52 protein-coding genes (2 of these 52 only partly in view) are annotated in these 57,671 nt (G+C 40.9%); 49 read left to right on the top strand and 3 right to left on the bottom strand.

The features are described 5' to 3' along the window. From D7D53_RS05705 to D7D53_RS05555, 29 genes are all read left to right on the top strand, one after another. Positions 1–963, top strand: partial view of a pilus expression-regulating Snf2 family helicase gene (locus tag D7D53_RS05705; RefSeq protein ID WP_120770399.1) — the 3' end only. 2,136 nt of this gene lie to the left of the window's left edge; only the last 963 of its 3,099 coding nucleotides appear in the window; the start codon falls outside the window, past its left edge; the stop codon is at positions 961–963. Positions 964–1,010: 47 nt separating this feature from the next. Further along, a complete protein-coding gene (locus tag D7D53_RS05700; protein ID WP_120770398.1) occupies positions 1,011–1,628 on the top strand; it encodes a divisome accessory protein ZapJ in 618 nt (205 codons plus the stop codon). Between the two features lie 10 nt (positions 1,629–1,638). Then, the gene (murC, locus tag D7D53_RS05695; protein ID WP_120770397.1) at positions 1,639–2,973 is read left to right on the top strand and encodes a UDP-N-acetylmuramate--L-alanine ligase; all 1,335 of its coding nucleotides are present in this window, start codon (positions 1,639–1,641) and stop codon (positions 2,971–2,973) included. Between the two features lie 9 nt (positions 2,974–2,982). Then, positions 2,983–3,471, top strand: a complete 489-nt coding sequence (locus D7D53_RS05690) for a GNAT family N-acetyltransferase (RefSeq protein WP_120770396.1) — start codon at positions 2,983–2,985, stop codon at positions 3,469–3,471. Then, on the top strand, positions 3,447–3,941 hold the full coding sequence (locus D7D53_RS05685) for a GNAT family N-acetyltransferase (RefSeq protein WP_120770395.1): 495 nt from the start codon (positions 3,447–3,449) through the stop codon (positions 3,939–3,941). Before D7D53_RS05690 ends, D7D53_RS05685 begins: the two co-directional genes overlap by 25 nt. A gap of 79 nt (positions 3,942–4,020) precedes the next feature. Continuing rightward, complete coding sequence (gene mltG / locus D7D53_RS05680) at positions 4,021–5,727, top strand: endolytic transglycosylase MltG (RefSeq protein WP_120770394.1); 1,707 nt, start codon at positions 4,021–4,023, stop codon at positions 5,725–5,727. 60 nt (positions 5,728–5,787) lie between these two features. Further along, positions 5,788–6,270 (top strand): transcription elongation factor GreA, encoded by a 483-nt coding sequence (gene greA, locus D7D53_RS05675; RefSeq protein WP_000818768.1) that lies wholly within the window; start codon positions 5,788–5,790, stop codon positions 6,268–6,270. Positions 6,271–6,343: 73 nt separating this feature from the next. Next, on the top strand, positions 6,344–7,708 hold the full coding sequence (locus D7D53_RS05670; protein WP_049552262.1) for an amino acid permease: 1,365 nt from the start codon (positions 6,344–6,346) through the stop codon (positions 7,706–7,708). Between the two features lie 100 nt (positions 7,709–7,808). After that, entirely contained in the window at positions 7,809–8,219 is a 411-nt protein-coding gene (locus D7D53_RS05665) for a GNAT family N-acetyltransferase (RefSeq protein WP_080975961.1), read from the top strand. 83 nt (positions 8,220–8,302) lie between these two features. Next, positions 8,303–8,446: an HAD family hydrolase gene (locus D7D53_RS05660; RefSeq protein ID WP_020902218.1), complete on the top strand. Its 144-nt coding sequence runs from the start codon at positions 8,303–8,305 to the stop codon at positions 8,444–8,446. Positions 8,447–8,625: 179 nt separating this feature from the next. Then, positions 8,626–9,471, top strand: coding sequence for an ABC transporter ATP-binding protein (locus D7D53_RS05655; protein WP_080978365.1), 846 nt, complete (start codon positions 8,626–8,628; stop codon positions 9,469–9,471). A gap of 15 nt (positions 9,472–9,486) precedes the next feature. Then, positions 9,487–10,215, top strand: a complete 729-nt coding sequence (locus D7D53_RS05650; protein WP_049552261.1) for an ABC transporter permease — start codon at positions 9,487–9,489, stop codon at positions 10,213–10,215. Between the two features lie 377 nt (positions 10,216–10,592). Beyond that, positions 10,593–10,802, top strand: a complete 210-nt coding sequence (locus tag D7D53_RS05645) for a helix-turn-helix transcriptional regulator (RefSeq protein WP_001107500.1) — start codon at positions 10,593–10,595, stop codon at positions 10,800–10,802. Then, positions 10,792–11,280, top strand: coding sequence for a DUF6773 family protein (locus D7D53_RS05640; protein ID WP_033680009.1), 489 nt, complete (start codon positions 10,792–10,794; stop codon positions 11,278–11,280). Before D7D53_RS05645 ends, D7D53_RS05640 begins: the two co-directional genes overlap by 11 nt. 115 nt (positions 11,281–11,395) lie before the next feature. After that, positions 11,396–12,856, top strand: a complete 1,461-nt coding sequence (locus tag D7D53_RS05635; RefSeq protein ID WP_120770393.1) for a nicotinate phosphoribosyltransferase — start codon at positions 11,396–11,398, stop codon at positions 12,854–12,856. Beyond that, positions 12,853–13,677 (top strand): ammonia-dependent NAD(+) synthetase, encoded by an 825-nt coding sequence (gene nadE / locus D7D53_RS05630; RefSeq protein WP_120770392.1) that lies wholly within the window; start codon positions 12,853–12,855, stop codon positions 13,675–13,677. Before D7D53_RS05635 ends, nadE begins: the two co-directional genes overlap by 4 nt. Positions 13,678–14,073: 396 nt before the next feature. Beyond that, positions 14,074–14,625 (top strand): GNAT family N-acetyltransferase, encoded by a 552-nt coding sequence (locus tag D7D53_RS05625; RefSeq protein ID WP_120770391.1) that lies wholly within the window; start codon positions 14,074–14,076, stop codon positions 14,623–14,625. Between the two features lie 161 nt (positions 14,626–14,786). Next, positions 14,787–15,497: a thiol-disulfide oxidoreductase-associated membrane protein CcdA2 gene (gene ccdA2, locus D7D53_RS05620; protein WP_120770390.1), complete on the top strand. Its 711-nt coding sequence runs from the start codon at positions 14,787–14,789 to the stop codon at positions 15,495–15,497. Positions 15,498–15,510: 13 nt separating this feature from the next. Further along, the gene (locus tag D7D53_RS05615; RefSeq protein WP_120770389.1) at positions 15,511–16,074 is read left to right on the top strand and encodes a redoxin family protein; all 564 of its coding nucleotides are present in this window, start codon (positions 15,511–15,513) and stop codon (positions 16,072–16,074) included. Positions 16,075–16,083: 9 nt separating this feature from the next. Next, positions 16,084–17,196, top strand: a complete 1,113-nt coding sequence (gene msrB / locus D7D53_RS05610) for a peptide-methionine (R)-S-oxide reductase MsrB (protein ID WP_120770388.1) — start codon at positions 16,084–16,086, stop codon at positions 17,194–17,196. A gap of 70 nt (positions 17,197–17,266) precedes the next feature. Further along, positions 17,267–18,004: a response regulator transcription factor gene (locus tag D7D53_RS05605; protein ID WP_120770387.1), complete on the top strand. Its 738-nt coding sequence runs from the start codon at positions 17,267–17,269 to the stop codon at positions 18,002–18,004. Continuing rightward, the gene (locus tag D7D53_RS05600) at positions 18,001–19,692 is read left to right on the top strand and encodes a cache domain-containing sensor histidine kinase (RefSeq protein WP_120770386.1); all 1,692 of its coding nucleotides are present in this window, start codon (positions 18,001–18,003) and stop codon (positions 19,690–19,692) included. The genes D7D53_RS05605 and D7D53_RS05600 overlap by 4 nt, the downstream gene beginning before the upstream one ends. 114 nt (positions 19,693–19,806) lie before the next feature. Continuing rightward, positions 19,807–20,370, top strand: a complete 564-nt coding sequence (locus tag D7D53_RS05595) for a TIGR01440 family protein (RefSeq protein ID WP_000659517.1) — start codon at positions 19,807–19,809, stop codon at positions 20,368–20,370. Positions 20,371–20,372: 2 nt separating this feature from the next. Next, complete coding sequence (locus D7D53_RS05590; protein ID WP_120770385.1) at positions 20,373–26,306, top strand: ZmpA/ZmpB/ZmpC family metallo-endopeptidase; 5,934 nt, start codon at positions 20,373–20,375, stop codon at positions 26,304–26,306. Positions 26,307–26,381: 75 nt separating this feature from the next. Next, positions 26,382–28,103, top strand: coding sequence for an aminodeoxychorismate synthase component I (gene pabB / locus D7D53_RS05585; protein ID WP_120770384.1), 1,722 nt, complete (start codon positions 26,382–26,384; stop codon positions 28,101–28,103). A 109-nt stretch (positions 28,104–28,212) separates the two neighbouring features. Then, positions 28,213–30,261 carry an Ltp family lipoprotein gene (locus D7D53_RS10190; RefSeq protein ID WP_245941789.1) on the top strand — a complete coding sequence of 683 codons (2,049 nt, stop codon included), beginning with the start codon at positions 28,213–28,215 and terminating at the stop codon, positions 30,259–30,261. 103 nt (positions 30,262–30,364) lie between these two features. Continuing rightward, positions 30,365–31,324 (top strand): ROK family glucokinase, encoded by a 960-nt coding sequence (locus D7D53_RS05565; RefSeq protein WP_000078562.1) that lies wholly within the window; start codon positions 30,365–30,367, stop codon positions 31,322–31,324. A 99-nt stretch (positions 31,325–31,423) separates the two neighbouring features. Then, positions 31,424–31,858 (top strand): HD domain-containing protein, encoded by a 435-nt coding sequence (locus tag D7D53_RS05560; protein ID WP_120770383.1) that lies wholly within the window; start codon positions 31,424–31,426, stop codon positions 31,856–31,858. A 51-nt stretch (positions 31,859–31,909) separates the two neighbouring features. Beyond that, the gene (locus D7D53_RS05555) at positions 31,910–32,749 is read left to right on the top strand and encodes a thymidylate synthase (protein WP_120770382.1); all 840 of its coding nucleotides are present in this window, start codon (positions 31,910–31,912) and stop codon (positions 32,747–32,749) included. A 50-nt stretch (positions 32,750–32,799) separates the two neighbouring features. Here D7D53_RS05555 and D7D53_RS05550 read toward each other — a convergent pair whose 3' ends face one another. Continuing rightward, on the bottom strand, positions 32,800–32,970 hold the full coding sequence (locus D7D53_RS05550) for a DUF3042 family protein (protein WP_001051780.1): 171 nt from the start codon (positions 32,968–32,970) through the stop codon (positions 32,800–32,802). 120 nt (positions 32,971–33,090) lie between these two features. Here D7D53_RS05550 and miaA point away from each other — a divergent pair, with 120 nt between their 5' ends. From miaA to D7D53_RS05520, 6 genes are all read left to right on the top strand, one after another. Then, entirely contained in the window at positions 33,091–33,975 is an 885-nt protein-coding gene (miaA, locus tag D7D53_RS05545) for a tRNA (adenosine(37)-N6)-dimethylallyltransferase MiaA (RefSeq protein WP_120770381.1), read from the top strand. Next, positions 33,968–35,206 (top strand): GTPase HflX, encoded by a 1,239-nt coding sequence (gene hflX / locus D7D53_RS05540; RefSeq protein WP_120770380.1) that lies wholly within the window; start codon positions 33,968–33,970, stop codon positions 35,204–35,206. The genes miaA and hflX overlap by 8 nt, the downstream gene beginning before the upstream one ends. Next, the gene (locus tag D7D53_RS05535) at positions 35,199–35,822 is read left to right on the top strand and encodes a cystathionine beta-lyase (protein ID WP_120770379.1); all 624 of its coding nucleotides are present in this window, start codon (positions 35,199–35,201) and stop codon (positions 35,820–35,822) included. The genes hflX and D7D53_RS05535 overlap by 8 nt, the downstream gene beginning before the upstream one ends. Positions 35,823–35,836: 14 nt before the next feature. Continuing rightward, the gene (gene rnz / locus D7D53_RS05530) at positions 35,837–36,766 is read left to right on the top strand and encodes a ribonuclease Z (protein WP_084953343.1); all 930 of its coding nucleotides are present in this window, start codon (positions 35,837–35,839) and stop codon (positions 36,764–36,766) included. A 20-nt stretch (positions 36,767–36,786) separates the two neighbouring features. After that, positions 36,787–37,542 (top strand): SDR family NAD(P)-dependent oxidoreductase, encoded by a 756-nt coding sequence (locus tag D7D53_RS05525; protein ID WP_120770378.1) that lies wholly within the window; start codon positions 36,787–36,789, stop codon positions 37,540–37,542. A 243-nt stretch (positions 37,543–37,785) separates the two neighbouring features. After that, complete coding sequence (locus D7D53_RS05520; protein WP_120770377.1) at positions 37,786–45,285, top strand: G5 domain-containing protein; 7,500 nt, start codon at positions 37,786–37,788, stop codon at positions 45,283–45,285. A gap of 179 nt (positions 45,286–45,464) precedes the next feature. Here the strand turns inward: D7D53_RS05520 and D7D53_RS05515 are convergent, their stop codons facing one another. Beyond that, entirely contained in the window at positions 45,465–45,824 is a 360-nt protein-coding gene (locus D7D53_RS05515; protein WP_020902455.1) for a DUF3397 family protein, read from the bottom strand. Positions 45,825–45,915: 91 nt separating this feature from the next. Between D7D53_RS05515 and mnmL the strand changes: the two genes are divergently transcribed. The 5 genes from mnmL to D7D53_RS05490 are packed head-to-tail and all read left to right on the top strand — an operon-like array spanning position 45,916 to position 50,614. Beyond that, positions 45,916–46,872 carry a tRNA modification radical SAM protein MnmL/YtqA gene (gene mnmL, locus D7D53_RS05510; protein ID WP_120770860.1) on the top strand — a complete coding sequence of 319 codons (957 nt, stop codon included), beginning with the start codon at positions 45,916–45,918 and terminating at the stop codon, positions 46,870–46,872. After that, positions 46,856–47,413, top strand: a complete 558-nt coding sequence (gene mnmM, locus D7D53_RS05505; protein ID WP_162927876.1) for a tRNA 5-(aminomethyl)-2-thiouridylate-methyltransferase MnmM — start codon at positions 46,856–46,858, stop codon at positions 47,411–47,413. Before mnmL ends, mnmM begins: the two co-directional genes overlap by 17 nt. Then, entirely contained in the window at positions 47,406–47,660 is a 255-nt protein-coding gene (locus D7D53_RS05500; RefSeq protein WP_000361085.1) for a hypothetical protein, read from the top strand. Before mnmM ends, D7D53_RS05500 begins: the two co-directional genes overlap by 8 nt. An 11-nt stretch (positions 47,661–47,671) precedes the next feature. Then, entirely contained in the window at positions 47,672–49,726 is a 2,055-nt protein-coding gene (locus D7D53_RS05495; RefSeq protein WP_120770375.1) for a cation:proton antiporter, read from the top strand. Between the two features lie 27 nt (positions 49,727–49,753). Further along, complete coding sequence (locus tag D7D53_RS05490) at positions 49,754–50,614, top strand: YihY/virulence factor BrkB family protein (RefSeq protein ID WP_120770374.1); 861 nt, start codon at positions 49,754–49,756, stop codon at positions 50,612–50,614. Positions 50,615–50,695: 81 nt separating this feature from the next. Here D7D53_RS05490 and queA read toward each other — a convergent pair whose 3' ends face one another. Further along, positions 50,696–51,724 (bottom strand): tRNA preQ1(34) S-adenosylmethionine ribosyltransferase-isomerase QueA, encoded by a 1,029-nt coding sequence (queA, locus tag D7D53_RS05485; RefSeq protein ID WP_020901527.1) that lies wholly within the window; start codon positions 51,722–51,724, stop codon positions 50,696–50,698. Positions 51,725–51,874: 150 nt separating this feature from the next. Between queA and D7D53_RS05480 the strand changes: the two genes are divergently transcribed. From D7D53_RS05480 to D7D53_RS05440, 9 genes are all read left to right on the top strand, one after another. Next, positions 51,875–52,582, top strand: coding sequence for a glucosamine-6-phosphate deaminase (locus D7D53_RS05480; protein WP_000864591.1), 708 nt, complete (start codon positions 51,875–51,877; stop codon positions 52,580–52,582). Positions 52,583–52,732: 150 nt separating this feature from the next. After that, the gene (gene rpsU, locus D7D53_RS05475) at positions 52,733–52,909 is read left to right on the top strand and encodes a 30S ribosomal protein S21 (protein WP_000048054.1); all 177 of its coding nucleotides are present in this window, start codon (positions 52,733–52,735) and stop codon (positions 52,907–52,909) included. A gap of 130 nt (positions 52,910–53,039) precedes the next feature. Further along, the gene (hprK, locus tag D7D53_RS05470; protein WP_162927913.1) at positions 53,040–53,978 is read left to right on the top strand and encodes an HPr(Ser) kinase/phosphatase; all 939 of its coding nucleotides are present in this window, start codon (positions 53,040–53,042) and stop codon (positions 53,976–53,978) included. After that, positions 53,971–54,759: a prolipoprotein diacylglyceryl transferase gene (lgt, locus tag D7D53_RS05465; protein WP_120770373.1), complete on the top strand. Its 789-nt coding sequence runs from the start codon at positions 53,971–53,973 to the stop codon at positions 54,757–54,759. The genes hprK and lgt overlap by 8 nt, the downstream gene beginning before the upstream one ends. Next, positions 54,760–55,143, top strand: coding sequence for a DUF948 domain-containing protein (locus tag D7D53_RS05460; protein ID WP_120770372.1), 384 nt, complete (start codon positions 54,760–54,762; stop codon positions 55,141–55,143). A gap of 15 nt (positions 55,144–55,158) precedes the next feature. Continuing rightward, a complete protein-coding gene (locus D7D53_RS05455; protein WP_120770371.1) occupies positions 55,159–55,548 on the top strand; it encodes a YtxH domain-containing protein in 390 nt (129 codons plus the stop codon). Positions 55,549–55,633: 85 nt separating this feature from the next. Next, on the top strand, positions 55,634–56,764 hold the full coding sequence (hemW, locus tag D7D53_RS05450; RefSeq protein ID WP_120770370.1) for a radical SAM family heme chaperone HemW: 1,131 nt from the start codon (positions 55,634–55,636) through the stop codon (positions 56,762–56,764). 4 nt (positions 56,765–56,768) lie between these two features. Beyond that, positions 56,769–57,506, top strand: coding sequence for an acyl-[acyl-carrier-protein] thioesterase (locus D7D53_RS05445; protein WP_120770859.1), 738 nt, complete (start codon positions 56,769–56,771; stop codon positions 57,504–57,506). A gap of 10 nt (positions 57,507–57,516) precedes the next feature. Beyond that, positions 57,517–57,671, top strand: partial view of a TIGR01457 family HAD-type hydrolase gene (locus D7D53_RS05440; RefSeq protein WP_033681602.1) — the start only. It continues 619 nt past the right edge of the window; only the first 155 of its 774 coding nucleotides appear in the window; it begins with the start codon at positions 57,517–57,519; its stop codon lies off the right edge, out of view.

Genomic DNA, 57,671 nt, shown 5'->3' with positions numbered 1-57,671 from the left:
ACCAAGATTGCCCAGACTTTGAGACAATTTGTGGTGCCGTCAGTTTTTGCCTTGTCAGGAACTCCTATTGAAAACCATCTGGGTGAGTTGTGGTCTATTTTCCAAATCGTCATGCCAGGACTTTTGCCAAGCAAGAAAGAATTTATGAAATTACCAGCTGAGCGCGTTGCTCAGTTTATCAAACCTTTCGTGATGCGGCGCAAGAAAGAAGAAGTTCTGACTGAATTGCCAGATTTAATTGAAGTAGTTTATAAAAATGAACTGGAAGACCAGCAAAAGGCTATTTACCTAGCCCAGTTACAACAAATGCGGGACCGTCTGGCTCAAGTGTCAGACCAAGAATTCCAACGAAGTCGAGTGGAAATCTTGTCTGGTTTGATGCGCTTGCGTCAAATCTGTGACACCCCTGCTCTCTTTATGGAAGATTATCAGGGAGCCAGTGGTAAACTGGATAGTCTACGAGACCTGCTGGTACAGGTGGCAGACGGTGGACACCGTGTCTTGATTTTCTCGCAGTTCAAGGGAATGTTGGAAAAAATTGAACAAGAACTGCCAGACTTGGGCTTGACTTCCTTTAAAATTACGGGGTCAACCCCAGCCAAGGAAAGACAAGACATGACCAAGGCTTTTAACCAAGGGGAGAGAGATGCCTTTCTGATTTCCCTTAAGGCTGGTGGTGTTGGTCTGAACCTGACAGGTGCTGATACTGTTATCTTGGTTGACCTTTGGTGGAATCCTGCGGTGGAAGCGCAAGCTATTGGCCGTGCCCATCGGATGGGTCAGGAAGAAACGGTTGAGGTTTATCGCTTAGTGACCAGGGGAACCATTGAAGAAAAAATTCAGGAACTCCAAGAACAAAAGAAACATCTGGTGTCACAAGTATTGGACGGCACAGAGTCACGTGGCAGTCTGACCCTAGCAGAAATTAGAGAAATTTTGGGAATTTCTGAAGCCAGCACTTGAAAAATCAAGACAATACGCTATAATGAAGTGTTGAAAGGAAATAGAAAATGAGAGAAGAACGATTTCCATTGGTCTCAGATGATGAGGTCATGCTGACTGAGATGCCGGTTATGGACCTCTATGATGAATCTGACTTTATCAGTAATATCAAGGGAGAATACCGTGATAGGAATTATCTGGAGTGGGCCCCTATTACTGAAGAAAAACCAGTCAAACCGATTGAAAAGCCAGTAGAGAAACCTAAGAAGGCTGGTTTAGGAGTTAAAAAAGAAGGAAAGAGCTATGCGGAGGTGGCGCGTGAAGAAGCGCGTGCGGATTTGAAAAAGAAACGCTCAGCAAGCTATCTGACTAAGGATATTACTCCTACAAGGCGCCCTTCTCAGCAACGTTTGATTAGACAGGGCAATCAACCGACAGCGCCTTTCCAAAAGGAAAATCCTGGTGAATTTGTCAAATATAGCCAAAAATTGACCCAGTCTCATTACATCTTGGCGGAAGAAGTGAGCAATATTTCGATTCAAGCTGAGCCAAAAGAAACTTCAGGCCCAAAGAAAAACAACTATGATTTTCTGAAGAAGAGCCAAATTTATAATAAAAAGAATAAACAAAAAGAACAAGAACGTCAGGTTGCCCAAGAGTTGAATCTGACTAGAATTACGGAATAGGGGAGAAAACATGTCAAAGACATATCATTTTATCGGAATTAAGGGATCAGGGATGAGTGCCTTGGCCTTGATGTTGCACCAAATGGGGCATAAGGTACAGGGTTCAGATGTTGAAAAGTACTACTTTACTCAACGTGGTCTTGAGCAGGCAGGAATTACCATTCTTCCTTTTGATGAAAAGAATCTAGACGGTGATATGGAAATTATCGCTGGAAATGCCTTTCGTCCAGATAACAACGTCGAAATTGCCTATGCGGACCAAAATGGCATTAGCTACAAACGTTACCATGAGTTCCTAGGTAGCTTTATGCGTGACTTTGTCAGCATGGGAGTAGCTGGAGCGCATGGAAAAACTTCAACGACAGGTATGTTGTCTCATGTCTTGTCTCATATCACAGATACTAGCTTCTTGATTGGAGATGGGACAGGCCGTGGTTCAGCCAATGCCAAATATTTTGTTTTTGAATCTGACGAATATGAGCGTCACTTCATGCCATACCACCCAGAATACTCTATTATTACCAATATTGACTTTGACCATCCAGACTATTTCACAAGTCTAGAGGATGTTTTCAATGCCTTTAACGACTATGCTAAACAAATTACCAAAGGTTTGTTTATCTACGGTGAAGATGCTGAGTTACGCAAAATTACGTCTGATGCACCAATTTATTATTATGGTTTTGAAGCAGACGGTAATGACTTTGTAGCTAGCGATCTCCTTCGTTCAACAACTGGTTCAACCTTCACAGTTCACTTCCGTGGACAAGAGTTGGGTCAATTCCACATTCCAACCTTTGGTCGTCACAATATCATGAATGCGACAGCCGTTATTGGTCTTCTTTACACAGCAGGATTTGATTTGAACTTGGTGCGTGAACACTTGAAAACATTTGCCGGTGTTAAGCGTCGTTTCACTGAGAAAATTGTCAATGATACGGTGATTATCGATGACTTTGCCCACCATCCAACAGAAATTATTGCGACCTTGGATGCGGCTCGTCAGAAATACCCAAGCAAGGAAATAGTAGCAGTCTTCCAACCCCATACTTTTACAAGAACCATTGCCTTGTTGGACGAATTTGCCCATGCTTTGAACCAGGCGGATGCTGTTTACCTAGCGCAAATCTATGGATCAGCTCGTGAAGTGGATCATGGTGATGTTAAGGTAGAAGACCTAGCCAATAAAATCAACAAGAAACACCAAGTTATCACTGTTGAAAATGTTTCTCCACTCCTTGACCATGATAATGCTGTTTATGTCTTTATGGGTGCAGGAGACATCCAAACCTATGAATACTCATTCGAGCGTCTCTTGTCTAATTTGACAAGCAATGTTCAATAGGCTATTCACATGGAAATTCCAATTAAGATCATTCAGGCAAGTGAGTCTGATTTGGCTGAGATAGAGGCTCTTCAGGCCTCGTCTTTTCCAGCTGTCAAGCAGCTGACTTCCCATATTTTAGAAGAAAGTATCCGTAAGTCTGCGGATACCTTTCTTCTAGCTAGGGATGAAAATCAGATTGTGGGCTATGTTCTAGGTGGCCCTCAGTCCCACAATCCGCAATGTCTAGAAGTACATTCTTTAGTCATCGAGGCTGACCATCAGAGACAGGGCTTGGGCACGCTTCTTCTTGCTGCCTTGAAAGAGGTGGCAGTTGAGCTGGATTACAAAGCTATTCGTTTGAAGAGTCCTGATGAGTTGCTATCCTATTTTGAAATGAACGGTTTTATTGATGAAGAAGAAGCAACTTCGCTTTATGCAGCTAATCAAGATTTTAGTATGATTTGGTTTAATCCCTTTTATCTGGAGGCACAATGGAAATTAGGAAAGCAAGATTAGAAGATTTAGATCGTATCGTTGAGATTGAACTAGAAAATTTCTCGATTGAAGAAGCCATTCCTCGCTCGGTTTTTGAAGCTCATTTGCGAGAAATTGAGACCTCTTTTCTGGTTGCAGAAAAAGAAGGCAGAATCATGGGGTATATCGAAGGGCCGGTTGGACCACACCGCCATCTGCAGGATCAGTCTTTTACAGAAGAGATAGAAGATTACAGTCGTGAGTCTGGTGGCTATATCTCTGTGACCTGTCTTTCTATTGCCAAGGAGGCACAGGGCCTTGGACTTGGTCAGAAATTACTAACAGCCTTGAAAGAGTTGGCTCTTGAACACGAAAGAGAAGGTATTAACCTAACCTGTCATAATTATCTCATTGCCTACTACGAAAAGCATGGATTTGTCAATGAAGGCCAGTCTCAGTCAACCTTTGCAGGGGAAACCTGGTATGATATGGTCTGGGAAGCTAAAAAATAAGCTAGAAAAGCATGCTAGGTTGCTTTTCTTTCGTTTTTAAGATATAATATTATGGATTGTCAACAAGGAGGATAAACTTTTGAGTGAAAAAACAAGAGAAGACGAAAAATTAAGCTTTAAAGAGCAAATTTTACGTGATTTAGAGAGAGTAAAAAAACAAGATAGAAGTGAGCAAGAAAATGAGATTACAAGTTTTGAAACTCCTTTATCTCAAGAAGATTCAGTAGTTCCTTCAACTCAGGAACATGAACCTTCAGCAGAAGAGTTGATGGCTAATTCTCTTTCTGTTGTGGATCAAATATTAAAGAATGCTCCTAGTGTTCCATCACGCTCAAATGACATTTCGGATGAAATTGCAGCAAATGAAGAAGCTGCAGAATCTAAAATTGAAACGGTTGTTGAATCTGTAGTTGAACCAGTAGAACCTATTTTCGAGCCAGTTCAACCAAAAGTAGAACCTGTAAAACTTAACGAAGACAAAGAATTTAACGAGATTCCAACAAAGGTTGCGGTGTCGTATAAAACAAGTAGACAACAGGAAGAAGTTAGTACTCCTGCAGTGGATAATGAGTTGTCTGAGTCAGCTGAATCGACAGATAGCCTAGATTCAGTTCCTAGACGTAGTCGTCGCGAAACTGTTAAACCTGTTAAGAAGAAAAAATCACATTTGAAGGCTTTCTTCATTTCACTACTGATTTTCCTTGCTCTGATTTCGGCAGGTGGTTACTTCGGTTATCAGTATGTTCAGTCATCCTTGCTACCTGTTGATGCAAATTCTAAGGAATATGTGACTGTTCAAATTCCGGAAGGATCTAATGTCCAAGAGATTGGATCGACTCTTGAGCATTCTGGTGTGATTAAACACGGTGTGATTTTTGCTTTCTATGCGAAATATAAGAATTATTCAGATCTGAAGGCTGGATATTACAATTTGCAAAAGAGCATGAGTACAGAGGACATCATTAAGGAACTACAAAAAGGTGGTACACCTGAACCTCAGGCTCCATCTCTTGCAAACTTGACAATTCCAGAAGGATATACCATTGATCAAATTGCCCAAGCTGTAGGCCAATTACAAGGTGAATTTAAAGAACCTTTGACAGCGGAAGCTTTCTTGGCTAAAGTGCAAGATGACAACTTTATCAGTCAAGAAGTTGCTAAATATCCAAACCTACTCGAAAGCTTGCCAACGAAAGAAAGTGGAGCTCGTTATCGTTTGGAAGGTTATCTTTTCCCAGCGACCTACTCTATCAAGGAAAGCACAACTATTGAAAGCTTGATTGACGAGATGTTGGCAGCTATGGATAAAACATTGACTCCGCACTACAGTGCAATTAAGTCTAAAAACTTGACTGTCAATGAATTGCTAACAATTGCGTCACTTGTTGAAAAAGAAGGGGCTAAGACTGAAGACCGTAAGTTGATTGCAGGTGTCTTCTACAATCGTTTGAACCTTGGTATGCCACTTCAAAGCAATATTGCAATCTTGTATGCCCAAGGGAAACTTGGTCAAAATATCAGCCTAGCAGATGATGCTGGAATTGATACATCGATTAATTCACCATACAATGTTTATACAAAACCTGGTTTGATGCCTGGCCCAGTAGATAGTCCAAGTCAGGATGCGATTGAAGCAAGCATTAACCAAACAAAGAGTGAGAACCTCTACTTTGTAGCTAATGTTACAGATGGTAAAGTCTATTACGCAGTGACACAGGAAGAACATGACCGTAATGTAGCTGAACACGTCAATAGCAAGCTTACTCAAAATAGTAGTTCAAACTAAGACTACAAACATGAGAATCTCAGATAGAGATTCAATATTATCGAAGGAAAGTTGAGAAAAATGGCAGAAAAAACATATCCTATGACCCTTGAGGAAAAGGAAAAACTTGAAAAAGAATTAGAAGAATTGAAATTGGTCCGCCGTCCAGAAGTGGTAGAACGCATTAAGATTGCCCGTTCATACGGTGACCTTTCTGAAAACAGTGAATACGAAGCAGCTAAGGATGAACAAGCCTTTGTCGAAGGACAAATCTCTAGCTTGGAAACAAAAATCCGTTATGCTGAAATCGTCAATAGTGACTCAGTTGCCCAAGACGAAGTAGCGATTGGTAAAACAGTCACTATCCAAGAAATTGGTGAGGACGAAGAAGAAGTTTATATTATCGTAGGTTCAGCGGGTGCGGATGCCTTTGCAGGTAAAGTTTCAAATGAAAGCCCAATTGGACAAGCCTTGATTGGCAAGAAAACAGGTGATACAGCAACAATTGAAACACCTGTTGGTAGCTATGATGTAAAAATCTTGAAGGTTGAAAAAACAGCCTAATGATTAAAAGGAGTAAAAAGAGGGAAAAATCCTTCTTTGCTCCTTTTTAGGTTTAAAAAGAATTGGAGACTATATGAGTTCAAAGAAGAAAAAAAACAAGATGGAGCGTGGTCTGACTAATCGTCACGTGCAGGTTATGGCCATTGCGGGAACAATCGGAACAGGACTCTTTTTGGGAGCAGGTCGTTCTATTAGCCTTACAGGTCCTTCCATTGTACTGATTTATATGATTACTGGGGCTTTCATGTTCCTTATGATGCGTGCGGTTGGGGAAATGCTCTACCAAGACCCTGAGCAACATACCTTTATCAACTTTATCACGCGCCATTTGGGTAAGGGCTGGGGTTATTTCTCGGTTTGGTCCTACTGGCTATCCGTTGTCTTTATAGGTATGGCGGAAATCACTGCTATCTCTCACTATGTTCAGTTTTGGTTCCCTAGCTGGCCAAGTTGGATGATTGAGATTGGATTTTTGACCATTCTAGCCTTAGTCAATCTGATTGCGGTGAAGCTCTTTGGGGAAGTTGAGTTTTGGTTTGCGATGGTCAAGATTGTGGCTATTTTAGCTATGATTGCCACAGGAGTCTTTATGGTCTTGACAGGCTTTAAGACACCACATGGAGTAGCAAGTTTGGCCAATATCACCGACAATTTCTCCCTCTTCCCTAATGGTGGAGTGAACTTTGTCATGGCCTTTCAGATGGTTTTCTTTGCTTACCTCATGATTGAGTTTATCGGGGTAACAACTTCTGAAACCAAAAATCCACGTCAAGTCTTGCCAAAAGCCGTTAAGGAAATTCCTTTGCGTATCGCCTTTTTCTACGGTGGTGCCCTCTTAGCCATCATGGCTATCATTCCATGGCGTGAGCTTGCTTCTGCTGATTCTCCTTTTGTTACAGTATTTGAATTGGCAGGTATCAAGTGGGCAGCAGCCTTGATTAACTTCGTCGTTTTGACATCAGCAGCATCTGCTCTTAACTCAACCCTTTATTCAACAGGACGTCATTTGTACCAGATTGCTCATGATTCGCCAAATTCATTCTTAAAGGCTATTAAGGCAGATACTCTTTCTCGCCACAATGTGCCACAAAATGCCATCATCGCTTCAGCAATCTTGATTGCCCTAGCAGCCTTTATTAATGTCTTGCCAGGTGTTTCAGATGCCTTTGCCTTGATTACGGCATCATCATCAGGTGTTTATATTGCCATTTATATCTTGATTATGGTGGCTCACCTTAAATACCGCAAGTCACCAGACTTTATGGCGGATGGCTATCTCATGCCCCATTATCGTTTCCTAAATCCTTTAACCATGCTCTTCTTTGCCTTTGTCTTCGTAACCCTCTTTTTACAAGAGTCTACATTTGTAGGAGCAATCGGATCAGCTATCTGGATTATCGGTTTCGGGATTTATAGCCAGTGGAAATTTAGAAAATAGATTTGAAACTCATCAACTCAGGTTGGTGAGTTTTTGCTAGTTTGACAGTCTATTGAAATAAGACTATAATCAAGCTGTAACAGTATTTGAGGAGGTTTAGATGTACTTTAGATTGGAAAATAAGGAATCCCATAAATCACAAGAAATAGGGAATCTGATTCGTGTTTATAACCGTTCAAAACGAGAAGAAGCTGAAAGTGAGCCACTTAATCTTTATGTCGAAGATGAAGAGGGCAATCTTCTGGCAGGTTTGATAGCAGAGACTTTTGGAAATTGGCTAGAAATCGAGTATTTATTTGTAAAAGAGGAACTCAGAGGGCAAGGAATCGGTTCAAAACTATTGCAGCAAGCAGAAACTGAAGCTAAGAATCGAAACTGTCGTTTTGCTTTTGTCAATACTTACCAGTTTCAAGCTCCTGATTTTTATAAAAGGCATGGCTACAAGAAAATTTTTACATTACAAGACTATCCCTACATTGGGCAAAGGTATTATTACCAAAAGAATCTGTAAGGTGAGTATGAAGGTATGGTACAAAGAGAGACTCACACATAAGTATGGAGGCGGACTGATGGATATAATACTGGATATGGGCAATGTTTAAGGAGATTCTCGATAAATACCAGTTAAATCCTATAAATTGTGTCATTCTAGACGATATGGAGGACAATACAATCGCAGCTGAGACATTAGATGTGAAATCCTACGATGCTGTAGATGTTTTGAAAAAAATTGAATAGGCAGAAACTCTCTATCATTTAGGTGGTAGAGGTTTTTTGTTAATAAAAATTTACAAAATGACATTTATATATTGCATTAAGTTAGATATATGATATAATGTTGTTAAAAAGAGGCGCAACTTTTTAAAATTAATGATGATCAAAGAGAAAACCAAGAATATTAATGGAGGAATTAAAAAATGGAAGTTATAAATGTAAGTAAAAATTATGGTCATTCAACCATTCTCAAAGATATAAATTTCGCACTTAATAAGGGTGAAATTGTTGGTCTAGTAGGGAGAAACGGAGTTGGCAAGAGTACATTGATGAAAATTCTTGTTCAGAATAATCAACCGAATTTAGGGAATATTATAAGTAGTGATAATGTTGGGTATTTAATCGAAGAACCAAAATTATTTTTATCTAAAACAGGTTTAGAGAATTTAAAATATTTGTCAAATTTATATGGAATTGACTACAATCAAGAAAGATTTGGAAGTTTGATCCAAGAGTTAGATTTGACTCAGTCTATTAATAAAAAAGTAAAGACCTATTCTTTGGGTACAAAACAAAAATTAGCTTTGCTTCTAACTCTCGTTACGGAACCTGATATATTGATTTTAGATGAACCGACTAATGGTTTAGATATTGAATCATCACAAATAGTTTTAGCGGTTCTAAAAAATTTAGCTTTACATGAAAATGTGGGAATTTTAATATCGAGTCATAAATTAGAAGATATTGAAGAAATTTGTGAGAGGGTTCTTTTCTTGGAGAACGGGCTTTTGACATTTCAAAAAGTAGGAAAAGATAGTCATAATTGCTTGTTTGAGATAGCTTTTTCATCAGCTACAGATAAAGACATTTTTATTACCAAACAAGAATTTGGGGATATTGTTCAGGAAGAGGGACTGAGAATTACTATGTCTGGGAATATTCAAAGTAGTGAGCTTTTTAAATTTTTTAACGAAAACTCTATTAAAGTAGTTGATTTTGAAACTAAAAAAGAGACGCTTAAAGATATTTATCTAAATCGTTCAAAATAAAGGAAGGTTATAATCATGAAATTAAATAAATTGAATTTTCTTAAGGAAAATATAAGAGATTTATATTCATCAGGCGTAATATATCTCGGTTTGATTATCTCGTTTATACCGCCGATATTGGTTACATTCTTTATTCTAAAGACTCAAGGGACATCGCTTGGTATTAAGCATATTTCAAACTTTTATGCTATGCTCGGTATGTTAATGGCTATTATACATGCTAATCGAATTATTAGCAGGGATTTTTCCCACAATACGATCAGTTTATTTTATAATCAACAGAAAAATCGGATGATTTACGTCTGGTCTAATTTTCTATATGTCATCTCAGTTTCCATTATTTATTCTTTGAATGGCATTGTGCTACTAGTCATCGTAAGTAAATTGGGTGTTCCAGGTGATTTAGGATTAGATTTTATAGTATCCATTGTAGTCAATACAATTTTGTTAGTCCTATTTTATTTTCTATTATCTTATATTTTCTATTTATACAAATTGAAAAGTGGCTTGGTATTTGGTATTTTAGTAGCTTTACTACTCTTTATCCCTAATATATTAAATACGATTATGATGAATACTAGTAATGATTTGTTTATCAAAGCAATTGAACTTCTTCCTTTTTATTCTTTACCTGTATTTGTAGCTTCAAATACGATGTCTATTAGTCAGTATCTTGTGGTAATCACTACAATCATTTTACTGTACTTGTTCACTCTCAAGAAAAGCAAGGAGTATTCATTTTAGTTTCATTTAGTATTATTTTGCAGACTTAAAATCCAGCAAAAATCAGTCATCTTGCTATGCTCCTGCTCTTGTTGTGTACACGTTTTTGTCTTATGCTAGACTCATTTCCAAAAGCATTATATAATAGTGATATGAAAGCAACTAAATAAGAATACAAGCAATCAAAACTCGTTTAAAAGACCCTACTAAAGCTAATACTAAACAAAAAATCAAATAGCAAACTAGGAAGTTTATTTCAAACAATCCAACATACTGATTTTAGTCTGAAGATAATATTGGAGTGCTAATTAATGAGGTTATAATAAATAGCTGACAGCTTGTGTTGATTTTGGATTTTTTAAGAGTAGATGAGTATTAAAACTATAAGGAGGACGCAGGTGGCTAAAAATTTAAAATTAAAATTAGCTCGGGTAGAGCTTGATTTAACTCAAGGTCAATTGGCAGAGGCTGTGGGGGTGACGCGCCAGACTATTGGTTTGATAGAGGCAGGGAAATACAATCCCAGTCTCTCGCTTTGCCAGTCTATTTGCAGATGTTTAGGAAAAACCCTAGACCAACTATTTTGGGAGGAAGAAGATGGTAAATAAATTCATTCATTATCAATTACTTGACGAAAGAGAAGAACAACTAATCAATAAAGCTGGGGCAGAGTCTTTTTCACTCTTTATTGGGCTTGTACTTCTAAGCTATTTGGTGGCAGTGTTGGCTCCATCTCTTTTTAATCCGAATTTTCTAGTCTATACTCTGATAGTAGGAATTTTCTTCTTTTTCAATCGTGCCCGTTATCTGGGAGTGACCTACTATAGTCGTTTTCATTTTACGATTTTGGGTTGTTTTTTCCTAACCTTGGCTATTACGGCTCTTTTGATGTTACAGAATTATCAATTCAACATAGAAGTTTATCAGCACAATCCTTTGAACGTTAAATACCTATCTGCTTGGGCAATTACTTATGTTATTTACCTTCCCTGGGTCTTTATTGGCAATCTTGGTCTTAAGAGCTATGGCGAATGGGCTCAGAAAAAGTTTGAACAAGACATGGATGAACTGGAGAGTGGAGAATAGCTTGTTACTCTTTTCTCAATCCAGCCAAAATGTGTTATAATAGTACTAATTTATTGGAATACATGAAAGTTCTTAAAAATTTTCATGTGTTTCTAGCTAAGGAAGTAGGAAAAGTATGTATCCAGATGATAGTTTGACATTGCACACGGACTTGTACCAGATCAACATGATGCAGGTTTACTTTGACCAAGGAATTCACAATAAAAAGGCGGTCTTTGAGGTTTATTTCCGCCAACAGCCTTTTAAGAATGGCTATGCGGTTTTTGCAGGTCTAGAAAGAATTGTGAATTATCTGGAAGACCTGCGTTTTTCAGATAGTGATATTGCCTATTTGGAGTCGCTAGGCTATCATGGGGCATTCTTGGACTATCTCCGCAATTTCAAGTTGGAGTTGACTGTTCGTTCTGCCCAAGAAGGGGACTTGGTTTTTGCTAATGAACCGATTGTGCAGGTGGAAGGCCCTCTAGCTCAATGTCAGTTGGTCGAAACGGCTCTTTTGAACATCGTCAACTACCAGACCTTAGTGGCGACTAAGGCAGCTCGTATTCGCTCGGTTATAGAAGATGAGCCCTTGATGGAGTTTGGAACACGTCGGGCGCAAGAAATGGATGCGGCTATCTGGGGAACACGCGCAGCGGTGATTGGTGGCGCCAATGGGACCAGCAATGTGCGTGCTGGTAAACTCTTTGACATTCCTGTCTTGGGGACCCATGCCCATGCCTTGGTGCAGGTTTATGGCAATGACTATGAGGCTTTCAAGGCTTACGCTGCGACCCACAAAAATTGCGTCTTTCTTGTGGATACCTATGACACCCTTCGTATCGGTGTGCCAGCTGCCATTCAGGTGGCGCGTGAGCTGGGTGATCAGATTAACTTTATGGGTGTGCGGATTGACTCTGGGGATATTGCCTACATTTCTAAGAAAGTCCGTCAGCAACTGGACGAGGCTGGATTTACAGAGGCTAAGATTTATGCTTCTAATGATCTAGATGAAAATACCATCCTCAACCTCAAGATGCAAAAGGCCAAGATTGATGTCTGGGGTGTGGGAACCAAGCTGATTACAGCCTATGACCAGCCAGCTCTTGGGGCAGTTTATAAGATTGTTGCAATCGAAGATGAAAATGGGAACATGCGCAATACCATTAAGCTGTCAAATAATGCCGAAAAAGTGTCTACGCCAGGTAAGAAGCAGGTGTGGCGGATTACCAGTCGTGAAAAAGGCAAGTCAGAAGGCGACTACATAACCTATGATGGTGTTGATGTTTCCAGCATGACAGAAATCAAGATGTTCCATCCTACTTATACCTACATCAAGAAGACGGTTCGTAATTTTGACACTGTTCCTCTCTTGGTGGATATCTTTAAAAACGGGGAATTGATTTACAATCTGCCTAGCTTGACTGAGATTCAGGATTATGCTCGTAAGGAATTTGACAAGCTTTGGGATGAATACAAGCGTGTGCTCAATCCGCAGCATTATCCAGTGGATTTGGCGCGTGATGTATGGCAAGATAAGATGGACTTGATTGATAAGATGCGCAAGGAAGCCCTTGGTGAAGGAGAAGAAGAATGAGTTTGCAAGAGACTATTATTCAGCAACTGGGTGTCAAACCAGTGATTGATGCCCAGGAAGAAATTCGTCGTTCTATTGATTTCTTAAAAAGATACCTGAAAAAACATCCCTTCCTAAAAACCTTTGTACTAGGGATTTCTGGAGGACAAGATTCAACCTTAGCAGGACGATTGGCTCAACTGGCCATGGAAGAGCTGCGATCAGAAACGGGAGACGATAGCTACAAATTTATCGCTGTTCGCCTGCCATATGGAGTGCAAGCTGATGAAGCAGATGCTCAAAAAGCCCTAGCCTTCATTCAGCCAGATATCAGTTTAGTGGTGAATATCAAGGAATCAGCTGACGCCATGACGGCAGCAGTTGAAGCGACAGGAAGCCCTGTTTCAGACTTCAACAAGGGCAATATCAAGGCTCGTTGCCGTATGATTGCTCAGTATGCCCTTGCTGGTTCCCATAGCGGAGCGGTCATTGGAACAGACCATGCTGCGGAAAATATCACAGGCTTTTTTACCAAGTTTGGTGACGGTGGTGCGGATATTCTCCCTCTTTACCGCCTCAATAAGCGTCAAGGAAAACAACTCTTGAAGGAACTTGGTGCAAATCCAGCCCTTTATGAAAAAATCCCAACGGCAGACCTAGAAGAAGACAAACCAGGCCTAGCTGACGAAGTAGCCCTCGGAGTCACTTATGAAGAGATTGACGACTACCTAGAAGGCAAAATAATCAGCTCAGAAGCCCAAGCGACCATTGAAAACTGGTGGCACAAAGGCCAACACAAACGCCACCTACCAATCACCGTATTTGATGACTTTTGGGAGTGAAAACCTCCACTGGAGGTTTTCAGCCTCTCACCTTGAAATAAGAAAGTGAGAGAAGGTTCGGTAACTCACCGAGTTCGATTTCGTCATCTCACCCCCGCAACGATGACTAGGTTTGAAAAAGCTTACTAGAGCGCATTTCAAACCAGACAGCGACTGCGTCAAGGAACTAGATTAAAAACTTGTTTTTTAGTTGTTACTGAGTTTAGTCTTTTTACCCCGAGTTTAGAAATAGGAAAATGAGGAACCTCTAGTGGAGGTTTTCAGCCTCTCAACTTGAAATAAGAAAAGGTCCGGGGGACCTTTTTAGCTTATTACCTTGAAATTCAAAAGCAAAGTAAATTTAAATTGAAGTTGAAGTTGGGCAGAGAATCATCTATCAGAAAGCGAGGTAGCGTCATGAAAGCAATCGGTACGCAAATATTACAGACAGATCGTTTAATCTTGCGAAAATTTTTGGAAAGTGATGCAGAAGCCATGTTTCAGAATTGGGCTTCGTCTGCTGAGAATCTGACCTATGTCACTTGGGATCCTCATCCTGATGTCGATGTGACTCGAAATTCCATTCGTAATTGGGTTGCTTCCTATGCTAATCCCAACTATTACAAATGGGCTATTTGTCTCAAAGAAAACCCGGAGCAGGTGATAGGAGATATCAGCATCGTTGCAGTAGATGAGAACGATTCTTCTTGTGAAATCGGTTATGTCTTAGGCAAAGCCTACTGGGGTCGTGGCATTATGACGGAGGCTCTAATAGCTGTTCTAGAATTCTGTTTCACTCAGCTCGACTTACAAGGCGTGAAAGCTCGCTATGCTAGCCTCAATCCAGCTTCAGGTCGTGTCATGGAGAAGGCAGGGATGTCCTATTTGAAAACCGTTATCAATGGTGTTGAGCAGAAAGGTTATCTTGCGGACCTTATTTATTATCAGATAAGTAGGGAGGACAGGTGATTTCTTTTCTGTTTCTATCAAAGTCAGACCTTGTCTGGCTTTTTTTGCACCTTTTTTTAAATAATCTGATTAAATTCCTATTTTTCCCTATCATTGTCCCTATTTTTTCTTGATTTTTGGAGCTATAATAGTCCTATCAAATCAAAGAATGGAGGAAGGCAATGGATAATATAATCTTTTTTATCAGTGTTTTTCTTGCTGGAATTCTTTCCTTCTTTTCTCCTTGTATCTTACCTTTGTTACCGGTCTATGCAGGGGTCTTGTTGGATGATAAAGATGGTTCTCAGGCTTCTAGTGGAAAATATTCAATCTCACTTGTTAGTCTATTGAGAACTTTGGCCTTTATAGCAGGGATATCCTTTGTTTTTATCTTACTAGGCTATGGAGCTGGCTTTTTAGGAGACCTTTTGTATGCCTCTTGGTTTCAGTATGTGACGGGTGCGGTTATCATTCTCTTAGGCTTGCACCAGATGGAGGTCTTACATTTTCAGGGACTTTACAAGGAAAGAAGGCTGCAACTAAAGAGACAGGAGCAAAAGGGTAAGGGCTATAGTCAGGCATTTTTACTGGGGTTGACTTTTAGTTTTGCTTGGACGCCTTGTGTGGGACCGGTTCTGGGCTCTGTTTTAGCCTTGGCGGCTTCAGGTGGCTCAGGTGCTTGGCAGGGAGCTGGTCTCATGTTAATCTATACGCTAGGTCTAGCACTACCATTTTTGGTTCTAGCTCTAGCCTCCAGCTATGTTTTGAAACATTTCCGAAAACTCCATCCTTATCTCGGAACTCTCAAAAAAGTGGGTGGTTTCCTCATAATCGTAATGGGAATTTTGGTGCTTTTGGGAAATGCTTCTATTTTGACAAGATTATTTGAATAGAGAGGAAGAAGAAATGAAAAAATGGCAAACATGTCTCCTTGGAGTAGGCTCAATCTGTTGTTTAGCAGCCTGTTCGACTAAAAATATGTCAGACGAATCTACTATGAAGGAGCAAACAAAAACAGAACAAGTCAGTTCGCAAACTGCCACCAAGGGTCAGGCGGTTGCTGATTTTGAACTGATGGGAGTAGATGGCAAGACCTACCGCTTGTCTGATTACAAGGGCAAGAAAGTCTATCTCAAATTCTGGGCTTCTTGGTGTTCCATCTGTCTAGCCAGTCTACCAGATACAGATGAAATTGCTAAGGATGCTGGTGATGATTATGTGGTCTTGACAGTGGTGTCTCCTGGACACAAGGGGGAACAAGCTGAATCAGAATTTAAGAATTGGTACAAGGGTTTGGATTATAAAAATTTCCCAGTTCTAATTGACACATCAGGCAAACTCTTGGAAAGTTATGGTGTCCGTTCTTACCCAACTCAAGCCTTTATAGACAAGGAAGGAAAGCTGGTCAAAACGCAACCTGGTTTTATGGATAAGGATATGATTTTAAAGACATTGAAAGAAATGGGGTAGAGAAAGGTCATGAATGATAAAGTAAAATTGTTTGTTTTGGCAGGGATCTTTTTCCTAGCCATAAGCGGTTTCTATTTTCTATTGATGCGAAATGCAGGGCAGACAGATAGCTCGCAAATTGAGAAAGCGGCAGTTAGCCAAGGAGGAAAAACAGTGAAAAAAACAGAAGTGAGTAAAGATGCAGACTTGCACGAAATTTATCTGGCTGGGGGATGTTTCTGGGGAGTTGAGGAATATTTCTCACGCGTTCCCGGTGTGACAGATGCTGTATCAGGCTATGCAAATGGTAGAGGGGAGACAACCAAGTACGAATTGATTAACCAAACAGGTCATGCGGAGACTGTCCATGTCACTTATGATGCCAAGCAAATTTCTCTCAAGGAAATCCTGCTTCATTACTTCCGCATTATCAATCCAACTAGCAAAAATAAACAAGGAAATGATGTGGGAACCCAGTACCGTACTGGTATTTATTACACAGATGACAAGGATTTAGAGGTGATTAACCAAGTCTTTGATGAGGTGGCTAAGAAATACGACCAACCTCTGGCAGTTGAAAAGGAGGCATTGAAGAATTTTGTAGTGGCTGAGGATTACCACCAAGACTACCTCAAGAAAAATCCAAATGGCTACTGTCATATCAATGTCAATCAGGCAGCCTACCCCGTCATTGATGCCAGCAAATATCCTAAACCAAGTGATGAAGAATTGAAAAAGACCTTGTCACCTGAAGAGTATGCAGTTACCCAGAAAAATCAAACAGAACGAGCTTTTTCCAACCGCTACTGGGATAAATTTGAATCCGGTATCTATGTGGATGTAGCAACTGGCGAACCCCTCTTTTCATCAAAGGACAAGTTTGAGTCTGGTTGTGGTTGGCCTAGTTTCACCCAACCAATCAGTCCAGATGTCGCCACCTATAAGGAAGATAAGTCTTACAATATGACACGCATGGAAGTGCGGAGCCGAGTTGGAGATTCTCACCTTGGCCATGTCTTTACGGATGGACCACAGGACAAGGGTGGCTTGCGCTACTGTATTAATAGTCTCTCTATCCGCTTTATTCCCAAAGATCAAATGGAAGAAAAAGGCTACGCTTATTTACTAGATTATGTTGATTAAGAGGGCTTTCCTAAGCAGTTAGAGGAGAATTTTGCTATACTGATACTAGTAAGTGACAAAGGAGTAGAGCATGACCTATACAATCTTAATTGTAGAAGATGAATATCTGGTAAGACAAGGTTTGACCAAGCTGGTCAATGTAGCAGCCTACGATATGGAAATCATCGGTCAGGCTGAAAATGGAAGGCAGGCTTGGAAATTGATACAAAAGCAGGTGCCAGATATCATTCTAACCGATATCAACATGCCTCAGCTAAATGGCATCCAGTTGGCCAGTCTGGTTCGAGAAACCTATCCACAGGTTCATCTAGTTTTTTTAACAGGCTACGATGATTTTGATTATGCCTTGTCTGCTGTCAAACTAGGTGTGGATGACTACCTGCTTAAACCCTTTTCTCGTCAGGATATTGAGGAAATGTTGGGGAAAATCAAGCAAAAGTTGGATAAGGAAGAAAAGGAAGAGCAGTTACAAGATCTATTGACTGATAAGTTTGAAGGAAACTTGGCCCAGAAAATCCATTCTCATCTAGATGATAGCCAATTTAGTTTAAAGTCTTTAGCCAGTGACTTGGGATTTAGCCCGACTTATCTGAGTTCTTTGATTAAGAAAGAGTTGGGCCTGCCTTTTCAGGATTATCTGGTGAGAGAACGTGTCAAACAAGCCAAGCTTTTGCTTTTGACTACAGATCTGAAGATTTACGAGATTGCAGAGAAGGTTGGCTTTGAAGATATGAATTACTTTACCCAACGCTTTAAACAGATTGCGGGTGTGACGCCTCGTCAGTTTAAGAAGGGGGAAGGTCGATGAAACGTTCGTCTCTTCTAGTTAGAATGGTTATTTCTATCTTTTTGGTCTTTCTCATTCTCCTAGCTGTGGTTGGGACTTTCTACTATCGATCTAGTTCTTCAGCCATTGAGGCTACCATTGAAGGCGATAGCCAAACGACTATCAGTCAGACTAGCCACTTTATCCAGTCTTATATCAAAAAATTAGAAACCACCTCGACCAGTTTGACCCAGCAGACGGATGTCCTAGCCTATGCTGAGAATCCCAGTCAAGACAAGGTAAAGGGAATTCGAGATCTATTTTTGACCATCTTGAAGGCAGATCAGGACTTGAAAGCTGTTGTGCTGGTAACCAAGTCTGGTCAGCTCATTTCTACAGATGACACTGTGCAGATGAAAACATCTTCAGATATGATGACTGAGGATTGGTACCAAAAGGCCATTCATCAGGGTGCTAAGCCAGTTTTGACCCCAGCTCATAAATCAGATAGTCAATGGGTTATTTCTGTCACTCAGGAACTTCTTGATGCAAAGGGAGCCGATTTGGGCGTTCTTCGTTTAGATATTTCCTATGAAACTCTGGAAGCCTATCTCAATCAACTCCAGTTGGGTCAGCAGGGCTTTGCCTTTATCATCAATGAAAACCATGAATTTGTTTACCATCCTCAACACACAGTCTATAGCTCAGCTAGCGAGATGGAAGCCATGAAACCCTATATTGAGACAGGGCAGGGCTATACTCCAGATCACAAATCCTACGTCAGTCAAGAAAAGATTGCAGGAACTGATTGGACGGTGCTTGGCGTGTCCTCACTGGAAAAGTTAGACAAGGTTCGGAGTCAACTCTTGTGGACCTTGCTAGGGGCTAGTGTCACATCACTTCTTGCCTGTCTCTGTTTGGTGTGGCTTACTCTTAAACGCTGGATTGCCCCTTTGAAGGATTTGAGAGAAACCATGCTGGAGATTGCTTCTGGTTCTCAAAATCTTCGTGCCAAGGAAACTGGTGCCTATGAACTGAGAGAGGTGACTCGCCAGTTCAATGCCATGTTGGATCAGATTGATCAGTTGATGATGGATATTCGTAGCCAGGAGGAAACGACCCGTCAGTACCAACTTCAAGCCCTATCAAGCCAGATTAATCCGCATTTCCTCTATAATACCTTAGACACTATCATCTGGATGGCTGAATTTCAGGACAGTCAGCGAGTGGTTCAGGTGACCAAGTCTTTGGCAACCTATTTCCGCTTGGCGCTCAATCAGGGTAAAGATTTGATTTGCCTGTCTGACGAAATCAATCATGTCCGCCAGTATCTCTTTATTCAGAAACAACGTTATGGCGATAAGCTGGAGTATGAAATTAATGAAAATCCTGCCTTTGATAAGCTAGTCTTGCCTAAGTTAGTGCTACAACCCCTTGTAGAAAATGCTCTTTACCATGGCATTAAAGAAAAAGAAGGTCAGGGACATATTAAACTTTCTGTCCAGAAACAGGATTCAGGATTGGTCATTCGTATTGAGGATGATGGAGTTGGCTTCCAAGATACGGGCGATAGTAGTCAAAGTCAACTCAAACGTGGAGGAGTTGGTCTTCAAAATGTTGACCAGCGGCTTAAACTTCATTTTGGAGAAGATTACCAGATGAAGATCGTTTCTGCCCCTTTAAAAGGAACGAAGGTTGAAATATACATAAATAGAATAGAAACTAGTTAACTCCCGGTTCATTCTGGGAGTTTTATGCGTAATTGAGTAAGCTTTCTAGGTTGTCTATCTTGCTAAAAAGTGGAAAAAACGATATGATAGATAATGACAAAAGAGGTATCAAGTATGAAGGAAAAAGACATTCAAAGAGAAACAAGCCAAATTGTAAAAGATGTATTAGAAAAGGCCAATTTGAAGCAAGGATCCATCTTTGTTTTGGGCCTTTCTTCTAGTGAAGTGATAGGTGGTCAGATTGGCAAGGAATCAAGCCAAGAAATTGGGGAAATCATTGTGAAGACCATCCTAGATATCCTAGAGGAAAAAGGAATTCATCTAGCTGTTCAAGGTTGTGAACATGTCAATCGGGCCCTCGTTGTTGAACGTCAGGTGGCAGAGCAGTTTGGCCTGGAAATCGTCAGTGTCCTTCCTACCCTTCATGCAGGAGGTTCAGGTCAGTTGGCAGCCTTCAAGTTTATGCAAGATCCAGTTGAGGTTGAATTTATCAAGGCTCATGCTGGATTGGATATCGGAGACACTGCAATTGGTATGCATGTCAAGCATGTTCAGGTTCCGATTCGCCCTCTTTTGAGAGAAATTGGGCATGCCCATGTAACGGCCCTTGCTAGCCGTCCAAAATTAATTGGAGGTGCGCGTGCGCATTATCCACAAGATTCTATCAGAAAGTCGTGAGAATGAAAAAAACAAAACAACAACTAGAAAAAATTACCAAATATTCCATTCGTAAGCTAACTGTTGGGGTAGGTCCTGTAGCCATTGGGGCCTTCCTTTTTGGTGCTAGTACCCTTTCAGTAGATAAGGTTCAAGCCAATGAAGTTGGCGGTGTTCATAGTGTTCATTACCGTTATTTGGCGGAGCAGGAATTGACCGAGTCTGAAAAAGCTCTGATTCATCATGAGGTTCCAACAGAATTTCAAGATGAAGATATTATTTATGTAGTTTATCGCAAGAAGGCGACTACTAGTCAACAACTTCCTTACACAGGAAGTAAGGAAGTCGCTCTAGCGGGTCTTGGCTTGGCAACAGCCTCGCTAGCGGTTCTATTAGTTTCAAAGAAACACCGCAGTAAAGTACTAGGGGTTCTGTTAATCAGCTCTATTGGAGTCAGCAATTTTGTACCTTTTACTGCCTTTGCATTTGAAAATAAAGAGTTACTTTCTTATAACCAAACTATTTCAGCCTCTACACATGAAGGCTTGGCTAAAGGAGTTATTCATATTGAAGGATATGAGTATGTTGGTTACTTTAAAGAATCAAAATCGACTATCAACACAAGTAGTAAAAAAGGCGAATCTTTAGTTCAAGAACCGCAAGCAGCATATACTGGAAAGGTTGAGGCTAAAGGTACTCAAGAACTAGGTAAAGAGGGCGAATCCTTAGTTCAAGAACCGCAAACAGCATATTTAGGAAAAATTGAGGCTAAAGGCACTCAAGAGACTGGTAAAGAGGGCGAATCTTTAGTTCAAGAACCGCAAGCAGTATATACTGGAAAGGTTGAGGCTAAAGGCACTCAAGAACCAGGTAAAGAGGGCGAATCTTTAGTTCAAGAATCGCAAGCAGCATATACTGGAAAGGTTGAGGCTAAAGGCACTCAAGAACCAGGTAAAGAGGGCGAATCTTTAGTTCAAGAACCACAGGAAGCATATACTGGAAAGGTTGAGGCTAAAGGTACTCAGGAAACTGGTAAAGAGGGCGAATCCTTAGTTCAAGAACCGCAAGCAGCATATACTGGAAAGGTTAAGGCTAAAGGCACTCAAGAACCCGGTAAAGAGGGCGAATCCTTAGTTCAAGAACTGCAAGCAGCATATACTGGAAAGGTTAAGGCTAAAGGCACTCAAGAACCCGGTAAAGAGGGCGAATCCTTAGTCCAAGCACCGCAAACAGCATATTCAGGCAAAATCGAGGCTAAAGGTACTCAGGAACCCGGTAAAGAGGGCGATTCTTTAGTTCAAGAACCACAAACAGAATTTACTGGGAAAGTTGAAGCCAAAGGTACTCAAGAACCCGGTAAAGAAGGCGAATCTTTAGTTCAAGAAAAGTTACCTGAATATAAAGTAACTGAGGGCGCGGTTACGAAAGAAACTACTACTGAGATTGACTATAAGACAGAAATTATCGAGGATCCAACCAAATATACGGATGAAGAAACTGTAGTCCAAGATGGAGAAAAGGGTAGTAAAATTACCAAAACGACTTATAAGACTCTCGAAGGTGTTGAGACTGATCAAGTTTTAAATACAACAACCGATGTCATCAAAGAACCAGTCACTAAAAAAATAAGTCGTGGGACAAAACCAATTGAAGGAACTCTGATAGAAGAAAGTCTTGAAAAGATTCCATTTAAGGAAGTTGTTAAAGAAGATGACCAACTGAAAAAAGGTGAAAGAGTTACTGTCCAAGAAGGAAAAGATGGACAGAAAAAAGTTACCAAGACTTACAAAACTATCAAAGGTTTAAAAACTGAAGAAGCACCTAAAATTGTGGAACAGGTTCTGGAGTTAAATCAAGATCGTATCGTCAAATTAGGAACTAAAAACTTTGAAAAACCAATCTTAAGTTTGTCACTTGTTGATGTTCAAGATTTGAAACGATCATCTCAAATTCGTTATAATTTGGAAAATCCAAGTAAGGCAGCCATTAAATCTATCACCCTAACTCTGAAAAAAGGTGACGAGATTGTGAAGACATTGAATGTTTCACCAGAAGATCTAACAGCTTCTTTGACAGACTTACAGTACTACAAAGATTATAAACTTGAAACGAAGATGGTTTATGACCGTGGTGAGGGTGATGAGGAAGAAGTTCTGAAAGAAGAACCTCTAAGAATTGACCTCAAAAAAGTTGAAATCAAGAACATCAAAGAAACAAGCTTGATGAGTGTTGATGCTGACGGTAACGAAACAGACACTAGTTTGCTGACAGAAAAACCAGCTGATCTTGCTCCACTCTACCTACGAGTTACAACTCACGACAACAAAGTTACAAGACTGGCTGTTGACAAGATTGAAGAAGTAGAAAAAGACGGAAAAACGTTATTTAAAGTTACTGCAACAGCTCCTGATTTAGTTCAACACACAGATGCTTCTAAATTGGCAAACGAGTATGTCCATTACTTTGAAAAACAAAAATTAAAAGAAGGTAATGTTTACTACAACTTCAACGAGCTTGTAAAAGATATGCAAGCTAACCCTACTGGAGAGTTCAAACTTGGTGCAGACCTTAATGCAGCAAACGTAAAACCTAATGGAAAATCTTATGTTACATCAGTATTTAAAGGTAAGTTATCAAGTGTTGATGGTGGGCATTATTCAATCCATAATATAAGTCGTCCATTATTTGGAAATATTCAAGGTGGTCACATCCATGATATTAACTTAGCTAATGTAGATATTAATATGCCAGGGGATAATCAAGTAGCACCAATCGCTAACATTATTAAAGGTGGAACAACTATTGAAAATGTTAAAGTTACTGGTAACGTAGTTGGTCGTGATTGGGTGTCTGGATTTATTGATAAAATTGACAGTGGTGGTAGATTAGTCAATGTTGCATTTATTGGTAATGTTACTTCTGTTGGTACTGGTGGTCAATATTTATCAGGTATTGTTGGTGAAAACTGGAAAGGTTACGTTGAACGTGCTTATGTCAACGCTAATATCACTGGTAAGAGAGCTAAAGCTGCAGGTATTGTTTATTGGTCTCAAAATGGTGGGGATAACAATGCTGTAGGTAGAGAGGGTGCTATTAAGAAATCAGTAGCTAAAGGAACTATTAATGTAGAAGATCCTATTAAAACTGGTGGTTTTATTGGTAGTAATCATATGCTAGGTTCAGTTGAAGATAGCGTATCTATGATGAAAGTTAATAAAGGTAACGGAGAAATCTTCTATGGATCTGAAGATATTGATGATGATGGTGGTTACTGGTCAGGGATGAGACTTAATAGAAACCTTGTTGTTACAGGAGTAAGTGAAGGTAAATCTTCATATAATTTCTCTAAACAACAGCATCGTATTAAATCAGTACCTCAAGAAGAAGCAGATACAAAAATTGCATCATTAGGAATTACTGCTCATGACTATGCAATTAACGAGCCAGTAGTTAATACCCTTAACAACATCAAACCAAAATCTGACACTTACAAGGATACTCAAGATTACGATGTATCTCGTGAGCTTGCTTACCGTAATATTGAAAAGCTTCAACCGTTCTACAACAAAGAATGGATTGTAAATCAAGGTAATAAGATTCCTGCAGATTCTAAATTATTAACTACTGAAGTATTATCTGTTACAGGTATGAAAGATGGACAATTTGTGACCGACTTATCAGATGCTGATCACATTATGATTCATTACGCTGATAAGACGAAAGAAATTAAAGCTATTACACAAAAAGAATCTAAAGTTCAACAAGTTCGTGAATATAGTATTGAAGGATTAGGTGATGTTGTCTATACACCAAATATGGTTGTTAAAGATAGGACACAGTTAATCAGCGATATCAAAGCTAAATTAGCTTCTGTTGAATTATATTCTGATGAAGTTCGTAAGATCCACGGTGATCCGAAAATGCTATACTTAGATGAAAACTTCAAAGAAGTAAAAGATAACCTAGATGCTTTAGTTAAAGCTTTAGTTGAAAATGAAGACCATCAATTAAATACGGACGAAGCAGCTAAACGTGCCTTAGTTAAAAAAGTTGAAGATAACAAAGCTAAAATCATGTTAGCTCTGGCTTATTTAAACCAATACTACGGAATTAAATTTGACGGATTAAATATCAAAAATATGATGACCTTCAAACCTGATTTCTACGGTAAGAACGTTAACGTACTTGATAGATTAATCAGCTTTGCTTCAAATGGTAACAACCTAAAAGGTGATCAATCACACGATGCATTTAACAGAGCTCTTGCAAGTGCTACTGGTAAAGCTAACTTACACGAATTTCTGAAGTACAACATGGAATTATTCACTAGTGAAACAGATATGAATACTTGGTTCAAGAATAACATTGCAGATAACGCTTATGTCGTTGAGAAACAATCATCAAATCCTGATTTTGCGAATAAGAAACATAAATTGTATGAAGTAATTAATAATGGACATCACGGACGTTATATTCTACCACTTCTGAACCTGAAGAAAGCGCATATGATCTTAATTACGACCTATAATACCATTGCGTTTAGTTCATTTGAGAAATACGGTAAGAACACAGCAGAAGAACGTGAAGCGTTCAAGAAGCAAGTTGATTTACGTGCGCAAGAACAAATCAATTATTTAGACTTCTGGTCAAGACTTGCTGCAGATAATGTACGAAATAATCTTCTTAAGAGTGAAAATATGGTACCATCTGCAATTTGGGATAACCATGATGTACCAGGTTTGGGATGGGTTGACCGTATGGGACATACGAAGAAAGGTGATTTTGCTCCAATTCGTGAATTCTATGGTCCGACTGATAAATGGCATGGATACAATGGAATGGGTGCATACGCTTATATCTTCCAAAATCCACAACCACAAGAGGCGGTATATTACATCATCTCTAGCATGATTAGTGATTTTGGTACATCTGCATTCACTCACGAAACAACTCACATCAATGATCGTATGGCCTACTTAGGAACATGGCGTCACCGTGAAGGAACAGACGTTGAAGCCTTTGCTCAGGGTATGCTACAATCACCATCAGTCTCAAATCCAAATGGTGAATATGGTGCCTTAGGATTAAATATGGCATATGAACGTCAAAATGATGGTAACCAATGGTATAACTATAATCCAAATGTGTTAAATAGTCGTGAGAAAATCGATCACTACATGAAGAATTACAATGAATCTATGATGATGCTTGATTATTTAGAAGCTGAATCTGTAATTAAGAAAAATACTGGAACTAACGATAAATGGTTCAAGAAAATGGATCGAGAATGGCGTTCAAATGCTGATCGTAACAGTCTAAAAGGTGAACCACATCAATGGGATAAACTTCGTGATTTAAACGATGAAGAGAAAAACATGAAGTTAACAACGATTGATCAATTGGTAAACAACAACTTTGTTACCAAGCATGGAATGCCTGGTAATGGACGTTACCGTTCGGAAGGTTTCGATTCTGCTTATCAAACCGTTAATATGATGGCAGGCATCTATGGTGGTAATACAAGCAGAAGTGCTGTAGGTTCCATTTCATTTAAACATAATACATTCCGTATGTGGGGTTACTTTGGTTACCTTGATGGTTTCTTAGGATATGCTTCTAATAAATACAAAGATGCTGCTAAGAAAGAAAACAACGGTTATGTTGGAGATGATTTCATCATTAAGAAAGTTTCAAATGGAAGATTCCAAAACTTAGAAGAATGGAAATCTGCTTGGTATCATGAAGTTCATGAGAAAGCTCAAAAAGGCTTTGTTGAAATTGAAATTAATGGTGAGAAAATTTCAACTTATGCAAGACTTCAAGAATTGTTTGATGAAGCAGTTGAAAAAGATCTTAAAGGGAATGGGTTTGGAAATACAGTTAGTCTGAAAGAGAAAGTTTATAAACAACTTCTACAAAAATCTAATGGATTTACTGGAGAGTTGTTTACTAAATAGTAGATAGGACTAATAGAATAATAAAAAGGTAGATCAGTTTTATCTGAATCTGCCTTTTTATGCTATACTTAAGATATGCATAGAAAAACAGTAATTGATTTTAGGGCTTTGGGGGAAAGATACATCTTTACCCAGCCTATCAAAGAGTTAAAAACGAGAGATTTGGCAGAAGTGGCAGACTTGCTGGCACAAGTGGAAAGTTACCAAGAGCAGGGCTACTATGTGGTGGGCTATGTCAGCTACGAGGCTGCACCTGCTTTTGAGGAGAAATTAGCAGTTCATAAAGCGCCTTTACTGGGAGAATACCTGCTATTTTTTACCGTTCATGATAGGGTAGAAACATCCCCTATTCCTCTGACTTATGATGAGGTTGATTTGCCCTCAAATTGGCAGGAAGTAACGCTTGCAGAGGATTATGAAAAGGCGATTGCACAGATACATCATCATTTGCGGCAGGGGGACACCTATCAGGTCAACTACACCGTCCAACTCAAGCAAAAATTAAGTGCCAATCCTTTTGCCATTTACAATCGCATGGTGGTAGAGCAGGAGGCGGGCTACAATGCCTATGTTGAACATGATGAAATGGCAGTGATTTCCATGAGTCCAGAACTCTTTTTTGAGCAAAATGACCGTGAGTTGACAACGCGACCAATGAAGGGAACGACTCAGCGTGGGGTAACTGACCATGAAGACTTAGAGCAGTCTAGTTGGTTGGAGCAGGATCCTAAAAATCGCTCTGAAAATATGATGATTGTGGACCTCTTGCGCAATGATATGAATCGTATTTCTGAAGTGGGCAGTGAGCATGTGGAGCGTCTGTGTCAGGTAGAGCAGTATTCAACTGTTTGGCAGATGACTTCGACCATCAAGAGTCGGTTGCGACCAGATGTGGACTTGGTTACCATTTTTCGCTCTCTCTTTCCTTGTGGATCCATCACAGGAGCTCCTAAGATAGCGACTATGGAAATTATTAAGGAGTTGGAACCACAACCGCGTGGAGTCTACTGTGGAACGATTGGTCTCTTGCTTCCAAATGGACGACGGATTTTTAATGTTGCTATCCGGACTATTCAACTGTATCAAGGGAAAGCCATCTATGGAGTTGGCGGAGGCATTACTTGGGATAGCACTTGGGAGTCTGAATACCGCGAGGTTCATCAAAAGGCAGCTGTTCTCTATCGTAAACAAGCTCGTTTCAAACTGATTACTACAGGGAAAATCAGCCAGAAGAACTTGTTGTTTGAAGAACAACATCTGGAAAGACTGAGAATAGCTAGTCGGTATTTTGCTTTTCCTTTTGACCCAGAAATTTTGAGACAAAAGATTGAAGCAGAGTGTCAGGCTTGTGATGCTAATCAAGATTACCGCTTGCGAATTTCTCTCAACAAGTCTGGAGAGATAGAAGTCGATCGTCAAGTATTGGAACCTCTCAGTCCGACCTTCTGTCAAGCAAAACTTTGCCTTCAGGAAGCAAATTTGCAACAAGCCTTTACCTACTTTAAAACCACTTACCGATCGCATTTGAATTTAGGAAAACACGAGAAGATTTACCATAATACAAGAGGAGAATTACTTGAAACCTCTATTGGAAATTTGGTTCTGAAAATTGCCGGGAAACTTTACACGCCACCTATCCGACTTGGAATCTTGCCAGGAATTTATCGTCAGCATTTGTTAGAAACAGGACAGCTAGAAGAGAAAGTCTTGACCTTTGCAGACATAGACCAAGCTGAAGCTATTTACGGCTGTAATGCAGTGAGAGATTTGTATGAGTTGCAAGTGATAGGATTGTGAGTTTTAGCTATTAATAGCTTTTAGTATATATTAATACATATTTTTGTTATAATGTAATCGTAAACAATAAAAATTTAAAGGAGATTTTTATGAGAAAATCAAAAAAATTTTGGTTACAAGTTTAGCAGCAACTACACTTGCACTTGTTTCTCTTTCAGATACAATGGGGATGTTGCCTTTCTCATCTCAGAAAGTATCTGCTCAAGAAAAAGATGCGTCTAAAAATGGTAAAATTGTAAAAGAGAATACAAAACCCGCACCAAAACCTGCGCTGAAGCCGGCACCAAAACCCGCACCAAAACCCGCGCCGAAGCCCGCACCAAAACCCGCACCAAAACCCGCGCCGAAGCCCGCACCAAAACCCGCACCAAAACCTGCGCCGAAGCCGGCACCAAAACCCACGCCGAAGCCGGCACCAAAACCCACGCCGAAGCCGGCACCAAAACCCACGCCGAAGCCAGCACCAAAACCCACGCTGAAGCCGGCACCAAAACCCGCGCCGAAGCCGGCACCGAAACCCGCGCCGAAGCCAGCACCAAAACCTGCGCCGAAGCCGGCACCAAAACCCACGCCGAAGCCGGCACCAAAACCCACGCCGAAGCCGGCACCAAAACCCACGCCGAAGCCAGCACCAAAACCCACGCTGAAGCCGGCACCAAAACCCGCGCCGAAGCCGGCACCGAAACCAGCGCCGAAGCCAGCACCAAAACCTGCGCCGAAGCCAGCACCAAAACCCGCGCCGAAACCGGCACCAAAACCCGCGCCGAAGCCGGCACCAAAACCCGCGCCGAAACCGGCACCAAAACCCGCGCCGAAGCCGGCACCAAAACCTGCGCTGAAGCCGGCACCGAAACCCGCGCCGAAGCCAGCACCAAAACCCGCACCAAAACCTGCGCCGAAGCCAGCACCAAAACCTGCGTCGAAGTCGGCACCAAAACCCGCGCCGAAGCCAGCACCGAAACCTAAAGAAACAACTCCTAAACAGGATAAATCAAAATCTAAAGTTCAGACTGGCTGGGTAGGAAATTACTACCTCAAATCAGATGGGAAGAGAGCTAAAAATGAATGGGTAGATGGTGGTCGTTATTATGTTGATTCTGATGGAAAAAAGGTTAAAAGTGACTGGATTTATGATAAAAAGCATGGTTCATATTATTATCTAACAGCAGAAGGAAGCTCTGCTCGCAATAAATGGATAGGAAATTCTTATCTCAAATCAGATGGGAAGATGGCCAAGAATGAATGGGTAGATGGCGGTCGTTACTATGTCGATTCTAAAGGTTATATGGTAAGGGATAAATGGGTAGATGGTGGCCGTTACTATGTAGGATACGATGGTGTGCGGCAACCAAAACCAGCAGATGGGAACCAGTACAATGCTGCTTTAGAAAAGGCAAAGAGTTATAATTCGTGGGCAAATATGTCAAAAAAAGCTCTCTATGAGCAATTAACGTGGCATGGTTTTTCAAGTTCAGCAGTGCAGTATGCCATCGATCACTTGAATGCAGATTACAAAGCAAATGCCTTAGCTAAAGCAAGAGAATACCGAAAATATAGTAATATCTCAAAAACTGAAATTTATGACAGGCTAACTTCTTCTTGGTTTGGAAAATTTACAAAAGAAGAAGCAAACTATGCCATTCAAAAACTTAATCTACCATCAGAAGGCAGCCATGTTCGCAATAAATGGGTAGGAGCTTATTATTATAAATCGGATGGAAAGATGGCCAAGAATGAATGGGTAGATGGCGGTCGTTACTATGTCGATTCTAAAGGTTATATGGTGAAGGATAAATGGGTAGATGGTGGCCGTTACTATGTAGGATACGATGGTGTGCGGCAACCAAAACCAGCAGATGGGAACCAGTACAATGCTGCTTTAGAAAAGGCAAAGAGTTATAATTCGTGGGCAAATATGTCAAAAAAAGCTCTCTATGAGCAATTAACGTGGCATGGTTTTTCAAGTTCAGCAGTGCAGTATGCCATCGATCACTTGAATGCAGATTATAAGGCAAATGCCTTAGCTAAAGCAAGAGAATATCGAAAATATAGTAATCTCTCAAAGACAGAAATTTATGAGAGGCTAACTTCTCCTTATTTTAGAAAATTTACCAAAGAAGAAGCCAACTATGCAATTCAAAAACTAGGGGATAAATAGTTATTAATTATTAGATGTAACTTTTTCATGCAAAGCTTTGCACAAATCTAACGATTTTGTTATACTATATCTGTAAGCATTTTCAATTAAAAAGGAGAAGACGATGAGTCAAAAGATTATTGGGATTGACCTTGGTGGAACTTCTATCAAATTTGCAATCTTGACAACAGCAGGAGAAATCCAAGAAAAATGGTCTATCAAGACCAACATTTTGGATGAGGGAAGTCATATCGTAGATGATATGATTGAGTCTATTCAACATCGTTTGGACTTGCTTGGATTGACAGCAGCAGACTTCCAAGGTATTGGAATGGGATCACCTGGTGTGGTTGACCGTGAAAAAGGAACTGTTATTGGTGCCTACAACCTCAACTGGAAAACCCTTCAACCAATCAAAGAAAAGATTGAAAAAGCCTTGGGCATTCCTTTCTTCATCGATAATGATGCCAACGTAGCTGCTCTTGGTGAGCGCTGGATGGGTGCTGGAGATAACCAACCAGACGTTGTCTTTATGACACTCGGTACTGGTGTTGGTGGCGGTATCGTTGCAGAAGGCAAATTGCTTCACGGTGTTGCTGGTGCAGCAGGTGAGCTTGGCCACATCACTGTTGACTTTGACCAACCAATCGCATGTACCTGTGGTAAGAAAGGCTGTCTTGAGACAGTCGCTTCTGCAACAGGGATTGTCAACTTGACTCGTCGCTATGCCGATGAATACGAAGGCGATGCAGCCTTGAAACGCTTGATTGATAACGGAGAAGAAGTAACTGCTAAGACTGTCTTTGACCTTGCAAAAGAAGGAGACGACCTTGCTTTGATCGTTTATCGTAACTTCTCACGTTACTTGGGAATCGCTTGTGCCAACATTGGTTCAATCCTAAACCCATCAACAATCGTTATCGGTGGCGGTGTGTCAGCTGCAGGAGAATTCCTTCTACAAGGTGTTCAAAAGGTTTACGACGAAAATACCTTCCCACAAGTACGCACAACAACTAAATTGGCTCTTGCAACTCTAGGAAATGACGCTGGAGTTATTGGAGCAGCATCACTTGTATTGCAATAAAATAAAAATGACAGAGCTTGGTGATTCATCAGGCTCTTTTTCAAGATCATAATTGTAAATATAACTCTTAACTTTTTGATTTTAGAAAGGAGATTTTAAATGAATAAGTCAGAACAATCCATGTTTGAATTGGCTTTGTCCATTGCAAAAAAAGCATATGAGGGACAATATGATAAGGCTGGAGTAGTTTATATCAAACACCCTCTTTTTGTAGCAAGTCTGGTCGATACGCAAGAAGAAAAGGCAGTCGCTCTATTGCACGATGTTCTTGAAGATAGCCCTTATACAGCAGAAGAACTAATATTAGCTGGTTTACCAGAGACTGTTGTTACTGCAGTGCAGGTACTGACCAAGAAAAAGGGACAAGATTACCAACAATATTTGGAACTTGTTAAATCGAATCCTATAGCACGTTGTGTCAAATTAGCAGATTTGAAACATAATTCAGATTTATCTAGACTAGCTACAATTACTGAAAAGGATCTGGAACGATTTGAAAAATACAAGAAAGCTATTGATTATCTGAGCATGTAGAAAAGCTTTTTTTATGCTATACTAGTTAGGAAACAAATGAGGTGAGAGTAAATGACAAAAGCAGATACGATTTTTAAAGAGAATATTGAACGAATCCTCAAAGATGGTGTCTTTTCTGAACAAGCACGCCCCAAGTACAAGGATGGGACAGTTGCCAACTCCAAGTATGTAACGGGTGCATTTGCCGAGTATGACTTGGCAAAGGGGGAATTCCCCATTACAACCTTGCGTCCTATTGCCATCAAATCCGCCATCAAGGAAGTGCTCTGGATTTACCAAGATCAGTCTAATAGCTTAGAAGTGCTGAATAGCAAGTACAATGTTCACTACTGGAATGACTGGGAAGTGGGAGATACGGGAACTATTGGTGAGCGTTACGGGGCAGTCGTTAAGAAACACGATATTATCAATAAGCTTCTCAAGCAGTTGGAAGCTAATCCTTGGAACCGTCGCAACATTATCTCCCTTTGGGATTACCAAGCTTTTGATGAGACGGACGGCCTCCTCCCATGCGCCTTTCAGACCATGTTTGATGTCCGCCGTGTAGATGGAGAAATCTATCTGGATGCGACCTTGACCCAGCGTTCGAATGACATGTTGGTGGCCCACCACATCAATGCTATGCAGTATGTAGCTCTTCAAATGATGATTGCCAAGCATTTTGGCTGGAAGGTTGGGAAGTTCTTCTACTTCATCAACAACCTCCATATCTATGATAATCAATTTGAACAAGCTCAGGAATTGCTCCGTCGTGAGCCATCAAACTGCCAACCACGTTTGGTCTTGAATGTACCAGACAAAACCAACTTCTTTGATATCAAAGCGGAAGATTTTGAGTTGGTGGATTATGACCCTGTCAAGCCACAGTTGAAGTTTGACCTAGCTATTTAAAAGAATAGAAAAAAGAAGTTGAGGCAATGAATCCCAACTTCTTTTGTTTCTTAACGTGATACGCGGCGGCGAGCTGCTTTTTTACGGTTTTCTTCGATGAAAGCAGCTTTTTGCTCTTCTGGTTCGATTACTTTCTTTTTAAATGCGTATACTGCACCTGCGACTGCAGCGACAGTTCCTGCGACACCTGTTACAAGACCTTTAGCGAATCCTTTAGCCATGAGTCTTCCTCCTTTATATTCTCAATCAGTCAGCCCCTTCAAGAGGTCACATTTTTCTGACTGACCTTTTTGTGTTATAATAATAGTAACGAAAAAATGGGAATTTTTCAAGGAAAAAAGATGAAAACAAAAATAATTGTGATTGTTGGACCGACTGCAGTTGGAAAGACGGCTCTAGCCATTGAAGTAGCCAAGCGTTTTAATGGCGAAGTGGTTAGTGGAGATAGCCAGCAAGTCTATCGAGGACTTGATATTGGGACGGCCAAGGCTAGTCCAGAAGAGCAGGCAGCTGTTCCTCATCATTTAATCGATGTTAGAGAGGTAACCGAGTCTTACTCGGCTTTTGATTTTGTTTCAGAAGCTAAGATGGCTATTGAGGATATTCACAGTCGTAGCAAGCTAGCCATTATCGCTGGTGGGACTGGACTGTATATCCAGAGCTTGTTAGAAGGCTACCATTTAGGTGGGGAGACTCCCCATGAGGAAATTTTGGCCTATCGGGCTAGTTTAGAGCCCTATACAGATGAGGAACTAGCCTATCTTGTGGAGCAAGCTGGCCTTGAGATTCCCCAGTTTAATCGTCGTCGTGCTATGCGTGCCTTGGAAATTGCCCATTTTGGTCAGGATTTGGAAAATCAAGAGACCTTGTATGAACCATTGATTATCTGCTTAGATGATGAACGCAGTCAATTATATGAACGAATCAATCATCGAGTGGATTTGATGTTTGAGGCTGGGCTTTTGGATGAGGCCAAGTGGCTTTTTGACCATTACCCTGATGTGCAGGCTGCTAAAGGGATTGGTTACAAGGAACTCTTTCCTTACTTCCGTGGCGAGCAGACCTTGGAAGAAGTTAGTGAGAGTCTCAAACAGGCTACTCGTCGTTTTGCCAAGCGTCAGCTGACCTGGTTCCGTAATCGCATGCAGGTCACTTTTTATCAGATAGGAGAGCCTGGCGTGGAGGACCGCATTTTAAGCCAGATAGAGGAGTTTTTAGATGATTGAAACGGAGAAAAAAGAGGAACGAGTCCTGCTGATTGGAGTTGAACTCCAGGGCATGGATAATTTTGACCTCTCCATGGAAGAATTGGCCAGTCTAGCTAAGACTGCTGGAGCTGTCGTAGTTGATACTTACAGACAAAAACGTGAAAAGTATGATTCTAAGACCTTTGTTGGCTCTGGTAAGTTGGAAGAGATTGCGCTCATGGTAGATGCAGAAGAAATTACTACTGTCATTGTCAACAACCGTCTGACGCCAAGGCAAAATGTCAATTTAGAAGAAGTTCTGGGTGTTAAGGTCATTGACCGTATGCAGTTGATTTTGGATATCTTTGCTATGCGAGCTCGAAGCCATGAAGGAAAACTCCAAGTCCACCTAGCCCAGCTAAAATATCTCTTGCCCCGCTTGGTTGGTCAAGGGATCATGCTCAGCCGTCAGGCAGGGGGAATTGGTTCCCGTGGACCTGGTGAAAGCCAACTGGAGCTGAACCGTCGTAGTGTTCGCAATCAAATCACGGATATCGAGCGCCAACTCAAGGTGGTTGAGAAAAATCGGGCGACAGTCAGAGAAAAACGTCTGGAGTCCAGCACCTTTAAGATTGGTTTGATCGGTTATACAAATGCTGGGAAGTCAACGATCATGAACACTTTGACCAGTAAGACACAGTATGAGGCTGACGAGCTTTTTGCGACTCTAGATGCGACGACTAAGAGTATCCATCTGGGTGGAAATCTCCAAGTAACTTTGACTGATACCGTTGGATTTATCCAAGATTTGCCGACAGAGTTGGTGTCCAGCTTCAAGTCAACCTTGGAAGAAAGCAAGCATGTTGATCTTCTAGTGCATGTTATCGATGCCAGCAACCCTTACCACGAAGAGCATGAAAAAACAGTTCTGTCTATTATGAAAGATTTGGATATGGAGGACATTCCTCGCCTGACCCTTTATAATAAAGCGGATTTGGTAGAGGATTTCACGCCTACCCAAACACCTTATGCTCTGATTTCTGCTAAGTCTGAGGATAGTCGTGAGAACTTGCAGGCACTATTTTTAGAGAAAATCAAGGATATTTTTGAATCTTTTACCTTGCGCGTGCCTTTTTCTAAGTCCTACAAGATTCATGATTTAGAAAGTGTTGCGATTTTGGAAGAACGTGATTATCAGGAGGACGGCGAAGTGATTAGAGGCTACATTTCTGAGAAAAACAAATGGAGGTTAGAAGAATTTTATGACTGATATCAAAACCTTGGCTCTAAAATATGGAGGCTATACAAGTCTGGATAAGGTCTATCTGGACCAACTTCTAGCTGGTAAAACAGAGCAGGAGCAGTTGGCACTTATTACACCTCCGCCCAGCGTTGTCAATGCTTATTTTGCAGAACTCTACCAGAAAAAGAGTCCTCAAGCTGCGACTGATTATTTTGCGGAACTCAGTCAGGAACTGAATCTTTACAATGTTGAACCAAGTTTCACCCTAGAAAATAAGCCTTTTATTCGGCTTAATCTGTCTGGTAAATCCTTTGGTTTTTGTTATGAGAGTGAGGGTCTTGGTCGGATTTTCTCTGAAAATAAAGAGGTAATCTCGGATGACTTACTCTTTGAAATTGCGCAAATTTTCCCTCATCAGCTAGTATTTGAGGAGTCTGGCAAGATTTACATGAAGGCTGTCGGGGACGAGGAAGTTGTTAGTGTGGAAAATCTCACAGCTTTGACTGATTTGGAAAGCTTGGCTGACAGTCGTAAACGTCTCAAAGGTTACAGCCAAGAGGAGTTATTACAAGAAGCCACAGCTTTTTCTGGCAAGCGCTATTTCCGATCGGAAAACCGCACTGCCTTGTTATATATTGATTAATTAGAAAGTATCGAATGGATATTCAATTTTTAGGAACGGGGGCAGGTCAGCCCTCTAAAGCCCGCAACGTTTCCAGTCTCGCCCTGAAACTCTTGGACGAGATTAACGAAGTTTGGCTCTTTGACTGTGGAGAAGGTACGCAAAATCGCATTCTTGAAACCACAATTCGACCACGTAAGGTCAGCAAAATCTTTATCACCCACCTACATGGAGACCACATTTTTGGCCTGCCAGGTTTCCTTTCTAGCCGTGCCTTTCAGGCCAATGAAGAGCAGACAGATTTGGAAATCTATGGACCGCAAGGGATCAAGTCCTTTGTCTTAACCAGCCTTCGTGTGTCAGGTTCGCGTCTGCCTTATCGCATTCATTTTCATGAATTTGACCAAGATTCTTTAGGAAAAATCCTTGAGACCGATAAATTCACTGTCTATGCAGAAGAGCTGGACCACACTATTTTCTGTGTTGGTTACCGTGTCATGCAAAAGGACTTGGAAGGAACGCTGGATGCTGAAAAGCTCAAGGCTGCTGGCGTCCCATTTGGCCCACTTTTTGGGAAAATCAAAAACGGCCAGGATGTTGTTTTGGAAGACGGAACTGAAATCAAGGCAGCAGACTATATCTCAGCGCCACGTCCTGGTAAGATTATTACCATTCTAGGCGATACCAGAAAAACCAATGCCAGTGTGCGTCTGGCTGTCAATGCCGATGTCCTAGTCCATGAATCGACTTATGGCAAGGGTGATGAAAAAATTGCTCGTAACCATGGCCACTCTACTAACATGCAAGCTGCACAAGTAGCAGTAGAAGCAGGTGCCAAACGCCTCCTACTCAACCATATCAGTGCCCGTTTCCTCTCAAAAGATATCAGCAAGCTCAAGAAAGATGCTGCTAGCATTTTTGAAAATGTCCATGTGGTCAAAGACTTGGAAGAAGTGGAAATCTAAAAGCTTGAGAAAGGATAAGTATGCCTACTATTCTTATTACCGGAGCTAGCGGTGGCCTAGCCCAAGAAATGGTCAAACTCTTGCCAAATGACCAACTCATCTTGCTTGGTAGAAATAAGGAAAAATTAGCCCAACTCTACGGAAATCATCCCCATGCAGAATTGATTGAAATCGATATTACCGATGATTCAGCCTTAGAAACTCTGCTAGCAGCCCTCTATCTCCGCTATGGCGAGATTGATGTTTTGATAAACAACGCTGGTTACGGGATCTTTGAGGAATTTGACCAGATTTCCGACCAAGATATTCATCAGATGTTCGAGGTCAATACCTTTGCCCTAATGAATCTGTCTCGTCGCATTGCGGCAAGAATGAAGGAAAGTCGAAAAGGTCATATCATCAATATTGTCAGCATGGCAGGTTTGATCGCTACTGGCAAGTCTAGTCTCTACTCAGCAACTAAGTTTGCGGCTATTGGTTTTTCAAATGCTCTGCGCCTCGAACTCATGCCTTATGGTGTCTATGTGACAACGGTTAATCCAGGACCAATCCGCACAGGATTTTTTGACCAGGCCGATCCAGATGGAACCTATCTCAAGTCGGTTGACCGCTTCCTGCTAGAACCAGATGCAGTGGCTAAAAGGATTGTCAAGATTATAGGAAAAAACAAACGAGAACTCAATCTACCGATGTTGTTGAACCTAGCCCATAAGTTTTATACCCTCTTTCCCAAGCTAGCTGATAAGCTGGCAGGGGAGACTTTTAATTATAAATAGAAGAAGTTCCTTTTAAAGGGACTTTTTTACTTCTTTTAATTTAAAGGTTAATAAGTGTTTTTTCTTTTAAAACTACATTCAGTTTTTTAATTCTTCTACAAATTTTAGAAAAAACTATCAAAAATATTATTTCATATGCTAGAGTATTGAAAATTCCTATATTATTTAATAAAATAAGGGTAAAAGACTATTAAAAGTATGCGCTTACATAAAAATGAAAGCGATTACTAAAAGGAGGGTTTTATGGAAAAAAGCCATTGGAATCGGAAAAGAGTCTATAGCATTCGTAAATTTGCTGTAGGAGCTTGCTCAGTAATGATTGGAACTTGTGCAGTTCTATTCGCTGGAAATATAGCTGGAGAATCTGTAGTTAATGCGGATGAAACACCTATTACTCATACTGCTGAGAAACCTAAAGAGGAAAAACCGATAGTAGAAGAAAAGGTTGATCAAGCTTTGGAAACTAAAAATGTAGTCGAAAGTACAGCACAAAAACAACCTAGTGCCACTGAGTCTATTTCATCTGAGAAGAAAGAAGATGAAGCAGTAACTCCAAAAGAGGAAAAAGCGTCTTCAAAATCTGAAGAAAAAGCTCCAAAGATAGAATCACAAGCTTCAAGTCAAGAAAAACCGCTCAAGGAAGATGTTAAAGCTGTGACAAATGAAGAAGTCAATCAAATGATTGAAGACAGAAAAGTGAATTTTAACCAAAATTGGCACTTTAAACTCAATGCAAATTCTAAGGAAGCCATTAAACCGGATGCAGATGTATCTACGTGGAAAAAATTAGATTTACCGCATGACTGGAGTATCTTTAACGATTTTGATCATGAATCTCCTGCACAAAACGAAGGTGGACAGCTTAACGGTGGGGAAGCTTGGTATCGTAAGACTTTCAAACTAGATGAAAAAGACCTTAAGAAAAATGTGCGCCTTACTTTTGATGGCGTCTACATGGATTCTCAAGTTTATGTCAATGGTCAGTTAGTGGGTCATTACCCAAATGGTTATAACCAATTTTCATATGACATCACTAACTATTTGAACAAAGATGGACGTGAGAATGTAATTGCTGTTCATGCAGTCAACAAGCAGCCAAGCAGCCGTTGGTATTCAGGAAGTGGTATCTACCGTGATGTGACTTTACAAGTGACAGATAAGGTTCATGTTGAGAAAAATGGGACAACTATTTTAACACCAAAACTTGAAGAACAACAACATGGCAAGGTTGAAACTCATGTGACCAGCAAAATTGTCAATACAGACGATAAAGACCATCAACTTGTAGCAGAATATCAAATCGTTGAACGTGGTGGTCAGGCTGTGACAGGTCTAGTACGTACAGAGAGTCGTACCTTGAAAGCACATGAAGTAACTAGTCTTGATGCGATTTTAGAAGTTGAAAGACCAAAACTCTGGACCGTTTTAAATGACAAACCGGCCTTGTATGAATTAGTTACACGTGTTTACCGGGACGGTCAATTAGTTGATGCTAAGAAAGATCTGTTTGGTTACCGATATTATAACTGGACTCCAAATGAGGGCTTCTCTTTGAATGGTGAACGCATTAAATTCCATGGAGTTTCCTTGCACCATGATCATGGAGCGCTAGGAGCAGAAGAAAACTATAAGGCAGAATATCGTCGTCTGAAACAAATGAAGGAAATGGGAGTGAATTCGATTCGTACGACTCACAACCCAGCAAGTCCTCAGACCTTGCAGATTGCAGCTGAACTTGGCTTACTTGTTCAAGAAGAGGCCTTTGATACTTGGTATGGCGGAAAGAAACCTTATGACTATGGACGTTTCTTTGAAAAAGATGCTACCCATCCTGAGGCTAAAAAAGGTGAAAAATGGTCCGACTACGATCTACGTACTATGGTAGAGAGAGACAAAAATAATCCCGCTGTTTTTATGTGGTCAATCGGAAATGAAATCGGTGAAGCAAATGGGGATCCCCATTCTCTAGCGACTGTTAAACGTCTAGTCAAAGTTATCAAGGATGTTGATAAGACTCGTTATGTTACCATGGGAGCAGATAAGTTCCGTTTCGGTAATGGCAGCGGTGGGCATGAAAAAATTGCTGATGAACTCGATGCTGTTGGATTCAACTACTCTGAAGATAATTACAAAGCCCTTAGAGCTAAGCATCCAAAATGGTTGATTTATGGGTCAGAAACATCTTCAGCAACGCGTACAAGAGGAAGTTACTTCCACCCAGAGCGTGAGTGGGTACAAAGTAATCAGTCATGGCGTAACTATGAACAGTCCGATTATGGAAATGACCGTGTTGGTTGGGGTAAAACGGCAACTGCTTCATGGACATTTGACCGTGACAATGCTGGCTATGCTGGTCAATTCATTTGGACAGGTACGGACTATATCGGTGAACCAACTCCATGGCACAACCAAAACAACACGCCGGTTAAAAGCTCTTATTTTGGTATAGTAGATACTGCAGGTATTCCAAAAAACGATTTTTATCTTTACCAAAGTCAATGGGTTTCTGCAAAGAAAAAACCAATGGTTAACCTTCTTCCTCACTGGAACTGGGAAAACAAAGAGTTGATAGATAATGTAGCAGACGCGGAAAATAAAATCCCTGTACGTGCTTATTCTAATGCTGCAAGTGTAGAATTGTTCTTGAATGGAAAATCTCTTGGTCTTAAGACTTTCAACAAAAAACAAACTAGCGATGGACGAACTTACCAAGAAGGTGCTAATGCTAATGAACTTTATCTTGAATGGAAAGTTGCTTATCAACCAGGTACCTTGGAAGCAATTGCTCGTGATGAATCTGGCAAGGAAATTGCTCGAGATAAGATTACGACTGCTGGTAAGCCAGCGGCTGTTCGTCTTATCAAAGAAGATCATGCAATCGCAGCAGATGGAAAAGACTTGACATACATCTACTACGAAATCGTTGATAGTCAAGGGAATGTAGTACCAACTGCCAATAATCTGGTTCGCTTCCAATTACACGGACAAGGTCAACTTGTCGGTGTCGATAACGGAGAACAAGCCAGCCGTGAACGCTATAAGGCGCAAGCAGATGGTTCTTGGATTCGTAAAGCATTTAATGGTAAAGGTGTTGCCATTGTCAAATCAACTGAACAAGCAGGTAAATTCACACTGACAGCCCATTCAGATCTCTTGAAATCTAGTCAAGTAACTGTCTTTACTGGTAAAAAAGAAGGACAAGAGAAGACTGTTTTGGGGACAGAAGTAGCAAGAGTTCGTACATTAATCGGTAAAGAACCCAAAATGCCGAAAACAGTAGGTTTTGTATACAGCGATGGTAGTCGTGAAAAACTTCCAGTAACTTGGTCTCAAGTCGATGTTAGTCAAGCAGGAGTTGTGACTGTTAAAGGTACAGCAAATGGACGTGAGGTAGAGGCTCGTGTCGAGATTCTAGCAATTGCGAAAGAATTACCAACAGTTAAACGTGTTGCTCCAGGAGCAGATTTGAACACTGTAGATAAATATGTGTCAATACTTGTAACCGATGGAAGTGTACAAGAGTACGAAGTAGATAGCTGGGAGATTGCGGAAGCAGATAAAGCCAAACTTTCAGTAGCTGGATCACGTATTCAAATGACTGGTCAGTTAGCTGGAGAAACTATTCATGCAACCCTTGTGGTAGAAGAAGGAAAAGCTGCAGCACCTGTAGTGCCAACTGTTACTGTTGGCGGTGAGGCAGTAACAGGGCTTACTAGCCAACAACCAATGCAATACCGCACTCTTGCTTATGGTGCCCAATTGCCAGAAGTCACAGCAAGTGCTGAAAATGCTGATGTTACAGTTCTTCAAGCAAGCGCAGCAAACGGCATGCGTGCGAGCATCTTTGTTCAGTCTAAAGATGGTGGTCCTCTTCAAACCTATGCAATTCAATTCCTAGAAGAAGCACCAAAAATTGCTCATTTGAGCTTGCAAGTGGAACAAGCTGACGGTCTTAAAGAAGACCAAACAGTGAAATTATCTGTACTCGCTCATTATCAGGACGGAACACAAGCTGTATTACCAGCTGATAAAGTAAGCTTCTCTACAAGTGGTGAAGGGGAAGTCGCAGTTCGTAAAGGAATGCTTGAGTTACATAAACCAGGAGCAATCACTCTGAAAGCTGAATATGAGGGGGCTAAAGGCCAAGTTGAACTCACCATCCAAGCCAATACTGAGACGAAGGTTGCGCAATCCATTCGTCCAGTGAATGTAGTGACAGACTTGCATCAAGAACCTACTCTTCCGTCAACAGTAACGGTTGAGTATGACAAAGGTTTCCCTAAAACTCATAAAGTTACATGGCAAGCTATTCCAAAAGAAAAACTAGACCACTATCAAAGCTTTGAAGTGTTAGGTAAAGTTGAAGGAATTGACCTGGAAGCGCGTGCTAAAGTATCTGTAGAAGGCATCGTTTCAGTTGAAGAAGTCAGTGTGACAACTCCAATCGCAGAAGCACCACAATTACCAGAAAGCGTTCGTACATATGATTCAAATGGTCACGTTTCATCAGCTAAGGTTGCATGGGATGCGATTCGTCCAGAGCAATACGCTAAGGAAGGTGTCTTTACAGTTAATGGTCGCTTAGAAGGTACTCAATTAACAACTAAACTTCATGTTCGCGTATCTGCTCAAACTGAGCAAGGTGCAAACATTTCTGACCAATGGACCGGTTCAGAATTGCCACTTGCCTTTGCTTCAGATTCAAATCCAACCGACCCTGTTTCAAATGTCAACGATAAATTGATTTCCTTTAACGACCGACCAGCCAATCGTTGGACAAACTGGAATCGCAGTAATCCAGAAGCTTCAGTTGGTGTCCTGTTCGGAGATTCAGGTATCTTGAGCAAACGTTCAGTTGATAATCTAAGTGTCGGATTCCACGAAGACCATGGAGTTGGTGCACCGAAGTCTTATGTGATTGAGTATTATGTTGGTAAGACTGTTCCAACAGCTCCTAAAAACCCTAGCTTTGTAGGTAATGAAGAACATGTCTTTAACGATCCTGCAAACTGGAAAGAGGTAAGCAATCTCAAAGCTCCAGCTCAACTCAAGGCTGGAGAAATGAACCACTTTAGCTTTGATAAAGTTGAAACCTATGCTGTCCGTATTCGTATGGTGAGAGCAGACAACAAACTTGGAACGTCTATTACAGAAGTACAAATCTTTGCGAAACAAGTTGCGGCAGCCAAACAAGGACAAACAAGAATCCAAGTTGACGGCAAAGACTTAGCAAACTTCAACCCTGATTTGACAGACTACTACCTTGAGTCTGTAGATGGAAAAGTTCCCGCAGTAACAGCAAGTGTCAGCAACAATGGTCTCGCTACCGTCGTTCCAAGCGTTCGTGAAGGTGAGCCAGTTCGTGTCATCGCGAAAGCTGAAAATGGCGACATCTTAGGAGAATACCGTCTGCACTTCACTAAGAATAAAGACTTACTTTCTCGTAAACCAGTTGCTGCAGTTAAACAAGCTCGCTTGTTGCAACTAGGCCAACCACTTGAATTGCCAACTAAGGTTCCAGTTTACTTCACAGGTAAAGACGGTTACGAAGCAAAAGACATGACAGTTGAATGGGAAGAAGTTCCAGCAGAAAATCTGACAAAAGCAGGTCAATTTACTGTTCGAGGTCGTGTCCTTGGTAGCAATCTTAATGCTGAGTTCACTGTACGAGTGACAGACAAACTTGGTGAGGCTCTTTCAGATAACCCTAACTATGATGAAAACAGTAACCAGGCCTTTGCTTCAGCAACTAATGATATTGACGACAGTTCTCATGACCGTGTAGACTATATCAATGATAGAGATCACTCTGAAAATCGTCGTTGGACAAACTGGTCTAAAACGCCATCTTCTAATCCAGAAGTATCAGCAGGTGTGATCTTCCGTGAAAATGGTAAGATTGTAGAGCGGACTGTTGCGCAAGCCAAACTTCACTTCTTTGCAGATAGTGGTACGGATGCGCCTTCTAAACTTGTTTTAGAGCGCTATGTCGGTCCAGACTTTGAAGTGCCAACCTACTATTCAAACTACCAAGCTTACGAATCAGGACATCCATTCAACAACCCAGAAAATTGGGAAGCTGTTCCTTATCGTGCGGATAAAGACATTGAAGCTGGTGATGAAATAAACGTAACATTTAAAGCTGTCAAAGCCAAAGCCATGAGATGGCGTATGGAGCGTAAAGCAGATAAGAGCGGTGTTGCGATGATTGAGATGACTTTCCTTGCACCAAGCGAATTGCCTCAAGAAAGCACTCAATCAAAGATTCTTGTAGATGGAAAAGAACTTGCTGATTTCGCTGAAAATCGTCAAGACTATCAAATTACCTATAAAGGTCAACGGCCAAAAGTCGCAGTTGAAGAAAACAATCAAGTAGCTTCAACAGTTGTTGATAGTGGAGATGATAGCCTTCCAGTACTTGTTCGCCTCGTTTCAGAAAGTGGAAAACAAGTTAAGGAATACCGTATCCAGTTGATCAAGGAAAAACCAGTTTCTGAGAAAACAGTTGCTGCTGTACAAGAAGAACTTCCAAAACTCGAATTTGTTGAAAAAGATTTGGCCTACAAGACAGTTGAGAAAAAGGATTCAACACTGTTTCTTGGTGAAACTCGTGTAGAACAAGAAGGAAAACTTGGTAAGGAACGTATCTTTACAAGCATTAATCCTGATGGAAGTAAGGAAGAAAAACTCCATGAAGTGGTAGAGGCACCAACAGACCGCATCGTCTTGGTCGGAACCAACCCAGGCACCTCTCTACCAGAAGATGAAGTGAAAAATCTTGTTCTGAATCGCCCAGAGCTTGTAGTCGAAGAAGAAACCATTGACTTCAAGGTTCAGGAGCGTAAGTCTGATAAGTTGTATCTAGGTGAAACCCGTGTCCTCCAAGAAGGAAAACAAGGTGTCCGTGTTCGCTTGATTGAAGTAGAAAATGGAAAACGTCAGCTTAAAGAAACTTACGATAAAGTTGCTGCACAAGATCGTATCGTGGAAGTTGGAACAAAACCAGGCACCTCTCTTCCAGAAGACGAAGTGAAAAATCTTGTGCTCAACAGACCAGAACTTGTAATCGAAGAAGAAACCATTGACTTCAAGGTTCAGGAGCGTAAGTCTGATAAGTTGTATCTAGGTGAAACCCGTGTCCTCCAAGAAGGAAAACAAGGCGTCCGTGTTCACTTGATTGAAGTGGAAAATGGAAAACGCCAACTTAAAGAAACTTACGATAAAGTTGCTGCACAAGATCGTATCGTGGAAGTGGGGACCAACCCAGGCACTTCTCTTCCAGAAGACGAAGTGAAGAATCTTGTGCTTAACAGACCAGAACTTGTAATTGAAGAAGAAACAATCGATTTCAAGGTTCAGGAACAAAAGAATGACAAACTTCCAGTAGGTGAAACCCGTGTCATTCAAGAAGGAAGACAAGGAGTTCGTGTTCACTTGATTGAGGTTGAAAATGGTAAGCGAACTGAAAAGGATAGCTATGATAAAGTTATGGTTCAGGATCGCATCATAGAAGTCGGTACAGCTGGTGAAACAACCAAACCAGTAGCTCAAGAAGCTAAAAAACCACAAGTGTCAGAAAAAGCAGATACAAAACAAATCGCTTCAAGTAAAGCCGGTCAAGCTAATAAAGTGCAGTTACCAAATACAGGAAGTGCGGCAAGCCAAGCAGCAGTAGCAGCAGGCTTAGCTCTTCTCGGTTTGAGTGCAGGATTAGTAGCCACTAAAGGTAAAAAAGAAGATTAGAAATTTTGATACCTTCTTTATCATTAAAGACTAGCGAGAAGCTCTTGTCTTAGATAGAAGATAAATCCCTTGGAATATAAGTTTCTAAGGGATTTTCTTTGTATAAAATTGTATAGTGTTATTGTCTATCCTATTTTGTAGAGAAAGCAAAAATCCCTAGAAAATGTTTAGGGATTCGATTATTTCATTAAGAACAATTCAACAATCATCTCGATATACATGACAAGGGTTAATAAGAATCCTGCACGCCAGAAGAATTTGATGAATTTAGGATAGTAAAAGCTACGTTTTTTCAAAAGAAAGAAAAAAACGAGAATAATGGCTAGGAGTGAGAGGGCTAGGCCCAGTCTAGGGAGGAAATTATGGGTAAAGGTTTTAGCTGTAATAAGGTAATATTCAAATACCAAGACTGGAAAAGCTAAATCCGCAAAGTTTCGTCCTAGTTTTTTTAATCTAAAAAGTTTGGTTATGATAATGCAGACTACTAAAGTCAGTATCAATAATAAAATAGATGCTAATTTCATTAAAATCATACCCATATTGTATCATAAAAAATCGCTAATGGAAACGAGAAACAGAGGAATTTATAGGAAAGTCAGGCTTTTGAGATTGTAGATGTTTTTTGTTATAATGAAAGTTATGAAATCTTATAATACTTTGAATGATTATTATCGAAAACTATTTGGAGAAAAGACCTTTAAAGTCCCTATTGATGCGGGATTTGACTGTCCCAATCGTGATGGAACTGTGGCTCATGGGGGTTGTACTTTTTGTACGGTTTCCGGTTCTGGAGATGCCATTGTGGCACCAGATGCGCCTATTCGTGAGCAATTTTATAAGGAAATTGACTTTATGCACCGCAAGTGGCCAGATGTTCAGAAGTATCTGGTTTATTTTCAGAATTTTACCAATACCCATGAAAAGGTGGAAATCATTCGGGAACGCTATGAGCAGGCCATCAATGAGCCAGGTGTAGTAGGAATCAATATCGGAACACGGCCAGACTGTTTACCAGACGAAACCATCGAATATTTGGCTGAGTTGTCGGAGCGCATGCATGTGACGGTTGAATTGGGCTTGCAGACCACTTATGAAGCAACCTCTGACCTGATTAACCGTGCCCATTCCTATGAATTGTACGTGGAAACGGTCAAGCGTTTGAGGAAATATCCAAAAATTGAGATTGTTTCCCATTTGATCAATGGTTTGCCTGGTGAAACCCATGAGATGATGGTTGAAAATGTCCGTCGCTGTGTCACGGATAACGATATTCAAGGAATTAAACTGCATTTGCTTCACTTGATGACCAATACGCGTATGCAGCGGGATTACCATGAGGGACGCTTACAACTGATGAGCCAGGACGAATATGTAAAGGTCATCTGCGACCAATTGGAAATTATTCCCAAGCATATCGTCATCCACCGAATCACAGGAGATGCACCTAGAGATATGCTGATTGGTCCTATGTGGAGCCTCAATAAATGGGAAGTCCTCAACAGCATTGAGATGGAGATGCGACGTCGTGGAAGCGTTCAAGGATGCAAGGCTGTAAAACAGGAGTTTGAAAATGAAAAGACCACTTGAGATGGCACATGATTTTTTGGCTGAGGTTGTAACTCAGGATGATATCGTAGTGGATGCGACCATGGGAAATGGTCATGACACCCTTTTTCTAGCCAAGCTAGCCAAGAAAGTCTATGCCTTTGATATTCAGGAGCAAGCCTTGGAGAAAACCCAAGAGCGTTTGAACCAAGTTGATCTGACAAATGCCAAGTTAATCTTGCAAGGCCATGAGACACTGGACCAGTTTGTGACAGAAGCCAAGGCAGGGATTTTTAATCTGGGCTATCTGCCGTCTGCTGATAAGTCTGTCATTACCCAACCTCAGACAACGATTGAAGCATTAGAAAAGCTGTGTCATTTGCTTGTCAAAGGGGGACGGATTGCTATCATGATCTACTATGGTCATGAAGGAGGCGACCTCGAGAGGGACGCTGTCTTGGATTTTGTCAGTCAGTTGAAGCAACAAGAGTACACAGCTGCCATTTACCGAACTTTAAACCAAGTCAACAACCCACCGTTTTTAGTGATGATTGAAAAATTAGAGAGATATAAACATGGATAAACAATACCTACGTGAAAAGCTGGATGCCATGCGCCAGAATTTTGTTGAATCAACCCACCACGAACGAGCGGTGGGAGTACTAGACCAAGCGCATATGAGCAAAAAAATGCTTAAAATCAAGAAAAAATTAGTTGCTCTTGAGATGGAACGGTGCCAGAGAAAAATTGAACACAAAGATTGTTCCAAGATTGATCAAAAAATCAAAGAGCAGAAGGAGATTTTTGAATCTTGTTGTAAAAAAGATTAAGGAGGACGTGCGTGGAATTACTGATTTACCTCATCCTATTTTTACTGGTCTTGATTGTCTCAAGTACAACCAATAAGCTCCTGCCCTTTTTGCCTCTTCCTTTGGTGCAAATTCTGTTGGGAATTGTGATTGGTCTCTTTTTACCCAATACCGACTTTCACCTCAATACGGAGTTGTTTTTGGCTCTGGTTATCGGGCCCTTGCTTTTCCGAGAGTCTGAGGAAGCGGATATTACGGCTATTTTAAAACACTGGCGAATCATTGTCTATCTCATATTTCCAGTGATTTTTATCTCTACCTTGAGTTTGGGTGGCTTGGCCCATCTTCTTTGGCTTAGCCTTCCCTTGGCGGCTTGCTTGGCTGTTGGGGCAGCCCTTGGACCTACAGACTTGGTTGCCTTTGCCTCTCTTTCAGAGCGCTTTAGCTTTCCTAAGCGCGTGTCCAATATTCTTAAAGGTGAAGGACTCTTGAATGATGCTTCTGGATTGGTTGCCTTTCAGGTGGCCTTGACAGCTTGGACAACTGGGGCCTTTTCCCTTGGGCAAGCTAGTAGTTCGCTCATCTTTTCAATCCTAGGCGGTTTTTTGATTGGCTTTTTAACAGCCATGACCAACCGTTTCCTTCATAGTTTTTTACTTAGTGTACGAGCAACGGATATTGCCAGCGAACTTTTATTAGAATTGAGTTTGCCCTTGGTAACCTTCTTCCTGGCAGAAGAAGTCCACGTTTCAGGGATTATTGCCGTTGTAGTTGCTGGGATTTTAAAGGCAAGCCGTTTTAAGAAAATTACGCTCCTCGAAGCCCAAGTGGATACGGTGACCGAGACGGTCTGGCACACAGTGAACTTTATGCTGAACGGTTCTGTCTTTGTGGTTTTAGGGATGGAGCTGGAAATGATAGCAGAGCCTATCTTAACCAATCCAATCTACAATCCTCTGCTCTTGCTGGGATCTCTCATAGCCCTGACCTTTATCCTTTTTGCTATTCGTTTTGTCATGATCTATGGATACTATGTCTATAGGACTCGACGCCTCAAAAAAAAGTTAAATAAGTATATGAAGGATATGCTTCTCTTGACCTTCTCAGGTGTCAAGGGAACAGTGTCGATTGCTACGATTCTTCTGATACCAAGTAATCTGGAGCAGGAGTATCCTCTCTTGCTTTTCCTTGTCGCAGGTGTGACGCTTGTAAGCTTTTTAACAGGCCTCGTGGTCTTGCCTCATCTTTCTGATGAACAGGAAGAAAGCAAGGACCATCTCATGCATATCGCTATTTTGAATGAGGTAACGCTAGAGTTGGAAAAAGAGTTGGAAGACACCAGAAATAAACTTCCTCTCTATGCGGCTATTGACAATTATCATGGACGAATTGAAAATCTGATCCTGAGTCAAGAAAATAAGGGGGCTCAAGAAGACTGGGAGGCCTTGAAGCTTCTTATCCTCAGTATTGAAAGTGATGGTTTAGAACAAGCCTACGAAGAAGGAAAGATGAGTGAGCGTGCTTATCGAGTCTATCAACGTTATTTGAAAAGCATGGAACAAGGTATCAATCGCAAGTTTGCTTCACGATTGACCTATTATTTCCTTGTTTCCTTGCGGATTTTACGTTTTCTCCTCCACGAAGTCTTTACTCTTGGCAAGACTTTCCGCAGTTGGAAAAATGAAGAATCACAGAAACTCAGAGCCCTTGACTATGACCAAATAGCAGAGCTCTATCTAGAAAATACAGAGATGATTATCGAAAGTTTGGAGAACCTAAAAGGGGTTTATAAGAGTTCTTTAATCAGTTTCATGCAGGATTCTCGTCTCCGAGAAACAGCTATCATCACCAGTGGTGCCTTTGTCGAACGGGTTATCAATCGCGTCAAGCCCAACAATATCGATGAAATGCTGAGAGGTTATTATCTGGAGCGCAAGCTGATTTTTGAATATGAAGAAAAACGGTTAATTACGACCAAGTATGCCAAGAAGTTACGACAAAATGTGAATAACTTAGAGAACTATTCCTTGAAGGAAGCTGCCAATACCCTGCCTTATGATATGGTGGAATTGGTAAGAAGAAATTAATCAAGATTATAAGTGAAGGAGTGTGACATGAAGAAGTGGTGGAAAGAGCTGATAGATAAGCCTTTATTAAAAGCCTTTTTGCATTATTATCAAGCATCAGATAGTGAGTTGACCAGTGTTGCAGTAGCTTACTATTGGTTGATTTCGATATTTCCCCTGCTTTTGGTGGTGGTCAATATCCTCCCTTATTTTCAGATTCCAGTTTCCAATTTTTTAAACGTGACTAATAGTTTTTTGCCTAATACGGTTTATGATGTTATTGCAAAAATTGTAATGGAAGTTCTGACTCAGCCATCAACAGGTTTACTGAGTTTTGCGGTCTTATCAGCTTTATGGACTTTTTCAAAATCCATGAATTATCTCCAAAAAGCTTTTAATAAGGCCTATGGAGTAGCTAAGAGTAGAGGTTTAATTTACCAGCAATTGATGAGTTTACTAGTCAGTTTTGGCTTGCAAATCCTTTTTGCCTTAGCTCTCTTTCTCAGTGTCTTTGGCCGTATGCTTCTCAACCTTATCAAAAGCTACTGGAAATCGGATAGTCCTATCTTTGATTATCTGCAAGACCTAACAGGTCCCTTGGTTTATGCCCTGATTTTTGCCATCCTGGTCATGCTCTACTATTTCCTACCCAATGTTAAGGTCCGACGGATTCGACATGTTTTGCCGGGTAGTGCCTTTGTCTTGTTGACTCTGTCCTTACTGCTCAATATCTTTTCAGTCTATGTTAACAACTATGTCAATCACCTAGTGGACGTCCGCTTTTTCAGTTCCGTCGTCGTGGTGGTCATGATGTTTTGGTTTATTCTTATTGCTAAGATTTTAATTGTCGGAGCGGTTATCAATGCCAGTGTCCAGAGTTTGAAAGATCCGAGCTTTAGAATAAATTAACTCATTTTTTATCCATTACAAAACGCATATTATCAGGCTTTATAAAACCTTGATAATATGCGCTTTTTTTGATTGTGAAAATTAATAGATAAACATGGCATCGCCAAAACTAAAGAAGCGGTAGTGTTCTTGAATGGCATGGTGGTAGGCATCTAGGACCAATTCGCGACCTGCAAAGGCAGAAACCAACATGACCAGAGTTGATTTTGGCAGGTGGAAGTTGGTTGAGAAGGCATCCACTACCTTCCATTCATAGCCAGGTTTGATAAAGATATTGGTCCAGCCAGAATCTGCTTGGATTTGCCCATCAAACTTGGAACCAATAGTCTCCAAGGTGCGGATAGAAGTGGTTCCGACAGCGATGACACGTCCGCCATTTTCCTTAACAGAGCGAAGGGTGGCAGCTGCTTCTTCAGAAAGTTGGTAGAATTCTGAGTGCATTTCATGTTCGTCCAGATTATCAACAGAAACTGGTCTAAAGGTTCCAAGCCCGACATGAAGAGTCAGATAGACTAGATGAACTCCTTTAGCTTGGATTTCTGCCAGCAGTTCTTTGGTAAAGTGCAGTCCAGCAGTTGGTGCTGCAGCAGAGCCACTTTCCTTGGCGTAAACGGTTTGATAACGTTCACGGTCATCCAGTTTTTCGTGAATATAAGGTGGCAGCGGCATTTCACCCAGACTTTCCAAGACTTCTAGGAAAATTCCTTGGTATTCAAAGCGGACAATGCGGCCCCCGTGGGTCAATTCTTCTGTAACGACAGCGCTGAGGCGACCATCACCAAAGCTGACACGAGTACCAATCTTGAGGCGTTTGGCAGGTTTAGCCAGAACTTCCCACTCATCGCCACTAATGTTTTTGAGTAGGAGCAGTTCCACATGACCTCCGGTTTCTTCCTTTTGACCATAGAGGCGGGCAGGGAGAACACGGGTATCGTTCATAACAAGGGCATCACCAGGTTCCAGCATATCAATAATAGAGTGGAAGTGTTTATCCTGCATTTCTCCTGTCTCACGGTTGACAATGAGGAGTTTAGAGGCGTCCCGTTTTTCAAGAGGCGTTTGGGCAATCAATTCCTCGGGTAAGTGGAAATCAAAATCAGCTGTATTCATATATCTGTTCATTCTTTCTAAGTTCTAATCTTATCCATTATAACATGTTTCAAGTTTGGACGCTCTTTTTTTGAAAATTAAATCGTTTTCACTTGACAAAAATTGGTCTATACCATATAATAAATATAGATTGAAACGGAGGATAAAAAGATGAAAGTTATTAAAGTTGAAAACCAAATCGAAGGTGGAAAAGTTGCTTTCGAGATTTTGAAGGAAAAATTGGCCAATGGAGCTCAAACCCTAGGACTTGCGACAGGAAGTAGCCCACTTGAATTTTACAAGGAAATTGTTGAAAGTGACCTTGATTTTTCAAACCTAACTAGTGTGAACCTTGATGAATATGTAGGCCTTGATGGTGACAACCCACAGTCTTACCGTTATTTCATGCAAGAAAACTTGTTCAACCAAAAACCATTTAAAGAAAGTTTCTTGCCTCGTGGGGTTAAGGACAATGCTGAAGCTGAAGTTGAACGCTACAACCAAATTTTGGCTGACCATCCTGTTGACCTCCAAATCTTGGGAATCGGTCGCAATGGACATATCGGATTTAATGAGCCTGGTACTCCATTTGACAGTCAAACGCATCTAGTAGAACTTGACCAGTCTACTATTGAAGCCAATGCGCGCTTCTTTGACAAGATTGAAGACGTCCCAACTCAAGCCATTTCAATGGGGATTAAAAATATCTTGGATGCCAAGTCAATCCTTCTCTTTGCTTACGGTGAATCAAAAGCAGAAGCAATTGCCGGAACAGTGTCTGGCCCAGTGACTGAGAATCTACCAGCAAGTAGCCTACAAAATCACCCTGATGTGACGATTATTGCAGATGCTGAAGCGCTCAGCTTACTTGAAAAATAAAAAAGCAAAACTTTTCAGTTTTTCTATTGAATGCTTCCAAGACTTGTATAAATGGCAGAAAAAATCAAAATTAAACCGCATTTTTTCTTGACATTTATTCCTTTTACGTGTAAAATAGAGTAGATCTTGAACTTGAAGGGAGTGAAAAAAATGTCTAAAACAGTAGTACGTAAGAATGAATCTCTTGACGACGCACTTCGTCGTTTCAAACGTGCGGTTACTAAAGCTGGTACTCTTCAAGAAACACGCAAACGTGAATTCTATGAAAAACCTTCTGTAAAACGTAAACGTAAATCAGAAGCAGCTCGTAAACGTAAAAAATTCTAATTAGAAATGAAAGGCTAGAGAAATCTAGTCCTTTTTCTTTTAAATAAATACTCCAAAGCCTGCAAAAATCTGAAATATCCTCCTACAATTTGATATAATAGAGAGAAGAACTCATTTGAAGGAGGAAATGATGTCGGTTTTAGTAAAAGAAGTGATTGAAAAGCTTAGACTAGACATTGTCTATGGCGAACCAGAATTACTTGAAAAGGAAATTAATACCGCGGACATTACGCGACCTGGTCTTGAAATGACGGGCTATTTTGACTATTATACGCCTGAGCGGATTCAACTTTTGGGGATGAAGGAGTGGTCTTATCTCGTTTCGATGTCCTCTCACAACCGTTACCAAGTCTTGAAAAAAATGTTTCTACCTGAGACACCTGCGGTCATTGTTGCTCGTGGTTTGGTGGTTCCAGAGGAAATGTTAAAGGCAGCCAGAGAATGTAAGATTGCCATCTTAACTAGTCGTACAGCTACTAGTCGTTTATCTGGAGAGCTATCTAGTTATCTGGATTCTCGTTTAGCAGAACGGACCAGTGTGCACGGTGTCTTGATGGATATCTATGGAATGGGTGTCTTGATTCAAGGCGATAGTGGCATCGGTAAGAGTGAGACAGGTCTTGAACTTGTCAAACGTGGTCACCGCTTGGTAGCTGATGACCGTGTCGATATCTTTGCCAAGGATGAGATTACTCTTTGGGGTGAACCAGCTGAAATCTTGAAGCACTTGATTGAAATTCGTGGGGTTGGGATTATCGATGTTATGAGCCTCTATGGTGCGAGTGCGGTCAAGGATTCTTCACAAGTCCAGCTAGCCGTTTACTTGGAAAATTACGATACGCATAAGACTTTTGATCGTCTTGGAAACAATGCTGAAGAAATAGAAATTTCTGGCGTAGGCATTCCTCGTATCCGTATTCCAGTTAAAACAGGTCGGAATATCTCTGTCGTGATTGAGGCTGCTGCCATGAATTATCGTGCCAAGGAAATGGGCTTTGATGCGACGCGTTTGTTCGAAGAACGTTTGACCAATCTTATTGCTCAAAATGAGGAGGTGCCTCATGCTTGATCCAATTGCTATTCATCTAGGTCCTCTAGCCATTCGTTGGTATGCTTTGTGTATTGTGACAGGTTTGATTCTTGCGGTTTATTTGACCATGAAAGAAGCGCCTAGAAAAAAAATCATACCAGACGATATTTTAGATTTTATCTTAGTAGCCTTTCCTCTGGCTATTTTAGGAGCTCGTCTCTACTATGTTATTTTCCGTTTTGATTACTATAGTCAGAATTTAGGAGAGATTTTTGCCATTTGGAATGGTGGTTTGGCCATTTACGGTGGTTTGATTACTGGGGCTCTTGTACTCTATATCTTTGCTGATCGTAAACTCATCAATACTTGGGATTTTCTAGATATTGCGGCGCCTAGCGTCATGATTGCCCAAAGTCTGGGGCGCTGGGGCAATTTCTTTAACCAAGAAGCTTATGGTGCAGCAGTGGATAATCTGGATTATCTACCTGGCTTTATCCGTGACCAGATGTATATAGAGGGGAGCTACCGTCAACCGACCTTCCTTTATGAGTCTCTATGGAATCTACTTGGATTTGCCTTGATTCTGATATTCAGACGAAAATGGAAGAGTCTCAGAAGAGGTCATATCACTGCTTTCTATTTGATTTGGTATGGTTTCGGTCGTATGGTTATTGAAGGCATGCGAACAGATAGCCTCATGTTCTTTGGTCTTCGAGTGTCTCAATGGCTATCAGTTGTCCTTATCGGACTGGGTATTTTTATCATTCTATATCAAAATCGAAAGAAGGCCCCTTACTATATTTCAGAGGAGGAAAACTAAATGTTAGAAATTGCATATATTCTTGTAGCCCTTGCTTTGATTGTATTTTTAGTGTATTTAATCATTACTGTACAAAAGCTTGGACGTGTGATCGATGAAACAGAGAAGACGATTAAAACCTTAACTTCAGATGTGGATGTGACCTTGCATCATACCAATGAATTGCTGTCTAAGGTCAATGTCTTGGCAGATGATATTAATGTCAAGGTAGCAACGATTGATCCACTCTTTAGTGCTGTTGCAGATTTATCTCTATCTGTTTCCGACCTCAATGACCATGCGCGTGTCTTGAGCAAGAAAGCTTCATCAGCTGGTTCAAAAACCATTAAGACTGGTGCAAGTTTGTCAGCTCTTCGTCTTGCAAGTAAATTTTTCAAAAAATAAAAAAGGAGAATACTTATGGGTAAACTATCCTCAATCCTTTTAGGAACCGTTTCAGGTGCAGCTCTTGCCTTGTTTTTAACAAGCGACAAGGGCAAACAAGTTTGTAGTCAGGCTCAAGATTTTCTAGATGATTTGAGAGAAGATCCTGAGTATGCCAAGGAGCAGGTCTGTGAAAAACTGACAGAAGTCAAGGAGCAGGCTACAGATTTTGTTCTTAAAACCAAAGAACAGGTTGAGGCGGGTGAAATCACTGTGGACAGTGTACTTGCTCAAGCCAAATCATGTGCTCGTCAAGCGACAGAAGCATCAAAAGATCGATTCAATAATCTAAAGGAGCAATGGCAAGAAAAAGCCGAAACTCTTGATGAATCAGAAGAGATTGTTATTGACATAACAGAAGAATAAATCATCACCATCTCTGGACGGACTATGTATCTGGGGATGGTGATTTTTTTCTCCTAGCCTGTCTTTGTGGTATAATAATATTACTATGCAGAAAAAACCAACGTCAGCCTATGTGCACATTCCGTTTTGTACCCAGATTTGTTATTATTGTGACTTTTCAAAGGTCTTTATAAAAAATCAGCCGGTAGATAGTTATTTGGAACATCTGTTAGAAGAGTTTCAATCTTATGATATTCAAAAGTTGCGAACTCTCTATATCGGTGGCGGGACACCAACAGCCCTGTCAGCTTCGCAACTGGAGGTGTTATTGAAGGGCTTGACTAAAAACTTGGACTTGTCAGTCTTGGAAGAGTTGACCATTGAGGCCAATCCAGGCGATTTGGATGCGGATAAGATAGCTGTTTTGAAGAACTCGGCAGTCAATCGTGTTTCGCTAGGTGTACAGACCTTTGATGACAAGATGCTGAAAAAGATTGGGCGCAGTCATTTGGAGAAGGATATTTATGAAAATATCGACCGCCTGAAACTGGCTGGTTTTGATAATATCTCTATCGATTTGATTTATGCGCTGCCTGGTCAGACCATGGAGCAGGTCAAGGAAAATGTGGCTAAGGCCATTGGACTTGATATTCCCCATATGAGTCTGTATAGCTTGATTTTAGAAAATCATACGGTCTTTATGAACCGTATGCGACGAGGGAAATTGCCTCTGCCTAAGGAGGAGCTGGAAGCTGAGATGTTTGAGTATATTATTGCAGAGTTGGAGCGAGCTGGTTTTGAGCATTATGAGATTTCTAATTTCTCCAAGCCTGGTTTTGAAAGTCGCCACAATCTCATGTACTGGGACAATGCTGAGTACTATGGCATCGGTGCTGGGGCATCTGGTTATGTCAATGGCGTGCGCTATAAAAATCATGGTCCGATACGTCATTATCTCAGTGCGGTTGAGGAAGGCAATGCTCGTATCACAGAAGAGCACTTGAGTCAAAAAGAGCAAATGGAAGAAGAGATGTTCCTGGGACTCCGCAAGAAATCAGGGGTCTCTATGGCACGATTTGAGGAAAAATTTGGACGGTCTTTTGATGGACTTTATGGAGAAATTGTCAAGGACTTGGTTCAACAAGGTCTCATGCAACTAGACGATGACCGAGTTCGTATGACAAAAAGAGGTCTCTTTTTAGGAGACACTGTAGCAGAACGATTTATTTTGGAGTAGAATGATGGGCTTAACTTATCAAATGAAAATGAAAATTCCTTTTGATATGGCTGATATGAACGGTCATATCAAGATTCCAGATGTGATTTTGCTTTCCCTACAAGTTTCAGGGATACAGTCTATTGAATTGGGTGTTAGTGATAAGGCCATTTTGGAAAACTATAATCTGGTCTGGATTATCACAGACTATGATATTGAGGTGGCTCGTTTGCCTCGTTTTGCGGAAGAAATCACCATCGAAACGGAAACCCTGAGCTACAATCGACTCTTTTGCTACCGTCGTTTCACTATCTATGATGAAGCAGGTAAGGAGCTCATCCACATGATGGCGACCTTTGTTCTCATGGATCGAGACAGTCGAAAAGTTCATGCTGTTGAACCTGAGATCGTGGCTCCTTACCAGTCTGATTTTGATAAAAAACTTATCCGCGGACCAAAGTATGAGTCCTTGGAAGAGCCAATCAGCAAGGATTACCATGTCCGTTTTTACGATTTAGATATGAATGGTCATGTCAATAATAGTAAATACCTGAACTGGATTTTTGAAGTCATGGGAGCGGATTTTTTGACCCAGTATATTCCCAAGAAAATCAACCTCAAGTATGTCAAGGAAGTTCGACCAGGTGGGGTGATCACATCGTCTGTTGAACGGACTGGACTGGAAAGCAAGCATGAGATCACAAGCGACTGGGCTACCAATGCCCAAGCTATCATCACTTGGCAAGAAATAAAAAAGGATTAGGAAGAAATAGATGAAATATAAAGGCTATTTAATTGATTTAGACGGAACGATTTATAAGGGGAAAGACAGAATTCCAGCAGGGGAGGCTTTTGTTCATGAATTGCAAAAGCGGGATATTCCCTATCTCTTTGTAACCAACAATACAACCCGTACTCCTGAGAGTGT

This window comes from Streptococcus gwangjuense (genome assembly GCF_003627155.1).
Taxonomy (GTDB): Bacteria; Bacillota; Bacilli; order Lactobacillales; family Streptococcaceae; genus Streptococcus; species Streptococcus gwangjuensis.
Note: the sequence above shows the minus strand (reverse complement) of the source record. Positions and strands in the feature narration are given on the sequence as shown.

Excerpts from the sequence above, each read along its gene's own strand:
- D7D53_RS05700 (WP_120770398.1), top strand. The coding sequence starts at position 1,011 with ATGAGAGAAGAACGATTTCCATTGGTCTCAGATGATGAGGTCATGCTG.
- murC (WP_120770397.1), top strand. The coding sequence starts at position 1,639 with ATGTCAAAGACATATCATTTTATCGGAATTAAGGGATCAGGGATGAGT.
- D7D53_RS05690 (WP_120770396.1), top strand. The coding sequence starts at position 2,983 with ATGGAAATTCCAATTAAGATCATTCAGGCAAGTGAGTCTGATTTGGCT.
- D7D53_RS05685 (WP_120770395.1), top strand. The coding sequence starts at position 3,447 with ATGGAAATTAGGAAAGCAAGATTAGAAGATTTAGATCGTATCGTTGAG.
- greA (WP_000818768.1), top strand. The coding sequence starts at position 5,788 with ATGGCAGAAAAAACATATCCTATGACCCTTGAGGAAAAGGAAAAACTT.
- D7D53_RS05670 (WP_049552262.1), top strand. The coding sequence starts at position 6,344 with ATGAGTTCAAAGAAGAAAAAAAACAAGATGGAGCGTGGTCTGACTAAT.
- D7D53_RS05665 (WP_080975961.1), top strand. The coding sequence starts at position 7,809 with ATGTACTTTAGATTGGAAAATAAGGAATCCCATAAATCACAAGAAATA.
- D7D53_RS05660 (WP_020902218.1), top strand. The coding sequence starts at position 8,303 with ATGTTTAAGGAGATTCTCGATAAATACCAGTTAAATCCTATAAATTGT.
- D7D53_RS05655 (WP_080978365.1), top strand. The coding sequence starts at position 8,626 with ATGGAAGTTATAAATGTAAGTAAAAATTATGGTCATTCAACCATTCTC.
- D7D53_RS05650 (WP_049552261.1), top strand. The coding sequence starts at position 9,487 with ATGAAATTAAATAAATTGAATTTTCTTAAGGAAAATATAAGAGATTTA.
- D7D53_RS05640 (WP_033680009.1), top strand. The coding sequence starts at position 10,792 with ATGGTAAATAAATTCATTCATTATCAATTACTTGACGAAAGAGAAGAA.
- D7D53_RS05635 (WP_120770393.1), top strand. The coding sequence starts at position 11,396 with ATGTATCCAGATGATAGTTTGACATTGCACACGGACTTGTACCAGATC.
- nadE (WP_120770392.1), top strand. The coding sequence starts at position 12,853 with ATGAGTTTGCAAGAGACTATTATTCAGCAACTGGGTGTCAAACCAGTG.
- D7D53_RS05625 (WP_120770391.1), top strand. The coding sequence starts at position 14,074 with ATGAAAGCAATCGGTACGCAAATATTACAGACAGATCGTTTAATCTTG.
- ccdA2 (WP_120770390.1), top strand. The coding sequence starts at position 14,787 with ATGGATAATATAATCTTTTTTATCAGTGTTTTTCTTGCTGGAATTCTT.
- D7D53_RS05615 (WP_120770389.1), top strand. The coding sequence starts at position 15,511 with ATGAAAAAATGGCAAACATGTCTCCTTGGAGTAGGCTCAATCTGTTGT.
- msrB (WP_120770388.1), top strand. The coding sequence starts at position 16,084 with ATGAATGATAAAGTAAAATTGTTTGTTTTGGCAGGGATCTTTTTCCTA.
- D7D53_RS05605 (WP_120770387.1), top strand. The coding sequence starts at position 17,267 with ATGACCTATACAATCTTAATTGTAGAAGATGAATATCTGGTAAGACAA.
- D7D53_RS05600 (WP_120770386.1), top strand. The coding sequence starts at position 18,001 with ATGAAACGTTCGTCTCTTCTAGTTAGAATGGTTATTTCTATCTTTTTG.
- D7D53_RS05595 (WP_000659517.1), top strand. The coding sequence starts at position 19,807 with ATGAAGGAAAAAGACATTCAAAGAGAAACAAGCCAAATTGTAAAAGAT.
- D7D53_RS05590 (WP_120770385.1), top strand. The coding sequence starts at position 20,373 with ATGAAAAAAACAAAACAACAACTAGAAAAAATTACCAAATATTCCATT.
- pabB (WP_120770384.1), top strand. The coding sequence starts at position 26,382 with ATGCATAGAAAAACAGTAATTGATTTTAGGGCTTTGGGGGAAAGATAC.
- D7D53_RS05565 (WP_000078562.1), top strand. The coding sequence starts at position 30,365 with ATGAGTCAAAAGATTATTGGGATTGACCTTGGTGGAACTTCTATCAAA.
- D7D53_RS05560 (WP_120770383.1), top strand. The coding sequence starts at position 31,424 with ATGAATAAGTCAGAACAATCCATGTTTGAATTGGCTTTGTCCATTGCA.
- D7D53_RS05555 (WP_120770382.1), top strand. The coding sequence starts at position 31,910 with ATGACAAAAGCAGATACGATTTTTAAAGAGAATATTGAACGAATCCTC.
- D7D53_RS05550 (WP_001051780.1), bottom strand. The coding sequence starts at position 32,970 with ATGGCTAAAGGATTCGCTAAAGGTCTTGTAACAGGTGTCGCAGGAACT.
- miaA (WP_120770381.1), top strand. The coding sequence starts at position 33,091 with ATGAAAACAAAAATAATTGTGATTGTTGGACCGACTGCAGTTGGAAAG.
- hflX (WP_120770380.1), top strand. The coding sequence starts at position 33,968 with ATGATTGAAACGGAGAAAAAAGAGGAACGAGTCCTGCTGATTGGAGTT.
- D7D53_RS05535 (WP_120770379.1), top strand. The coding sequence starts at position 35,199 with ATGACTGATATCAAAACCTTGGCTCTAAAATATGGAGGCTATACAAGT.
- rnz (WP_084953343.1), top strand. The coding sequence starts at position 35,837 with ATGGATATTCAATTTTTAGGAACGGGGGCAGGTCAGCCCTCTAAAGCC.
- D7D53_RS05525 (WP_120770378.1), top strand. The coding sequence starts at position 36,787 with ATGCCTACTATTCTTATTACCGGAGCTAGCGGTGGCCTAGCCCAAGAA.
- D7D53_RS05520 (WP_120770377.1), top strand. The coding sequence starts at position 37,786 with ATGGAAAAAAGCCATTGGAATCGGAAAAGAGTCTATAGCATTCGTAAA.
- D7D53_RS05515 (WP_020902455.1), bottom strand. The coding sequence starts at position 45,824 with ATGGGTATGATTTTAATGAAATTAGCATCTATTTTATTATTGATACTG.
- mnmL (WP_120770860.1), top strand. The coding sequence starts at position 45,916 with ATGAAAGTTATGAAATCTTATAATACTTTGAATGATTATTATCGAAAA.
- mnmM (WP_162927876.1), top strand. The coding sequence starts at position 46,856 with ATGAAAAGACCACTTGAGATGGCACATGATTTTTTGGCTGAGGTTGTA.
- D7D53_RS05500 (WP_000361085.1), top strand. The coding sequence starts at position 47,406 with ATGGATAAACAATACCTACGTGAAAAGCTGGATGCCATGCGCCAGAAT.
- D7D53_RS05490 (WP_120770374.1), top strand. The coding sequence starts at position 49,754 with ATGAAGAAGTGGTGGAAAGAGCTGATAGATAAGCCTTTATTAAAAGCC.
- queA (WP_020901527.1), bottom strand. The coding sequence starts at position 51,724 with ATGAATACAGCTGATTTTGATTTCCACTTACCCGAGGAATTGATTGCC.
- D7D53_RS05480 (WP_000864591.1), top strand. The coding sequence starts at position 51,875 with ATGAAAGTTATTAAAGTTGAAAACCAAATCGAAGGTGGAAAAGTTGCT.
- rpsU (WP_000048054.1), top strand. The coding sequence starts at position 52,733 with ATGTCTAAAACAGTAGTACGTAAGAATGAATCTCTTGACGACGCACTT.
- hprK (WP_162927913.1), top strand. The coding sequence starts at position 53,040 with ATGTCGGTTTTAGTAAAAGAAGTGATTGAAAAGCTTAGACTAGACATT.
- lgt (WP_120770373.1), top strand. The coding sequence starts at position 53,971 with ATGCTTGATCCAATTGCTATTCATCTAGGTCCTCTAGCCATTCGTTGG.
- D7D53_RS05460 (WP_120770372.1), top strand. The coding sequence starts at position 54,760 with ATGTTAGAAATTGCATATATTCTTGTAGCCCTTGCTTTGATTGTATTT.
- D7D53_RS05455 (WP_120770371.1), top strand. The coding sequence starts at position 55,159 with ATGGGTAAACTATCCTCAATCCTTTTAGGAACCGTTTCAGGTGCAGCT.
- hemW (WP_120770370.1), top strand. The coding sequence starts at position 55,634 with ATGCAGAAAAAACCAACGTCAGCCTATGTGCACATTCCGTTTTGTACC.
- D7D53_RS05445 (WP_120770859.1), top strand. The coding sequence starts at position 56,769 with ATGGGCTTAACTTATCAAATGAAAATGAAAATTCCTTTTGATATGGCT.